49 protein-coding genes and 2 tRNA genes (2 of these 51 running past the window's edge) are annotated in these 57,189 nt (G+C 55.4%); 26 read left to right on the forward strand and 25 right to left on the reverse strand.

What is annotated here, in order from left to right; all coding sequences use genetic code 11:
• The 3 genes from VQ830_RS01655 to VQ830_RS01665 form a co-directional block, all read right to left on the reverse strand.
• Nucleotides 1-1,407, reverse strand: the 5' portion of a protein-coding gene (locus VQ830_RS01655) for an inorganic phosphate transporter (RefSeq protein ID WP_337266310.1). Its footprint begins 183 nt before the window's first position; 1,407 of the gene's 1,590 nt are visible here — the first part of the coding sequence; its start codon is at nucleotides 1,405-1,407; its stop codon lies beyond the left edge, outside the window.
• A 205-nt stretch (nucleotides 1,408-1,612) separates the two neighbouring features.
• The gene (locus tag VQ830_RS01660) at nucleotides 1,613-2,101 is read right to left on the reverse strand and encodes a peroxiredoxin (RefSeq protein ID WP_337266311.1); all 489 of its coding nucleotides are present in this window, start codon (nucleotides 2,099-2,101) and stop codon (nucleotides 1,613-1,615) included.
• Between the two features lie 72 nt (nucleotides 2,102-2,173).
• Entirely contained in the window at nucleotides 2,174-2,890 is a 717-nt protein-coding gene (locus VQ830_RS01665; protein ID WP_337266312.1) for a protein-disulfide reductase DsbD domain-containing protein, read from the reverse strand.
• 266 nt (nucleotides 2,891-3,156) lie between these two features.
• On the opposite strand from VQ830_RS01665, the gene VQ830_RS01670 reads away from it, so the two are divergent.
• From VQ830_RS01670 to VQ830_RS01680, 3 genes are all read left to right on the forward strand, one after another.
• Nucleotides 3,157-3,762, forward strand: coding sequence for a YqgE/AlgH family protein (locus tag VQ830_RS01670; RefSeq protein WP_337266313.1), 606 nt, complete (start codon nucleotides 3,157-3,159; stop codon nucleotides 3,760-3,762).
• 112 nt (nucleotides 3,763-3,874) lie between these two features.
• Nucleotides 3,875-4,066, forward strand: coding sequence for a CsbD family protein (locus tag VQ830_RS01675; RefSeq protein ID WP_337266314.1), 192 nt, complete (start codon nucleotides 3,875-3,877; stop codon nucleotides 4,064-4,066).
• A gap of 137 nt (nucleotides 4,067-4,203) precedes the next feature.
• The gene (locus VQ830_RS01680) at nucleotides 4,204-5,289 is read left to right on the forward strand and encodes a zinc-binding metallopeptidase family protein (protein ID WP_337266315.1); all 1,086 of its coding nucleotides are present in this window, start codon (nucleotides 4,204-4,206) and stop codon (nucleotides 5,287-5,289) included.
• Between the two features lie 5 nt (nucleotides 5,290-5,294).
• On the opposite strand, the gene VQ830_RS01685 is transcribed toward VQ830_RS01680, so the two are convergent.
• Genes VQ830_RS01685 through thrC form a run of 4 tightly spaced genes read right to left on the reverse strand, consistent with a single transcriptional unit; the run spans nucleotide 5,295 to nucleotide 11,584 of the window.
• Nucleotides 5,295-8,210 (reverse strand): EAL domain-containing protein, encoded by a 2,916-nt coding sequence (locus VQ830_RS01685; protein WP_337266316.1) that lies wholly within the window; start codon nucleotides 8,208-8,210, stop codon nucleotides 5,295-5,297.
• A complete protein-coding gene (locus tag VQ830_RS01690) occupies nucleotides 8,207-8,818 on the reverse strand; it encodes a GNAT family N-acetyltransferase (RefSeq protein WP_337266317.1) in 612 nt (203 codons plus the stop codon). The genes VQ830_RS01685 and VQ830_RS01690 overlap by 4 nt, the downstream gene beginning before the upstream one ends.
• Nucleotides 8,819-8,861: 43 nt before the next feature.
• Nucleotides 8,862-10,160 (reverse strand): M16 family metallopeptidase, encoded by a 1,299-nt coding sequence (locus VQ830_RS01695; protein WP_337266318.1) that lies wholly within the window; start codon nucleotides 10,158-10,160, stop codon nucleotides 8,862-8,864.
• A gap of 23 nt (nucleotides 10,161-10,183) precedes the next feature.
• A complete protein-coding gene (thrC, locus tag VQ830_RS01700; RefSeq protein ID WP_337266319.1) occupies nucleotides 10,184-11,584 on the reverse strand; it encodes a threonine synthase in 1,401 nt (466 codons plus the stop codon).
• Between the two features lie 176 nt (nucleotides 11,585-11,760).
• On the opposite strand from thrC, the gene VQ830_RS01705 reads away from it, so the two are divergent.
• Nucleotides 11,761-12,447: a hypothetical protein gene (locus VQ830_RS01705; protein ID WP_337266615.1), complete on the forward strand. Its 687-nt coding sequence runs from the start codon at nucleotides 11,761-11,763 to the stop codon at nucleotides 12,445-12,447.
• A 143-nt stretch (nucleotides 12,448-12,590) separates the two neighbouring features.
• Here the strand turns inward: VQ830_RS01705 and VQ830_RS01710 are convergent, their stop codons facing one another.
• Together VQ830_RS01710 and VQ830_RS01715 are read right to left on the reverse strand one after the other, a co-directional pair.
• Entirely contained in the window at nucleotides 12,591-12,989 is a 399-nt protein-coding gene (locus tag VQ830_RS01710; protein WP_337266320.1) for a CopD family protein, read from the reverse strand.
• Between the two features lie 175 nt (nucleotides 12,990-13,164).
• Nucleotides 13,165-13,854: an HAD family hydrolase gene (locus VQ830_RS01715; protein ID WP_337266321.1), complete on the reverse strand. Its 690-nt coding sequence runs from the start codon at nucleotides 13,852-13,854 to the stop codon at nucleotides 13,165-13,167.
• Between the two features lie 254 nt (nucleotides 13,855-14,108).
• Between VQ830_RS01715 and VQ830_RS01720 the strand changes: the two genes are divergently transcribed.
• Nucleotides 14,109-14,624: a ferritin-like domain-containing protein gene (locus VQ830_RS01720; protein WP_337266322.1), complete on the forward strand. Its 516-nt coding sequence runs from the start codon at nucleotides 14,109-14,111 to the stop codon at nucleotides 14,622-14,624.
• A 222-nt stretch (nucleotides 14,625-14,846) separates the two neighbouring features.
• Nucleotides 14,847-15,977: a site-specific DNA-methyltransferase gene (locus VQ830_RS01725; RefSeq protein ID WP_337266323.1), complete on the forward strand. Its 1,131-nt coding sequence runs from the start codon at nucleotides 14,847-14,849 to the stop codon at nucleotides 15,975-15,977.
• A gap of 197 nt (nucleotides 15,978-16,174) precedes the next feature.
• Here the strand turns inward: VQ830_RS01725 and VQ830_RS01730 are convergent, their stop codons facing one another.
• A complete protein-coding gene (locus tag VQ830_RS01730) occupies nucleotides 16,175-16,783 on the reverse strand; it encodes an HAD family hydrolase (RefSeq protein ID WP_337266324.1) in 609 nt (202 codons plus the stop codon).
• Entirely contained in the window at nucleotides 16,780-17,892 is a 1,113-nt protein-coding gene (gene mutY, locus VQ830_RS01735) for an A/G-specific adenine glycosylase (protein WP_337266325.1), read from the reverse strand. The genes VQ830_RS01730 and mutY overlap by 4 nt, the downstream gene beginning before the upstream one ends.
• A gap of 179 nt (nucleotides 17,893-18,071) precedes the next feature.
• Here mutY and VQ830_RS01740 point away from each other — a divergent pair, with 179 nt between their 5' ends.
• The 4 genes from VQ830_RS01740 to ppdK all read left to right on the forward strand — a co-directional run bounded on the left by VQ830_RS01740 (nucleotide 18,072) and on the right by ppdK (nucleotide 26,025).
• Nucleotides 18,072-18,563 carry a DUF721 domain-containing protein gene (locus tag VQ830_RS01740; RefSeq protein WP_337266326.1) on the forward strand — a complete coding sequence of 164 codons (492 nt, stop codon included), beginning with the start codon at nucleotides 18,072-18,074 and terminating at the stop codon, nucleotides 18,561-18,563.
• A gap of 132 nt (nucleotides 18,564-18,695) precedes the next feature.
• Nucleotides 18,696-19,379 (forward strand): DsbA family protein, encoded by a 684-nt coding sequence (locus tag VQ830_RS01745; RefSeq protein WP_337266327.1) that lies wholly within the window; start codon nucleotides 18,696-18,698, stop codon nucleotides 19,377-19,379.
• Between the two features lie 132 nt (nucleotides 19,380-19,511).
• Nucleotides 19,512-22,979: a chromosome segregation SMC family protein gene (locus VQ830_RS01750; RefSeq protein WP_337266328.1), complete on the forward strand. Its 3,468-nt coding sequence runs from the start codon at nucleotides 19,512-19,514 to the stop codon at nucleotides 22,977-22,979.
• 376 nt (nucleotides 22,980-23,355) lie between these two features.
• Nucleotides 23,356-26,025: a pyruvate, phosphate dikinase gene (gene ppdK / locus VQ830_RS01755; protein ID WP_337266329.1), complete on the forward strand. Its 2,670-nt coding sequence runs from the start codon at nucleotides 23,356-23,358 to the stop codon at nucleotides 26,023-26,025.
• A 104-nt stretch (nucleotides 26,026-26,129) separates the two neighbouring features.
• On the opposite strand, the gene VQ830_RS01760 is transcribed toward ppdK, so the two are convergent.
• Complete coding sequence (locus VQ830_RS01760) at nucleotides 26,130-26,330, reverse strand: hypothetical protein (RefSeq protein ID WP_337266330.1); 201 nt, start codon at nucleotides 26,328-26,330, stop codon at nucleotides 26,130-26,132.
• 350 nt (nucleotides 26,331-26,680) lie between these two features.
• On the opposite strand from VQ830_RS01760, the gene VQ830_RS01765 reads away from it, so the two are divergent.
• The gene (locus VQ830_RS01765; RefSeq protein ID WP_337266331.1) at nucleotides 26,681-26,926 is read left to right on the forward strand and encodes a CpXC domain-containing protein; all 246 of its coding nucleotides are present in this window, start codon (nucleotides 26,681-26,683) and stop codon (nucleotides 26,924-26,926) included.
• Nucleotides 26,927-26,958: 32 nt separating this feature from the next.
• Here VQ830_RS01765 and VQ830_RS01770 read toward each other — a convergent pair whose 3' ends face one another.
• On the reverse strand, nucleotides 26,959-27,348 hold the full coding sequence (locus tag VQ830_RS01770) for a hypothetical protein (protein ID WP_337266332.1): 390 nt from the start codon (nucleotides 27,346-27,348) through the stop codon (nucleotides 26,959-26,961).
• A gap of 208 nt (nucleotides 27,349-27,556) precedes the next feature.
• Here VQ830_RS01770 and VQ830_RS01775 point away from each other — a divergent pair, with 208 nt between their 5' ends.
• Entirely contained in the window at nucleotides 27,557-28,465 is a 909-nt protein-coding gene (locus tag VQ830_RS01775) for a DUF1499 domain-containing protein (protein ID WP_337266333.1), read from the forward strand.
• A 112-nt stretch (nucleotides 28,466-28,577) separates the two neighbouring features.
• Here the strand turns inward: VQ830_RS01775 and VQ830_RS01780 are convergent, their stop codons facing one another.
• Nucleotides 28,578-29,477 carry an MBL fold metallo-hydrolase gene (locus VQ830_RS01780; RefSeq protein ID WP_337266334.1) on the reverse strand — a complete coding sequence of 300 codons (900 nt, stop codon included), beginning with the start codon at nucleotides 29,475-29,477 and terminating at the stop codon, nucleotides 28,578-28,580.
• Nucleotides 29,478-29,696: 219 nt separating this feature from the next.
• Here VQ830_RS01780 and VQ830_RS01785 point away from each other — a divergent pair.
• The 3 genes from VQ830_RS01785 to VQ830_RS01795 all read left to right on the forward strand — a co-directional run bounded on the left by VQ830_RS01785 (nucleotide 29,697) and on the right by VQ830_RS01795 (nucleotide 33,101).
• Nucleotides 29,697-29,771: transfer RNA gene (locus VQ830_RS01785), tRNA-Gln, on the forward strand.
• Between the two features lie 554 nt (nucleotides 29,772-30,325).
• Nucleotides 30,326-30,889 carry a hypothetical protein gene (locus VQ830_RS01790; protein WP_337266335.1) on the forward strand — a complete coding sequence of 188 codons (564 nt, stop codon included), beginning with the start codon at nucleotides 30,326-30,328 and terminating at the stop codon, nucleotides 30,887-30,889.
• 283 nt (nucleotides 30,890-31,172) lie between these two features.
• Nucleotides 31,173-33,101 carry a glycosyltransferase family 2 protein gene (locus VQ830_RS01795; RefSeq protein WP_337266336.1) on the forward strand — a complete coding sequence of 643 codons (1,929 nt, stop codon included), beginning with the start codon at nucleotides 31,173-31,175 and terminating at the stop codon, nucleotides 33,099-33,101.
• A gap of 35 nt (nucleotides 33,102-33,136) precedes the next feature.
• Here VQ830_RS01795 and VQ830_RS01800 read toward each other — a convergent pair whose 3' ends face one another.
• On the reverse strand, nucleotides 33,137-34,261 hold the full coding sequence (locus VQ830_RS01800; protein ID WP_337266337.1) for a glycosyltransferase family protein: 1,125 nt from the start codon (nucleotides 34,259-34,261) through the stop codon (nucleotides 33,137-33,139).
• Nucleotides 34,236-34,312 (reverse strand) — tRNA-Pro (locus tag VQ830_RS01805). The genes VQ830_RS01800 and VQ830_RS01805 overlap by 26 nt, the downstream gene beginning before the upstream one ends.
• Before the next feature lie 252 nt (nucleotides 34,313-34,564).
• Here VQ830_RS01805 and VQ830_RS01810 point away from each other — a divergent pair.
• Nucleotides 34,565-34,981 (forward strand): hypothetical protein, encoded by a 417-nt coding sequence (locus VQ830_RS01810; RefSeq protein WP_337266338.1) that lies wholly within the window; start codon nucleotides 34,565-34,567, stop codon nucleotides 34,979-34,981.
• Nucleotides 34,982-35,878: 897 nt separating this feature from the next.
• On the opposite strand, the gene VQ830_RS01815 is transcribed toward VQ830_RS01810, so the two are convergent.
• The 4 genes from VQ830_RS01815 to VQ830_RS01830 all read right to left on the reverse strand — a co-directional run bounded on the left by VQ830_RS01815 (nucleotide 35,879) and on the right by VQ830_RS01830 (nucleotide 40,532).
• Complete coding sequence (locus tag VQ830_RS01815; RefSeq protein WP_337266339.1) at nucleotides 35,879-36,928, reverse strand: porin; 1,050 nt, start codon at nucleotides 36,926-36,928, stop codon at nucleotides 35,879-35,881.
• A gap of 363 nt (nucleotides 36,929-37,291) precedes the next feature.
• Nucleotides 37,292-38,785, reverse strand: a complete 1,494-nt coding sequence (gene cysN / locus VQ830_RS01820; RefSeq protein ID WP_337266340.1) for a sulfate adenylyltransferase subunit CysN — start codon at nucleotides 38,783-38,785, stop codon at nucleotides 37,292-37,294.
• 1 nt (nucleotide 38,786) lies between these two features.
• Nucleotides 38,787-39,740 carry a sulfate adenylyltransferase subunit CysD gene (gene cysD, locus VQ830_RS01825; RefSeq protein WP_337266341.1) on the reverse strand — a complete coding sequence of 318 codons (954 nt, stop codon included), beginning with the start codon at nucleotides 39,738-39,740 and terminating at the stop codon, nucleotides 38,787-38,789.
• A gap of 57 nt (nucleotides 39,741-39,797) precedes the next feature.
• Entirely contained in the window at nucleotides 39,798-40,532 is a 735-nt protein-coding gene (locus VQ830_RS01830; RefSeq protein WP_337266342.1) for a phosphoadenylyl-sulfate reductase, read from the reverse strand.
• A 397-nt stretch (nucleotides 40,533-40,929) separates the two neighbouring features.
• Here VQ830_RS01830 and VQ830_RS01835 point away from each other — a divergent pair, with 397 nt between their 5' ends.
• Entirely contained in the window at nucleotides 40,930-41,376 is a 447-nt protein-coding gene (locus tag VQ830_RS01835) for an RrF2 family transcriptional regulator (protein ID WP_337266616.1), read from the forward strand.
• Between the two features lie 83 nt (nucleotides 41,377-41,459).
• Here VQ830_RS01835 and VQ830_RS01840 read toward each other — a convergent pair whose 3' ends face one another.
• From VQ830_RS01840 to betI, 4 genes are all read right to left on the reverse strand, one after another.
• Complete coding sequence (locus VQ830_RS01840; RefSeq protein ID WP_337266343.1) at nucleotides 41,460-42,851, reverse strand: chloride channel protein; 1,392 nt, start codon at nucleotides 42,849-42,851, stop codon at nucleotides 41,460-41,462.
• 93 nt (nucleotides 42,852-42,944) lie between these two features.
• Nucleotides 42,945-44,597, reverse strand: a complete 1,653-nt coding sequence (gene betA, locus VQ830_RS01845) for a choline dehydrogenase (RefSeq protein ID WP_337266344.1) — start codon at nucleotides 44,595-44,597, stop codon at nucleotides 42,945-42,947.
• Nucleotides 44,598-44,672: 75 nt separating this feature from the next.
• On the reverse strand, nucleotides 44,673-46,136 hold the full coding sequence (gene betB / locus VQ830_RS01850) for a betaine-aldehyde dehydrogenase (protein WP_337266345.1): 1,464 nt from the start codon (nucleotides 46,134-46,136) through the stop codon (nucleotides 44,673-44,675).
• Nucleotides 46,133-46,756 carry a transcriptional regulator BetI gene (gene betI, locus VQ830_RS01855; protein WP_337266346.1) on the reverse strand — a complete coding sequence of 208 codons (624 nt, stop codon included), beginning with the start codon at nucleotides 46,754-46,756 and terminating at the stop codon, nucleotides 46,133-46,135. Before betI ends, betB begins: the two co-directional genes overlap by 4 nt.
• Nucleotides 46,757-46,995: 239 nt before the next feature.
• On the opposite strand from betI, the gene VQ830_RS01860 reads away from it, so the two are divergent.
• From VQ830_RS01860 to VQ830_RS01880, 5 genes are all read left to right on the forward strand, one after another.
• The gene (locus tag VQ830_RS01860; protein ID WP_337266347.1) at nucleotides 46,996-47,217 is read left to right on the forward strand and encodes a ribbon-helix-helix domain-containing protein; all 222 of its coding nucleotides are present in this window, start codon (nucleotides 46,996-46,998) and stop codon (nucleotides 47,215-47,217) included.
• Nucleotides 47,218-47,364: 147 nt separating this feature from the next.
• Nucleotides 47,365-49,158, forward strand: coding sequence for a GGDEF domain-containing protein (locus VQ830_RS01865; RefSeq protein WP_337266617.1), 1,794 nt, complete (start codon nucleotides 47,365-47,367; stop codon nucleotides 49,156-49,158).
• A 74-nt stretch (nucleotides 49,159-49,232) separates the two neighbouring features.
• Nucleotides 49,233-50,228: an NAD(P)H-quinone oxidoreductase gene (locus tag VQ830_RS01870; protein WP_337266348.1), complete on the forward strand. Its 996-nt coding sequence runs from the start codon at nucleotides 49,233-49,235 to the stop codon at nucleotides 50,226-50,228.
• A 108-nt stretch (nucleotides 50,229-50,336) separates the two neighbouring features.
• A complete protein-coding gene (locus VQ830_RS01875) occupies nucleotides 50,337-51,344 on the forward strand; it encodes an asparaginase (protein WP_337266349.1) in 1,008 nt (335 codons plus the stop codon).
• 51 nt (nucleotides 51,345-51,395) lie between these two features.
• Nucleotides 51,396-52,013 (forward strand): glutathione S-transferase family protein, encoded by a 618-nt coding sequence (locus VQ830_RS01880; RefSeq protein ID WP_337266350.1) that lies wholly within the window; start codon nucleotides 51,396-51,398, stop codon nucleotides 52,011-52,013.
• Nucleotides 52,014-52,094: 81 nt separating this feature from the next.
• Here the strand turns inward: VQ830_RS01880 and VQ830_RS01885 are convergent, their stop codons facing one another.
• Complete coding sequence (locus VQ830_RS01885) at nucleotides 52,095-52,751, reverse strand: glutathione S-transferase family protein (protein ID WP_337266351.1); 657 nt, start codon at nucleotides 52,749-52,751, stop codon at nucleotides 52,095-52,097.
• Between the two features lie 206 nt (nucleotides 52,752-52,957).
• On the opposite strand from VQ830_RS01885, the gene VQ830_RS01890 reads away from it, so the two are divergent.
• The 4 genes from VQ830_RS01890 to VQ830_RS01905 form a co-directional block, all read left to right on the forward strand.
• Entirely contained in the window at nucleotides 52,958-53,968 is a 1,011-nt protein-coding gene (locus tag VQ830_RS01890; protein ID WP_337266618.1) for a ligase-associated DNA damage response exonuclease, read from the forward strand.
• A 57-nt stretch (nucleotides 53,969-54,025) separates the two neighbouring features.
• Nucleotides 54,026-55,669 carry a cisplatin damage response ATP-dependent DNA ligase gene (locus tag VQ830_RS01895; RefSeq protein ID WP_337266352.1) on the forward strand — a complete coding sequence of 548 codons (1,644 nt, stop codon included), beginning with the start codon at nucleotides 54,026-54,028 and terminating at the stop codon, nucleotides 55,667-55,669.
• A gap of 90 nt (nucleotides 55,670-55,759) precedes the next feature.
• Nucleotides 55,760-56,674: an alpha/beta hydrolase family protein gene (locus tag VQ830_RS01900; RefSeq protein ID WP_337266353.1), complete on the forward strand. Its 915-nt coding sequence runs from the start codon at nucleotides 55,760-55,762 to the stop codon at nucleotides 56,672-56,674.
• A 90-nt stretch (nucleotides 56,675-56,764) separates the two neighbouring features.
• Nucleotides 56,765-57,189: the 5' portion of a L,D-transpeptidase gene (locus VQ830_RS01905; protein WP_337266354.1), read on the forward strand. It continues 382 nt past the right edge of the window; only the first 425 of its 807 coding nucleotides appear in the window; it begins with the start codon at nucleotides 56,765-56,767; its stop codon lies beyond the right edge, outside the window.

Here is a 57,189-nt window from a genome sequence, read left to right on the forward strand (position 1 = left end):
ATGATCAGCCGAGGCGATCGTCGCCATAGCGACCAATTCGGCTGCGGCGCCTTGTCCGTAGCTGAGATGCGTCTGGCCGATTTTTTCCCCAACGGTAATGACGATCCGTCGCCAACCGACCATGGTGCCTAGGCCGAGAGCCAGAGCGACGGCAACCTTCACCCATGTGGGAATGAACTTCGTCGCATTGTCGACCGCAGAGTGATAGTTCTTCACAGCCTGAAGGTCGGTGGGCTCCATTTTCAGAAGGTTTTGCTTATCGATCAGCTTTAAAGCCTCGCCTATGAGGTAGATGTCATTCCGGATGTTGGTGACAAGATGCGTCGGAACCGCTGTCAGGCTTGGAAATGCCGCCACTTCGCCGCTGGTTTGATGGATATATTGTTGCAAAGCCGATGCGGTCCGTTCGTTCCAAACACGGTTCCTTACAGCGGCGGCAACTTCGGCTTTTGCTTGTGCTGCTTCCACAACAGCGTTCGGGGCCACATACCGACCCAGTGCGGTTTCGACCTGCGCTGCAGCCTGCTTATAAGCTGCCAGGTAATTGACATCTGGTGTCCGGTTCAGGGCGAAAGCAGTCGGAACGAGACCAATCAGGATGAGCATGATGAGGCCCATACCTTTCTGGCCATCATTAGACCCATGAGCAAAACTGACGCCTGTACAGGTAAAAATCAGAATAGCCCTGATCCAGAGAGGCGGAGCGCCTTTCTTGGGCTCCTGGTATAGCTCTTTGTTTTTGACCAAGAGCTTCATCACGAGAAGCAAGATGGCAGATAGAATGAACCCGATGATCGGTGAGATCAGAAGGGACAGCCCGACATTGGTGGCCTGCGACCAGTCAACGCCGCTTGTCGCGGAGCCACTGGGCGCCATGAATTGATTGGCAAGGCCGACACCCATAATCGAGCCGACCAGCGTATGAGAGCTGGACGAGGGTAGGCCCAAATACCAGGTCCCCAAGTTCCAGATGATGGCTGCGATCAGCAACGCGAAAACCATGGCAAGACCAGATCCGGAGCCGACCTGAAGAATAAGCTCGACCGGTAGAAGCGACAGAACGCCGAAGGCAACCGCTCCGCTTGAGGTCAGCACACCGAGGAAATTGAAAAAACCCGACCAGATGACGGCAAATTCAGCGGGCAGAGAGCGGGTATAGATGACGGTGGCGACTGCGTTGGCGGTATCGTGGAACCCATTCACAAATTCAAAGCCGAGCGCGATCAGGAGCGCGATGCCAAGCAGGATCCACGGAACCGCTTCGGCGCTTGCCAGCTCGTTGCCGAGGGCATAGGCGATATAGCCAAGGCCGGCGAGAAGCACGATCAGGAAGATCGGAAGGAACAGTTTGGCAGATGCGTGGCGAGTTTCGAGAGGATGCGAGCGGTCGGCCGTAACGTCAGACATATGCAAAGCCTTTTCTGACCCAAAACGCTGCATGTCCGGTTGAACATACAGCGTTTTCTTATGAAATCGGACGCGTGCATAGCGTTCCCGTCAGGGTAGACCATGCACCAAGTGATCCGAAATTAGGTCGGCTCTGTGAATGCCCTATGACAGGACCTGACGCGCAAGCTTTCAGCTACGTCGTCTCACTCTACGGGCGTCCTTTTCACGACAGCTGTTCGATGATCGTGGCAGCTGCCGAAACGGTAGCCTGCCCGGGATTTTCTTCGACATTGAGTGTTTTCACGACGCCGTTGTCGACAAGCATCGAGTAGCGCTTGGATCGGACGCCAAGGCCGCCGGCAGACAAGTCCGCATCGAGGCCAAGCGCTTTGGTGAAAGCTCCATCCCAGTCCGCCAGGAAGTGAATCTTGCCCATCCCGCCGGATGATTGCGCCCAGGCGCCCATGACATGCCAGTCATTGACCGAAACGACTGCGATGTCGTCGACACCTTTTGCCAAGATAGCATCGCGATTTTCGAGATAACCGGGAAGATGATTAAGCGAACAAGTCGGCGTGAAAGCGCCGGGGACTGCGAAAAGAACGACTCTTTTACCGGAAAACAATGCGTCCGTGGAGATCTCAACCGGGCCGTCAGCGGTCTTTTCCTTGAAAGTAGCAGAAGGAATTTTATCACCAATTGCAATTGTCATGACGTGCTCCAATGAAATTAAAAATAGGTCAGCCGATCCTATGTCGGTCACTGCGCCAACTATAGGAGTCGATTAGGGGAAGGCAAGCGGCGCCTCGATGGCGCGATCCTCATCGATTGCGACCACAGTCCAACTCTTGCCTATCGGGGAATATCCCTTTGGCAATTTGTCGATCGCAAGGTCCGTCGAAAACGTGCTGCCGTTCCGCTCTGCCGCAAGCACACGCGTGTAAACATATCCGCTCGGACCTGCGATGATCACTTTCGCAGGTCCTCCATCCTCGTGAGGCAGGCGAAAGGTCAGCGATAAACGGCGAAAATCAGGCGAAAGGCGATGGCTGATGATCTCGAAATCGGAAGTCGGGGGGCGAGGTAGCGAAGCCTTTGCTCTCTGGATAATGGCCTTATCGATGGCTTCCGATCGGCTCGATATCAGGGCGACCTCGAAACTGCCTTGAAAAGGTATGCAGATATTGCGGCATAGGCCAATGAAGGCGTTGACGTTGATGGAGCTGGGGAAACTGCCCTTCGCCGTAGGGGAAAGCGAGAAGGGAAAGGTGACGGGTCCATCATAACCGATTTCGTCAATCTCAGCATTGACGAGGTGCTTTGGTGTCGGGTAGCCGATGCCGTCGATCGAAAGTCCGCTTCCTGAAGCAGTCGTGATTTGCGGCGGGATGCCGGCTTCGCCAGGCTCGCGCCAATAGGTCGTCCAGCCTTGTTTGGGTTCGATTTGCAAAGCCGCTTCGACAGAGCCGTCTTTCGCGGGCTCGGTCGCAACAAGCCGCATTCGCCCGCCATCTCCCTCGATCCAAGCGCTACTGGCCGCCAGCGCCACGGATGGTGCCTCGCACAAGGCAAAAAATGCCAGAGAAAAAAAATATATAAAGAAAAGAGAAGCGCTGTTTTTCATGGTGATACGGAGCTTTAGCGCACTTCTTTTACGTCAGCCAGAAGACAGCCGGCTTTAATTGTTCATTTTCGGTTGATTGATCTCTTACCTTGCCCCATGTTTCTTTTATGAACCCCGAAACAAGCTTGGCCCAGGAGGAGTTGATGTCCCTATCGACGCTCAAGAATAGACGGCAACGCGGTTTTCTCGACGGCCAGTTCCTCATTGCGATGCCCGGCATGAGCGATACGACGTTTTCGCGCGCAGTCATTTATGTGTGTGCGCATTCCGATGCAGGCGCGATGGGATTCATTATCAACCGTCCGCAGAACCTGACATTCACGGATGTCCTGATGCATCTTGAGATGATCAAGGACGAGGAAGCAATTTTGCTTCCGGATAATGCGCGGGATTTTCCTATCCAAACGGGTGGCCCCGTTGAGAATGGAAGGGGCTTCGTCCTTCATTCCGACGATTATCTGACTGAGTCGAGCATCCCTGTGAGCGACGAGATTTGTATGACGGCCACCCTGGATATTGTCCGTGCCATTTCGAAAGGCAGCGGCCCAAAGCGTGCGACCATGTTACTGGGCTATGCAGGCTGGGCTGCTGGCCAGTTGGAGCAGGAGGTTGCCAATAACGGGTGGCTGAATTGTGCCGCGATTGACGATCTGATTTTCGATCCGCATCTTGATGACAAATATGAGCGTGCCCTGGCGAGCATCGGGGTGAACGCAGCCATGCTGTCTACGGAAGCGGGTCACGCCTAAGGTTTCGCCACAAACATTGCTGATGGGAAAGATTTCGATTGGAACGGAATAGTCCCCTCTACGTTGTCTCGATGTAAAAGGCATCTCGCCGACAACAAGAGGAGACTTCAAGATGGGTAGCACGGGCGATAAGATTTCCGGCAAAGCCAATGAAGCTGCTGGTAAGGTCAAGCAAGCCGTAGGTAAAGCTACTGGTGACGATTCCATGCGCGCCAAGGGCGCTGTACAGGAAGCGAAAGGCAAGACCCAGAGCACTGTCGGCAAAGGCAAGGAAAAATTGAAGGACGCGGTCGATCGCGTCTAACGAGATAACAGGGCTCGTCTGCATCAGGCGAGCCCTTGTTTTTGAAAATTAGACAATCACAATCAGTGTAGTGATGGCAAGCTTCTGACCGCCTTGGGTCGTCAACGCTTGCTGCTTAGCGGGCGATCGGGAGCCTTATGCGGCTATTTTCCTGTGGTAGTTGCGATCACGTCGTGCATTTCGACAATCGCCAATGTGTTAGATGTGCGCATCGGCTTGGCTTTTTGCCCAATGACCTAAACATGTATGCTCTGGAAGCTGTCGACGAAGGCACGTGGCATACAGTTCGGCGAGACCGGAAGGCCGTTCGCTTCTGTGGCAACGCAGGTTTGGACATCTGCAACTGGCTCATAGAAGCTGATGAGACAGAAACGCTGTGCATCGCCTGCCGTCACAATCGCCTCGTTCCCAATACTGACACGTCTGAGGGAGTAGAGCGGTGGCGGCGCATCAGTCAGGCGCAGCGGCATCTTTTTTATTCGCTTCTTAGGTTGCAATTGCCGCATCCTACCCGGACTGAAGATCCAGAAGGTGGCCTCGTCTTTGACTTTCTGGAAGATAAGGTCGAGGCCGACGGGACGGTGGTTCCAGCCATGACGGGTCATGATGAGGGCGTTATTGCCATCAGAGCTGCCGAAGCCGACGATGCGACGCGTGAGCAGATCCGAACGCAGATGAACGAGCCGTATCGTACGCTCCTTGGACATTTCCGGCACGAAACTGGCCATTTCATCTGGAACAAGCTTGTTCGCGACCAAGGTGGTCTCGACACGTTCCGATCGGTCTTTGGCGATGAGCGTCAGGATTATGCTGCGGCTCTTCAGGCCAATTACGCAAACGGACCAAGGCCCGACTGGCAAAACAGCTTCATCAGTTCCTATGCCTCGGTTCACCCTTGGGAAGACTTTGCGGAGTGTTTTGCGCATTATCTGCACATCGTGGATACGCTAGAGACCGCGCGTTCCTTCGGCCTCGTGGTTGACCCACGTGGACATGAAGAGATTGCCGCGGAAGTGGACTTCGCGCCATATCGGGCGAAAAGCGCAACTCAGCTTGTGGAAGCATGGGTGCCGCTGAGCGTTGCCATCAATGCGATCCAGCGCAGCATGGGCCAGCCCGATTCTTATCCCTTTGTGCTGTCGCCGCCTGTCGTCGAAAAGCTCGATTATCTGCATCGGCTTTTGCACGGACAGGCCGACAAAGGTGCCCGCGCTGCGGCATGAAATAGTTACGCCCGCTTTGTCAGAGGGAAACGCTCTTTCAGAAGCCGCAATACGGCGTCGGATGCCATCGGCGGACCGAACAAGAAGCTTTGCCCGTAAGGGCATCCAACCTTTGCAAGCTCCACCGCGTCCTCGTCTGACTCGATTCCTTCCGCAATAACCTTCATGTCGAGTTCACGCGCCATGGAAACGACCCATTTCAACACCGTCGCCTTCTTATCACTGGTGTCGCGGACCACGCTCTTATCGAGCTTTAGCGTGTCGAATGGGAAGCGGGTTAGGTAGGCGAGGGCGGAATGCCCCGAGCCGAAGTCGTCCAGCGCCAAACCGAGCCCTGCGTCTTTGAGCTTCGTCAAAACAAGCCGGGCTTGCTCGGGATTTTCCATCACCATACTTTCGGTCAGCTCAAGTTTCAGCCGTTGCGGATTACAATGAGTCTTTGCCAGGATTGAGCGAATGTCTTCGTAAAGTTCGTTATTGAGAAGCTGGACACTCGGAAGATTGATCGACATGAAAATCGGCAGATCGCCAGTCTGATTTTGCCACATCATGAGGTCATGCGTCGCCTGTTCCAGAACGAACAGGCCAAGTTGGCCAATGCAATCAGAGGCTTCTGCAATCGGAACGAAGTCAGAGGGCGACATGGTTCCGCGTCTTGGATGCTCCCAACGGACCAAAGCTTCGAAACCGGCGATTTCGGCATCGTCGAGCCGCACGATCGGTTGATAGATCATCGTCAGCTCACGCCGCTCGACAGCCCGGCGCAAATCAGACTCCAGTTGAAGGCGATCAGCACCAAAATCGCGGAAAGCCGGACGAAACGGCTCGACCCGGCTCCCGCCGGCGCGCTTGGCGCGATACATCGCAAGTTCGGCGTCGCTCACCATGCTCGAGGCGTTTTCCTGCTGATCGACAAATGACGTCAATCCGATGGATGCCGTCAGCATGATTTCCCTGTTTGCGAAATGGATAGGGACCATGATCGCCTTGCTCACCGCATCGGCAAAATCAGCAACCTTCACAGGATCGCGCTCGGACACAAGGATCAAACCGAATTGATCGCCTGCCAAACGGGCGAGCGTATCCGGCGCTTTCAACAGACGACGCAGGCGCCGCGTCAGAGCAATAAGAATATTGTCTCCAGCCGCAATGCCGAGGGTATCATTAACGAGCTTGTAGCGATCAATGTCGATCACCATGACAGTCGGCTTTAGAGCATCATTGGTCGGCGCGACTGCCAAGACGGACTGCAGGCGGTCGATGAAGAGCTGCCGGTTGGGCAGACCCGTCAAATTGTCATGAAGCGCGTCATGCAGCAGTCTTTCAACCGAGTTCTTCTGCTCGGTGATGTCGACGACCGTTCCAACGCAGCGAATGATTTCGCCGTTCGAGCCGAGGACGGGGCGCGCACGGATGAGCAGCCAATGGAAATGCCCGTCTTCCGCCCTGATGCGAAATTCGTGATTGAGGCGACCGCGTCGATGCTCCAGAAGGACATCCAAGGTCGCCTTGAACCGGTCGCGATCGTCAGGATGAAGTCGCGGCAGCCAGTTACGTGCCGCCCCGTGCATGGTTCCTGCACCAAGACCGAGCTTCACGGAAAGATCCGGAATGGTAACGATCCTGTCTCGCGCGACATCCCAATCCCATACCATGTCGCCGGAACCCGTGAGTGCAAGCGATTGGCGCTCTAGATCAGAAAAGAGGCCTTGCTGGAATGCGCCGCCGGCAAAGGCGTGCTGCATGACGGTAAAGCCAAGCAGAAGCACGATGAGAACGAGGCCGCCGCCCAGGGCTGGCTGAATGATGTCATTGTCCAGACGGCCGGTGATCGTCAGCCACCCGCCAAAGATCCAGACAAGGATCAACGCCCATGTCGGGATGAGAAGGATGGCGCGGTCGTAGCGGTTAAGACCAAGATAGACAATCAGGATCAGGCCTATCGTTGCCGTTAAGGCGAAGGAGAGACGCGCAACGCCGGCGGCGATCGAGGGATCGTAGATTGCGACCCCGAAAAGAAGCGCAAGGCCCAGCACCCATGCCAAGGTCGCGTAGCCGAGATGCGCGTGCCAGCGATTGAGGTTGAGATAGGCAAATAGGAAGATCACGAAACTCGAGGCAAGCGCAACTTCGACGCAGGCGCGCCATATTCGTTGATCGGCGGAGGCAACATTGATCAACTTGCCGATAAAGCCGAAGTCCACGCAGATATAGGCCAGCACCGCCCAAGCCAGTGCAGCAGTTGCCGGCAGCATGGACGTTCCTTTGACCACGAAAAGAATGGTCAAGAACACGGCGAGCAGGCCAGCGATACCAAGGACGATCCCGCGATAAAGCGTGAATGAGTTGATCGTGTCCTTATAAGCGTCCGGTTCCCAGAGGTAGATCTGGGGAAGATCAGGCGTTGCAAGCTCGGCAACAAAGGTAATTACAGCACCTGGATTCAAGGTGATGCGAAAGACATCGGCATCATCGCTTGGTTGTCGGTCGAGGGCAAAGCCTTCGCTCGGCGTGATTGCAATGATCCGTTGAGAGCCAAGGTCTGGCCAGAATAGTTTGGAATTGACCAAACGGAAATGCGGCGCAACGATCACGCGCTCAATCTGTTCTTCAGATGTGTTTGCAAGAGCAAAAACGGCCCAATCGCCCTGATGATTTTCCGAGCTGGCCCGCACCTCGATCCGCCGCCGAATTCCGTCGGCACCCGCTGCGGTCGAAACCTGAAACGCCTCGCCCTGGTTCACGTAAATTTCCGTCGTAGGGGTGAGATCGAGCGCCGTATCGTCTCGTGAGATCTTGACGGGCTCTGCAGCATTTGCGCTCGCAGCCGCGAAGGTGAACACCACCGAAAACAGCAGGCACGCCATGACAGCAGTCAATAAATCGACCGGCGAGTGGCGAAGCTTGCGGGGAGTGTTCATAGGCTAAAGCTTTTCCTGTGATGCGTGTCAGAAGCAAGCAACGAGAACATGATATGGTCCTGCCACTGACCGTTTATTTTCAAGTAGCCGCGCAAATATCCCTCTCGCTGAAAGCCCGCTTTCTCGAGCAGACGCACGCTTCTTGCATTGTCTGGAATACAAGCTGCTTCAATACGGTGCAACTCGAGCTCGTTGAAGATGTATGGAATTGCCAATTGAAGTGCGGCGAACATATGGCCTTGGCCCGCATGGCTTTCCCCCATCCAGTAGCCGATCATACAGCTTTGGGCCGCTCCGCGCCGGATATAGCCTATGGTGAGACCGCCAAGTAGCGACATCTTTTCGCGGTGGAAAAGCAACAAAGGCACGGCCTGGCCAGAGGCAAATTCCTGTTTACCGCGGATCACGCGCGCGCGAAATGCGCTTTCAGACAATTCATCGGAGCGCCAGATCGGCTCCCATGGCTCCAGGAAGCGACGGCTGGCAGCTCGAAGCTTGTACCATTGGTTAAAATCCTGATAGCGCGGAAGACGCAAAAGGTAGCGGTCGTCGGCAATTTCAACCATGTCATTATGCCGAGACAGGAACCGAAACATCGATTTAGGCATCGATCACTCCGGATCGCGAAACGTCTGGGAAGCTACAAGAAACCTACAAGCTGGCTTGCCGGCCCTGTTGCTGCGGTGAGGAAAGCGAGGCCGCGATATCTTCCATAGGAGCAAGATGCTGAAGCGGTCCAATGGCCGAAAGCGTGGGTGCGGTATCGAAGAACAGTCGTCCCGCCAGATCGGTCAGTCGTTCCACCGTGATGCCTTCCAGCCGCTCCATCATCTCGACATTCGAAATCGGACGGCCGTAGAGCATCATTTGTCTTGCGACCTGACCTGCGCGAGCCGCCGGGCTTTCCTGTCCCATCAAAAGCTGGGAGCGGATCTGCGCCCTTGCACGAACCACCTCTTTGTTATCGATGTGCTCAGCGCTCTTGTGCAGTTCGTCAATGATGACTGGCACGAGCTCAGGAAGGTTTTCCCCACCTGTCGCGGCATGAATGCCAAAGATGCCGGTATCGGAAAAGCCCCAGTGAAAGGCGTAGATCGAATAGCACAACCCGCGGATTTCGCGCACTTCCTGAAACAGCCTTGAGGACATGCCGCCGCCAAGGACATTGGCTAGAATTTGCGAACAGTAGAAGTCACGCGCGTGATAGGCTTTTCCTTCAAAGCCCAGAAGGATCTGCGCGTCCATCAAATCGCGGGGCTCGCGCACATTGCCGCCAATATAGCGCGCGGCCTCCAGAACCGGTGCCGCTGTCGGCTGTGTCGGAAGAGATGCAAAACGCTCTTCGACCATCCGCACGAAACTTTCGTGCTCGACTGCGCCGGTCGCCACCACAAACATGCGATCGGTCGTGTAATTGCGCCCAAGATAGGCACGGATTTGTGGGGGCGAGAAGGACAGAACCGTTTCGGGCGTGCCGAGGATTGGCCGTCCGAGCGTCTGATTGCTAAACGCCGTTTCCGAAAATCGATCGAAAACGACATCGTCAGGCATATCGCTGGCGGCATTGATTTCTTGAAGGATAACCTGCTTTTCGCGCTCAAGCTCGTCCTCATCAAACGCCGATTCCGTCAAGATATCCGCGAGAATATCAACAGCGAGAGGGACGTCGTCCTTTAGAACGCGTGCATAATATGAGGTCGTTTCTGTCGAGGTTGCCGCGTTGACTTCACCGCCAACATCTTCGATTTGTTCGGCGATATCGCGTGCGGATCGGCGCGCCGTGCCCTTGAACGCCATATGTTCGAGCAGATGGGCAATTCCGTGTTCATTTTCCGTCTCGTTTCGCGAGCCGGACTTGATCCAAACACCGAGTGCAGCGCTTTCAAGATGCGGCATGGTCTCGGTGACTACTGTCAGCCCGGATTTTAGCCGGGTGCACTCAACTGTCATAGGCCTTCTTTCCTCGCTTGAGGTTATATCCGGGCGTGCTTGTCGACAAATCCCTCGACCGCGCTCAGCTCAGGATCGATAACCTCGAAGCGTTCCTCCTTAAGCATCAGATCAGCAAGCCACGTCGGAAGCGCCGGGTCAATACCGGACGCAGATTTTACCGCGGCGGGAAATTTGGCGGGGTGGGCCGTCGCAAGGGTGATCATCGGAGCTGTCGGCTTTTCGTATTGCGCGGCAACGAAATGGCCGATCGCTGAATGGGGATCGAGAAGATAGCCCGTCCGCGAAAAAACAGTCTCTATCGTTGCTCGTACGTCCGCTTCACTCGCCTTGCCGGCCTCAAACTCGCGGCGCATTGCCTCCAATGCCGCTCCGCCGATTTCAAAGCCGCCGGACTGTTTCAGGCTTTCCATCGCAGCCTTGACCTTGGAGGCATCGCGATGATTGGCCTCGAACAAAAGACGCTCGAAGTTCGAGGAGATCTGGATATCCATCGAGGGGGAGGTTGTGGCGTGAACGCCCATCATCTCATACCGCCCCGTCTTGAAAGCGCGGGGCAATATGTCGTTTTCATTGCTGGCAATCACCAGCTTCTCGATCGGCAGCCCCATGCGCTTTGCGCCATAGCCGGCAAAAATGTCGCCGAAATTGCCCGTCGGCACGGTGAAAGAAACAGCGCGATCCGGCGCTCCGAGCGCCAAGGCGCTGGTAAAATAATAAACGATCTGAGCCATGATCCTGGCCCAGTTGATCGAATTGACACCTGAGAGGTTAACCCGATCGCGGAACTCGCCGTGATTGAACATGGCTTTGACGAGGTTTTGGCAGTCGTCGAAGTTCCCGTTGACGGCAAGGGCATGAACATTGGCGGCCGTCGACGTTGTCATCTGTCGCTGCTGAACAGGCGACACTTTGCCATGGGGGAAAAGAATAAAGATATCTGTGCGCTCACGCCCGGCAAACGCGTCGATTGCCGCGCCGCCCGTATCCCCGGATGTCGCACCGACGATGGTTGCACGGCTGCCTCTCTGCTCTAAAGCATAATCCATCAGCCGCGCCAGAAGCTGCATCGCCACATCCTTGAAGGCGAGCGTCGTGCCATGGAAGAGTTCACACAGAAAGCTGTTTGCGCCTGTTTGAACAAGCGGAGCGACGGCCGGATGGCGGAACGTCGCATAGGCTTCCTCGATCATGCCACGGAATGTCTCAGGTGCAATCTCCCCGTTGGTGAACGGCAGAAGAACTGCATAAGCAACGTCCTGATAGGATTTTCCTCGCAAGGCACGGATTTCTTCTTTCGAGAATTGCGGCCATGCACGCGGCACGTAAAGACCGCCGTCACGCGCCAAGCCAGCCAGCAACACGTCACAAAAACCGAGGGAAGGGGCCTCTCCGCGGGTCGAGATGTAATCCAATGTCATCATCCTTGCTCACCGGCGCCGAAGCCGGCAGGGAATGGCAGCCTTAAATCTCTTTGAAAACAGGCGCCACCCAATCGATTTTTGTCAGCGTCGCTGATATAGACCATCCACAATTGTCACGAAAGGGCCTAGATCGACTGACACAGGGCCTTGATAACATTGTTTATAAGAGGGGTGGAATCGTGCTCGGCAATGTCTCGCGTTTCGTCGTATGCGCTTCGGCTGCAATCCTGCTTGCAAGCTGCAGTTCGACCGGTACGGGCAATTCGGGTTATTTCTCCTCCGGCATTGGTGGCTTGGGCAATGGGCAAAATGGGGCCGGCAAGTCGGACCCTTCGTCGCATATCACGCCCATGATATCGTCATCGGGCGATGCTGGTCAGCCGGCAGGCACTGCGAAGACTGCGTCCGGCACGACCCAGCGCGTTGTGCAAGGGGCCTGCCCGCAGATCTTTATGAAGGATGCCGAAGCCATCTATCGCGTCTACGCCAAGGGCGGAAAAAAGGACGATCCGCAACAGGTCAGCTTGCAAGCCTCGATCGGCAATTACACACGCCAATGCACGACAGACGACCAAAACTTGACGATGACGGTCGTCGCTCAGCTGCGCCTCGTGGCCGGACCGATGGGCTACAGCGGTTCTGTCAATCTGCCGATCCGTATCACAGTCGAAGACGAAACGAGCACCTATTACTCGGAAGTAACAAACTTCGCGGCAGAACTGCCACCCGGCCAGGGCAGTGCACAGGTGCTGTTCCGCAAGGATGGAATCAAGCTGCCGTTGGGTTCGGGCGCGCTCGTGCGCGTCAATGTCGGCTTTGACCAAGGCGCGCCAGCCAAGACCAAAACGAAAAAGAAGAAGTAGCGGATGAGAGGTTAGGGCGCTCTCTGTTCAACAAACGCGTCCAATCGGGTCAGAGACATCGTGCTCGATGCACGCGGCTGTGCTCAGATTGAGCCAGCTGAGCACGACCTCTACCCTTAGAACTCTTTCAGCGTCATGGCGAATCAGAATGGCTTTGCGCCTGCAAGCAGCACGATGACGATCGTGAAGGCCGTAATGATCAGCAGCAGGATCGGCGATAGCTTTCGGACTTTTACATCGGCGCCTTCTGAGGCTTTCCTTAATTTTCCAGACAGGAAGCCGTGCAAACCCGAGAGAAGGATCACGAAAACAAGCTTCAAAGACAACCAGCCGCTGGCAAACCAATGATACCAAACAGCCATCGTGATGCCGGCAGCCCAGACGATGATCATCGCCGGGTTTAGGACGAAAAGGTTGACGCGCCGGAAGTTGGCCAATTGCTGCTTCGAGCCGTGGCTCAGCATGAGGACAGTTGCGATAAGGCCGCAAATCCAGACGATGACCGCAACGATATGGACGGCTTTCACAATATCGTACATCATCTCTTCCCTGCTGCCATTGCCGCTCAAGCGGCGCGCACCTAGCTAAAAACCAATAGATGTTGCGCTGAGATGGATGTCAACTGAGCGGAACGAAATGCATGAGGTTCAAGCTGACAGCGCCCGTCACGCCGCCAGCTGATAATCAAGTTGTGACGTCGTCACGCCTTCGCTAAATTTAAAGCACGCCTTCCCATTCCGCCATTGCGGCGACAACGCCGGGCAGATCGAACATGCGTGCGATAACCGTTTCGGCGCCTGCATCCGTCAGCCGATCAGCGTGGGTGGCGTAGGTGTGGGATGCGCCTGTAAAGCCGATGACGCGCATTCCGGCCGCGCGCGCTGCGTGGACGCCATGCACTGAATCTTCCACCACAATCACCTGGTCGGGGGAAACCCCCATTTGCTTGGCACCGTGCAGAAAGATATCTGGCTTTGGCTTTACACGATCTGCCCCCAGATCTTTTGCCGAAAAGATATGCGGTGCGAAAAGCTTCTTGAGCCCCGTTTTGCCGAGCATCATATCGAGGCGCTTGCCGCTGGAATTCGAGCAGATGCAACGCTTCATGTCGAGGCGAGCAACAGCACTTTCAACGCCTGCAATAGCCTTGACGTCCTGTTCCAGCTTGATGTCCAGAAGCTTTTCGGATTTGTCGAGCAGAGAGGCAGAAAGGGGAATGCTTGCTTCTTTTTCCACCTGAAACAGAATGTTCTGCCACGTCATGCCCGCAAAGCGCGCGCCCATCTCTTCAACGCTGATCGTATAGCCCGCTTCCGTCAGAAGAGCGGCTTCAACTTCTGCCGCTATGATTTCAGAATCGACCAGGACGCCGTCGCAGTCGAAGATGATGAGTTGAAAGCCAGCCATGAAATCCATCGTCCGTAGGTGCGCATGCCCTTCAGGTAAGGCGCTTTGGCGCAATGACATGCAAGGGGAGTTAAAGCTGCGTACGTCAAGCAGCAGGTGGCGTGAGCCATACACGACCTGCATGGGAAGCTCAACCGTTCCCGCCGTATATCGCCTTCATTCTAGCCTCCGACAGGCAAGGAGCCCTTTTGGATGAGTGCTTTGGAACCTTGGCCATCTCGCGAGGTTAGCGATGCCTACGAGGAGAAATTAATATGGCAGAAACATCTGAAGTGCGGTCCATCTTCGTTACTGGTATCAAAAATGCGCATGCGATGGAAAATCAGGCCCTTTCCATCATCAAGCCACAGCTTTCCCGGATCGAAAACTATCCGGAGGTGGCCGCCAAGCTGGAGCAGCATTATCGGGAGACCGAAGGCCAGGTCCGGCGTTTGGAGGAAGTTCTTGATGGTCTGGCCGAAGATCGCTCGGCTCTCAAAGATATGGCTCTGTCGCTCACCGGTTCCATGGCAGCTCTCGGCCACACAGTTGCAGGTGATGAGATCCTGAAGAATTCCTTCGCGAATTTTGCCTTCGAAAATTTTGAAATCGCGGCTTATAAATCGCTGATATCAGTGGGCGAACATGGCGGATTTTCGAGCTTTACATCGGCTTTAAGCGCAAATCTTGAGGAAGAGCTTGCTATGGCACGCTGGCTTGACGACAATCTCAAGAGCGTCACAATGAAATTTGTCTCTCTCAGAGAAGCGGGACAGACCGCTAAAGTCTGAAACTGGCGTTTCGCTGTAAAGTCGCGACGTCGAACCCGCTCTATGGCGGGTTTTACGCGTTTAAGGGCTTCATCAGTTAGGAGCCGAGGCCGCCAAACAGAAGCGAACGTGACCGCTCACGCTATTTCTGGACAAAAAGTCTGCCGCCTTCAGTCTTTGGTAACCAAGATGGGTAACCATAACAGGACGTAAAAGCGTAATGCGTAACAGCGAGTATCTTGTATGGCGTCAGTTTTCCCGCTTGCCGACCTGAAGACCTGCGCGAGGTCGGATATCTGGCTCGACACAATCATCAAAGGCGATTGTGTCGCTGCTCTCGAAGCCCTTCCGACCAATTCTGTCGACGTTATTTTTGCCGATCCGCCTTATAATCTGCAATTGGGTGGCGCCTTGCATCGTCCTGACCAGTCACTTGTTGATGCGGTTGATGACGAATGGGATCAATTTGCCTCTTTCCAGGCCTATGACGCATTTACCCGCGCATGGCTCCTTGCCTGCAGACGCGTTTTGAAGCCGACCGGCACCATCTGGGTTATCGGTTCTTATCACAACATATTTCGCGTTGGCGCGACTTTGCAGGATTTGAATTTCTGGATCCTCAACGATATCGTCTGGCGTAAAACCAATCCGATGCCGAACTTTAAAGGCAGGCGGTTCCAGAACGCTCATGAAACCATGATTTGGGCGAGCCCGGATGCGAAAGCAAAAGGTTATACCTTCAACTACGATGCAATGAAGGCTGCCAATGACGATGTTCAGATGCGCTCCGATTGGCTTTTCCCGATTTGCGCGGGTGCAGAGCGGCTGAAGGGAGATGATGGCAAGAAGCTTCATCCGACTCAGAAGCCGGAAGCGCTCCTGGCACGCATCATCATGTCCTCGTCAAAGCCGGGAGACGTGATCCTTGATCCGTTCTTCGGATCCGGCACAACCGGCGCTGTTGCGAAAAAGCTGGGCCGTCATTTCGTCGGTATCGAGCGGGAGCAAGATTATATCGACGCTGCCGCCCAACGTATTGCCGAGGTGCAGCCGCTCGGACGGGCAGAGCTGACCGTGCTTACCGGCAAAAAAGCGGAGGTCCGAGTAGCTTTCCTTACTTTGGTGGAAAGCGGGCTGGTCAAACCAGGCCAGGTTCTGACGGATGCCAAGCGCCGTTACAGCGCAATCGTTCGCGCCGACGGCACACTCGCGGCTGGTGGCGAAGCCGGCTCTATTCACCGCGTTGGCGCCCGCCTTCAAGGTCTCGATGCATGCAATGGCTGGACGTTCTGGCACTTCGACGATGGAGAGACCCTGCGTCCGATCGACGATCTGCGGATGATTGTCCGAAGCGATCTCGCACAGGCACAGTAACTGCCATCGCCGGATCGAATGCCTTCCTCCGGTTTCATGTACCTCCAGTTGCGGGGGAGGGTAGCGCGTCCGAAGTCTAAAAGCTTCGGACGCTCTTTTTTATTATATGGCGAATGACTTAAACTGGTTCGCGAGACGAAAAGCTCGCGAGTAAACATCAGTCTGCACCTCGATGCTGAATCACTTTAAAAAGTTCTTCAACCAACTTCTATGCCGTGCGCGGCAAGGTCGTTGCGCAACTTCTGAGGGTCTGTGAAAACAACACCCTTCCAGCCCGCTTTCCTTGCACCTTCGATATTCATGGGCGCGTCATCGATGAAGATCGTCCGCTCCGGATTCAATCCGAAGGCTTTGGCGTGATGATGATAGATTTCGACATCAGGCTTGATAAGCCGGATGTCACCAGAGACCGTCACACCTCGCGGCTTTTGCAGAAATGGGAAGCGCTTCTGTGCCTCGCGAAAGGTGTCTGACGCAAAGTTGGTCAGCATGGTCACGTCGCGACCGTCTTCGATCAGCTTTTCAAGAATGACAACGCTGCTGTCGTATGCGTGGGGAACCATCTCGTGCCAGTAGCGCCGAAACGAGCGGATGTGATCTTCCCGTGTTGGATGAAGCTCAACAAGAAGGCGTTCGGCTTCCTCCCAACTACGCCCACGATCTTGTTCAAGGTTCCATTCGTGGGTGCAGATGTTTTCGAAAAACCACTTGCGCTCATTCTCGTCTGGAATGATGCGAGCGAATGGGAGGTGTGGATCGTAGTGAATAAGCACTTTCCCAATATCGAAGACGATATGATCAATCATGAAGAGACTTTCCTTGCCGTACGAAAGGCCTCTGGAATAGCGGCTGAAATTGCTTTTTTCATCACAGTCGGGAGAGCTGCTCTTTCAAGATTTGTAACCGGCTCCCACCATGCGTCATGAAGGGGCAGCGGCGCAGGCGCATTGAGGCGCCACACCGATAGCCGCAATTCGAAATGCGTAAAGACGTGGATGACGGTTCCTGAGGGCTGCCAAGCGCCTTCGAAAGGAGCTTCTGAAAGATCCACTGTTCCGTCGAGACGGGCGGTCCAGCTTGTGGTGGGCACCTCCGTCATGCCGCCGAGAAGGCCACTGTCGATACGTCGCCGCAGAAGGATGTGCCCGTTATCCGTCACCGCGATGAAGGCCGCGCCCACCCGCACAGGCTTATCTTTTTTTGCTGCCTTGACGGGAAAGCGCTCCGGATCGTCTGTCTTCAAGCCGCGACAGATCTCACGCAGAGGGCATAAGACGCAGCTTGGTCGCTTTGGCGTACAGATCGTTGCGCCGAGATCCATCATCGCCTGAGCGCAATCGCCGGGTCGATCGGACGGCGTCAGCGCCGCAACTTTCTTCTTGATCAGCGGTTTGGCCGCCGGCAAGGGTGTCTCGATCGTATAAAGACGCGTTACAACACGCTCGATATTGCCATCCATCACAGCGGCCGGGCGATTAAAAGCGATGGCCGCGACTGCTGCTGCCGTATAGTCGCCGATACCCGGCAGCTGGCGCAAACCTTCTTCTGTGTCGGGAAACCGTCCGCCGTGATCACGCGCTACAGCTTCAGCACATTTCTTGAGGTTTCTGGCTCGTGCATAATAGCCGAGTCCCGCCCAGGCGGCCATGACATCCTCGACAGGTGCGGCGGCAAGGTCCTCTACCGTCGGCCAACGCGCGAGGAAGTTCGTAAAATATGGTTTTACGGCGCCTACCGTGGTTTGTTGCAGCATTACCTCGGAAAGCCAGACATGATAGGGCTCGGGAAGCACACCATCTTGAGCCATTTGAGGCGTTATACGCCAAGGCAAAATGCGGTGATGCCGGTCGTACCAGGCCAACAACAAAGGAGATATCAGGCCAGGAGCCGGTCCGTCGGGGGGATGTGAAGTCATCGTGCTCTTGCTTATCGGTTCATTCAATAGATGGACGGCAGCCGATAGCGGATCAAGTCGTTTGGGCGCTCCTTTTGTGGAAACTCACTAGGGAAGCCACGTGCTTCATCATCTTGATCAACAACCTCACCCTTATCTTTAAGATGAAGAAAGCGGTTAAACGTGATATTCGCGCTGACATGAACGATCGACGCAAAGGCGAAAAACAGATTGCAGAGCTGGCTAACGGGCTGATTGATCCTGTTTTGGCCCGCCGAGCCGGCATCAATACTGCACTTTTGGGCTCCTGGGACGAAATCGTCGGAGCGGACTTTGCCAATTGCACGCGGCCGGAAAAAATCGCCTGGGCGCGAAGTGCCGAGGATGGAAATTTTAAGCCCGGCGTTTTGACCATTGCCTGCGAAGGAGCCCGAGCGCTTTTCCTGTCGCATGCGCAGGGCGAATTGATCCAGCGGATCAATAGCTTCTTTGGTTTTGCTGCGGTCCATCAGGTGCGTATCGTGCAAAAGCCGGTATCTCTGGCCGTCAAGCATGCGCGCCCGCCCCAGCCCTTGAAGGGAGAGGCGGCGCTTAAGCTGGAGGATATGATGAAGGGCTTGGAAGACGATCGCTTGAGAAGCGCCGTCAAACGACTCGGAACAGCCGTTTTGGGGAAATCAAAAGGCCGTTGAGGAAAAGAAGGCTCCATCGCCTGACAAGGGTCACAATTCTTTGAAGAATCTTTGCTTTGCCTGCCTTGTCGGCACTCGAATGCCGATATATCGCACTGTACCAGTTATTCTCATTCAAGGGGCGCCAAGAACATGTCCGCAATCCAACTGACGAAACGCCAGCTTCTGGGCGGTATCGCCACGACAACAATCGCATTTGCTGCTGTCAGCAAAGCAGCCGCCGCGGACATTCCAGAATCCGAGGGAACCGTCGACATGAATGCGGCGCTGAAGCCCGGCGTTCTCCCCGACATGGCCTTGGGTCCAGAGAATGCACCGGTCAAGATCATCGAATACATGTCGATGACGTGCCCGCATTGCGCCCATTTCCACAACACGACGTTCGAAGACTTCAAAAAGAAGTACATCGACACCGGCAAGGTGCGCTTCATTATTCGCGAATTCCCATTCGATCCGGCAGCGGCGGCGGCCTTCATGTTGGCGCGCTGCAACCCGCAGAACCCGACAGACCTCAGCACGCCTCAACAATATTTCCCGATGGTTTCCATGTTGTTCAAGCAGCAGGAAACCTGGGCGGCTGCCCAAGACAAGCGTGCCGCGCTGCTTCAAATGTCAAAGCTCGCTGGATTTAGTGAGGAAAGCTTCACGAAGTGCTTGACGAACCAGAAGCTGCTGGATGAAGTGAATGCCACGCGGGAACGGGGCAATAGTGAATTTGGCGTCAACGCGACCCCGACTTTCCTGATCAACGGAAAGCGCTACGCTGGAGATATGTCGCTTGATAGCTTGTCGGCACTTGTCGATAGTCTCATGTAACGGCTTACCCTTCTTAGGAACGGGCGCCAGCAACCTTGCGGTGCCCGTTCCCTTGCATCCGCCGATAGCGCTCGTCGCTTGCGATGCGCCTCCTTGCGTTCATCTCACTGTGATGAGCATGGAGCGGTCGGTATGAAGTTTAATAAGCTTCGCCTTGTTGGCTTCAAATCCTTCGTAGAACCATCCGAATTTATCATCGAAGGGGGTCTGACGGGCGTCGTCGGGCCGAACGGCTGCGGAAAGTCCAATCTCGTTGAGGCTCTTCGCTGGGTCATGGGCGAAAATTCCTATAAGAACATGCGTGCGTCCGGTATGGACGACGTCATCTTTTCGGGTTCGGGAAACCGGCCGGCGCGGAACTCTGCGGAAGTTTCGCTCTATCTCGACAATTCCGACAGAACGGCGCCCGCTGCATTTAACGATAGCGACGAAATCCAGGTAAGCCGTCGTATCGAACGGGAGCATGGCTCGGTCTATCGTATCAATGGCAAAGAAAGCCGGGCTAAGGATGTACAGCTTCTCTTTGCCGATGCTTCGACCGGGGCTCGTTCGCCTTCGATGGTTGGCCAAGGTCGTATTGGTGAGCTGATATCGGCCAAGCCGCAGGCTCGTCGGCAATTGCTTGAGGAAGCGGCGGGCATATCCGGACTGCATTCCCGGCGTCACGAGGCGGAACTGCGGCTGCGTGCTGCCGAAACCAATCTTGAGCGCCTCGATGATGTCACCGCACAGATCGAAAGTCAGATCGAAAGTTTGAAGCGTCAGGCGCGCCAAGCCAACCGCTTCAAGGCTTTATCCGCCGATATTCGTGCGCGCGAAGCGATGCTGCTGCATATTCTTTGGTCCGAAGCCAAGGAAGCGGAATCGGAGGCAGATCGTGCCTTGAACGAAGCAACGGTCCTTGTCGCCGAGAAGGCGCAGGCGCAGATGGAGGCGGCAAAACAGCAGGCGATCGCCAGCCTAAAACTGCCGGAACTACGCGAAGCCGAGGCGCACGCGGCTGCAGGCCTGCAGCGGCTGCAGATCGCCCGTGCCCAATTGGAGGAAGATGCGGGCCGCATTTCCCGCCGTCGCGATGAGCTGACGCGGCGACTGTCTCAATTGAGCGAAGATATACGTCGCGAAGAGCGCCTCGTTGCCGATAATGCCGGTTTCTTGCAGCGTCTCGATGACGAAGAAGCCGAACTGGCGGACGCTATTGCCGATTCGTCGCGTTTGACCGAGGAAACTCGCGACGCGTTGGAGGAAGCCGAAGCACGGCTCGCCCAAAGCGAAGCTCTTCTATCGACCCTGACGGCCGAGCGCGCCGAAGCGGTAGCCAACCGTAGCCAGACCGAGCGCATGCTGCGTGATCTCGCAGAGCGGAAGGTAAAGCTCGATCGCCAGCTGGACGAGGCGAGGCGCGAACGAGCCGCTCTTGATACGAAGATTGCGGAGCTGCCCGATCCTGGCGAGAAGCGTGAAATTCTAGACGCAGCCGAAGCGGCGAGCGAGGATGCGGCTGAACGTCTTGAAAACGCCGAGACGCTGCTCACGGAAGCGCGGGACGCAGAAGTTCAGGCAAGAGCGCCGGTCGAGGATGCGCGCTCGCAATTGAATGCTGCCGAAACCGAGGCACGCACAATTGCGAAAATGCTGGCTGCCGGCGCGGTCGCCGGTGGTTATTCTCCGGTTGCCGATGCGATGACCGTCGAGCGTGGCTATGAAACAGCCCTAGGCGCTGTCTTAGGTGAAGATTTGGATAGTCCGCTTGATCCGGCAGCACCGGCTCATTGGACCGACAATGGTGATGGAGAGAAAGATCCGAGCCTGCCGGAGAGCGTTCCGCCGCTTTTAAGCTATGTTCGTGCCCCAGGTCCGCTCACTAGACGGTTGCGGCAAATCGGTATCATTGCGGATGAAAGCGATGCGATTGGTCTGATGGCCCAGCTGAAAGCCGGTCAGCGGCTTGTGACGCGAGGCGGCGCCGTTTATCGTTGGGATGGTCATGTGACGGGAGCGGACGCGCCGAGCGCCGCCGCCCTTCGCCTGTCACAAAAGAACAGGCTGGCCGAACTTGAAGAAGAGATTGAGGCTGCGCGCCTCGTTCTGGAGGAAGCCGAAGCCGCCTTCACCGCCGCTGCTGGCGCTGTGCGTATTGCAGAAGCATCTCAAAACGAAAGTCGCGAGGCCGTCAGACTTGCCTCGCGCACGCTGATTGAGGCAAGAGATGCGCTGGCCTTGGCCGAACGCGCGTCGGGAGAGCTCCTGCGCCGTCGCGATGTCCTGGATGAAGCGCTCACGGGGCTTTTAAGTCAAATCGACGACCTTCTTTCGCAGGAAGAGGAGGCGCGCGCCAATCTCAACGATCTTGTAGACATTGCCGCGATCGAGGCGCGCTTGCATGAACAGCAAGCTTCGGTCTTCATGGAGCGCGCCGCAGTGGCCGAAGCGCGCGCCAGACATGAAAGTCTTGATCGTGAAAATGCCGCACGTCGGCGGCGCATTGCTGCCATTGATGCGGAGCGACAGAACTGGCGGCAAAGAGCAGAAAATGCTGAGCAACATATCGCCACGCTGCGCGAGCGCGAGGACGAAGCCCGCGAGGAAGTGGCGGAGCTTGATGTCGCTCCTGATGAATTTGAGGAAAAGCGTCGTGCGTTGATGAATGAGCTCCAGAAAATGGAAGCAACGCGCCGCGAGGCTGCCGATCGGCTGGTGAACGCTGAGACCATGCAGCGCGAGGCAGATCACAAGGCTGCCGTCTCTTTATCCGAACTGGCCGACAGTCGCGAGCGGCGCGGACGCGCGGAGGAACGCCTTATGTCGGCTCGAGAGCGGCGGGAGGAAAGCGAAACTCGCATCCGTACCTCGCTCAATGTTCAGGCACACGAGGTTTGGCGGCTCGCGGGAGCGACGCCAGGAGCTACTTTGCCGAACCCGCGCGACATTGAGCGGGAACTAGACCGTTTGAAAATGGAACGCGAAAGACTGGGCGCAGTCAACCTGAGGGCCGACGAGGAGCAGCAGGAGCTGACAGGTCGTCTTCAGATCATGATCCGCGAACGTGACGATGTGATTGACGCAATCCGCAAGTTGCGTGGCGCCATTCAAAGCCTCAATCGCGAGGGCCGCGAAAGGCTGATTGCGGCGTTCGATATCGTCAACGCTCAGTTCAAGCGTCTCTTTACGCATCTTTTCGGTGGAGGGACCGCCGAACTCCAATTGATCGAGTCGGACGATCCGCTGGAAGCGGGGTTGGAGATCCTGGCAAGGCCACCTGGTAAAAAGCCACAGACGATGACGCTTCTATCTGGCGGCGAGCAGGCCCTGACCGCAATGGCCCTGATTTTCGCGGTCTTCCTGACGAATCCAGCGCCGATTTGCGTTCTCGATGAGGTGGATGCACCGCTCGACGACCATAATGTGGAGCGATATTGCAACCTCATGGATGAAATGGCGGCGTCCACGCAGACCCGCTTTATCATCATCACCCACAACCCCATCACAATGGCGCGCATGAATCGCTTGTTCGGCGTGACGATGGCCGAACAAGGTGTCTCCCAACTCGTGTCTGTCGATTTACAAACGGCTGAGCAGCTGCGGGAAAACGTCGCATAAATGCATATGTTCTAAATAAGAATATATGCAAAAAACCCAAAAATGGTGGGTCTCGAAATAAGTCGAGAGCCAACTTCGCCGATGCTTTTCGGCTCTCTTAATGTATAGTGATAACAATCAGATCGGTTGATGAAGGTGGACGTCCCGATCTTTCGCGGGAGGCTTTTGGCGAGCTACCTTGCGAGCTGAACCCCCCGCCCAGTCTCCTGTCTGGACGGAAAAGGCTTTGCGGGAGGCATGTTCGCCCGCAAAGCCTTTTTTATATGGCCATTTGGCAATTGGTCATTGTGCACTGCACCATTTCGCCGCATTCCTCGGTTTTCATTGTCTCCGCTTGGGGTTAAACTGTCCTGGGAGACGGGAAAACGGGGGGAACATGGCGAAGTTGATTTACAGCTTTGGCTTTGGTCGGGCTGAAGGCGGCGCCAAAGATGTCGAGGTTCTTGGCGGGAAAGGCGCGCATCTAGCAGAGATGGCGGGCCTTGGGTTGCCTGTGCCACCCGGCCTGACCGTGACGGCCGATGCCTGTTCCCACTATTACGCAAATGAACGCCGACTCGACGAGGAACTGAAAAAGCAGATCATCAGCGGTATCGCTCTCATCGAGGGCGAAACGGGTCGTCGTTTCGGAGCATCTGAAAAGCCGTTGCTTCTTTCGGTGCGATCGGGTGCGCGCGTGTCGATGCCGGGCATGATGGACACTGTGTTGAACCTTGGCCTCAATGACGAGACTGTGGAGGCGCTCGCAGAAGATTCTAAAGACGCGCGCTTTGCCTGGGACAGTTACCGGCGTTTCATCCAGATGTACGGCGATGTGGTTATGGGTCTCGATCACGAAGCCTTCGAAGAAATTCTGGAGGATGAAAAAGCCCGTCGCGGTTATGAACTCGACACCGAAATGGCTGCAGAGGATTGGCAGGAAGTCGTCGAGGCTTACAAACATTTGCTTGATGAGGAACTCGGTGCAGCTTTTCCGCAGGACCCGCACGCGCAATTATGGGGCGCTGTCGGCGCGGTCTTTTCCAGTTGGATGAACGCACGCGCTATCACGTACAGGCAGCTTCATAATATTCCCGAACATTGGGGAACGGCTGTCAACATTCAGGCTATGGTCTTTGGCAATCTTGGCAATTCATCTGCGACCGGTGTTGCGTTCACCCGCAACCCCTCGACGGGAGAGGCCGCGCTCTACGGCGAATTTCTGGTCAATGCTCAAGGCGAGGATGTCGTCGCTGGCATCCGCACACCCCAATCCATCACCGAACAGGCGCGAATCGATTCGGGCGCGGATCGACCCTCGATGGAAAAACTCATGCCTGATGTATTTGCCGAACTGCGTGCGATCTGCGCGCGGCTCGAAAGCCATTACCGGGACATGCAGGATATCGAATTTACAGTCGAGCGAGGTCGCCTATGGATGCTGCAGACGCGCGCCGCAAAGCGATCGACACGGGCTGCCATGAAAGTTGCGGTGGATATGGTGGAAGAGGGGCTGATAAAGCATGAGGAGGCTGTCTCCAGGATCGATCCGTCAAGCCTTGACCAGCTTTTGCATCCCACGATCGACCCTAGAGTGAATCGTCAGGTCATTGGCCACGGATTGCCGGCCTCGCCGGGCGCGGCGACCGGCGCGATTGTCTTTACTGCGGAGGAAGCAGTTGCTGCGGCTGAGGAGGGGCGAAAAGTCATTCTTTTGCGGGTTGAAACCAGCCCTGAAGATATTCACGGCATGCATGCCGCCGAAGCGATCCTGACCACACGCGGTGGAATGACCAGCCACGCGGCTGTTGTTGCCCGCGGAATGGGAATTCCCTGTGTCGTTGGCGCCGGTACGATGCGCATTGACATTAGAAATGAGCAGTTGATTGGAACTGGCGCAACGCTCAAAAAAGGCGATGTGATTACAATTGATGGTTCTTCCGGACAGGTGCTGAAGGGGGTTGTGCCCATGGTTCAGCCAGAGCTTTCCGGAGATTTTGCCCGGATTATGAAATGGGCGGATGAGATGCGAAGAATGACTGTGCGCACCAATGCGGACACGCCAGCTGATGCCCGTGCCGCGCGCGCCTTTGGAGCTGAAGGCATTGGTCTTTGCCGCACAGAGCATATGTTTTTCGAAGGTGAGCGCATTCATGTAATGCGTGAAATGATTTTGGCCGAGAGCGAGGAAGGACGTCGTCGCTGTCTGGACAAACTCTTGCCGATGCAACGCGACGATTTCGCCGGACTTTTCTGTGTCATGCATGGTCTACCGGTGACCATCCGATTGCTTGATCCGCCGCTCCACGAGTTCCTGCCAAAGACCGACGGGGAAATTGCCGAAGTCGCCTCTGCCATGGGTATGGAAGAAAAGGCCATGCGCGAAAGGCTTGATGCGCTGCATGAGTTCAATCCCATGCTCGGCCACCGAGGCTGTCGTCTGGCGATCTCCTACCCGGAGATTGCAGAAATGCAGGCACGGGCAATCTTTGAAGCAGCCGTCGAAGCAGCGCGCGAGACTGGCGCGCCTGTTGTTCCTGAAATCATGGTGCCCTTGGTCGGGCTACGCTCCGAACTCGATTATATCAAGGCACGTATCGATGCCGTGGCCGAGGCGGTGATGCAAGAGGCAAGCATGGCCATCGACTACCTGATCGGGACCATGATCGAGTTGCCACGCGCCGCTCTTCGCGCTCATGTCATTGCGGAGGCTGCTCAGTTCTTTTCCTTTGGAACCAATGACCTGACGCAGACGACCTTCGGTATCTCGCGCGATGACGCTTCGGCGTTTTTGCCAACTTACCAGAGGAAGGGTATCATCGAACATGATCCCTTCATCTCATTGGATTTCGATGGTGTCGGCGAACTTATCCGAATTGCTGCCGAACGCGGTAGACGAACACGCAATGATATGAAGTTGGGAATTTGCGGCGAACATGGTGGCGATCCAGCTTCGATTCACTTCTGCGAGGAAATTGGCTTGGATTATGTTTCCTGCTCGCCCTTCAGAGTGCCGATTGCAAGACTTGCCGCGGCGCAGGCGGCAATCGTCATGCGAGCGAATTGATCGCTGACCTTCAACCAGACAGCCCGGCTGATAGCCGGTGGTTTCAAACGAAAACAGCCGCCCGAAAGGCGGCTGCGCGGTGCTTCACGAAAGGTACTCAATCTCTAGGCTGCACCGGCTGGATCGCCGATCGGAAGAAGAGCCGGATCAAGGATCGGATCTTCGGGATTCTTCGTATCTCCCTTGTCCTGGACTGGGGTCCGTGGCGGCTTGTCCTGAACGCGATCGGGAATGCCCGGTGTCGAAATAGGCCCAAGTGGTGTTTCGACACCGCCGGGTATTGGAAGCGGATCTCTGTTAGGCATAGCGTGATCTCCCTTTTTGCGAGAACGTTTCCTCGTCATGCCGCGTTTTGCAAGGCGCCGATTTTGACACGGGCGCATCAGTCGCGCGACAATCGTTGAACGAACATCTGCCTTTGCAGACGACAGCTCCGCCGATATGAACCTCGTCACTCCCCGACGGTCGTATATCGTAAACGACGCAGATCGGGCGAGGTTCCGGCTTTTCTTATCAAGACTTGCGCGCTACAGGATCATTCCGAAAAAGCCAAAGCTTCATCAGTGAGAATGACGCTTTGAATTGACGTCTTCGTGACCCGTTTGTCTCTGGTAAAGTTGGCTGCGGTTAGCAGATGAGTCGTTGAAGGAAGGGTATGGCGCTGCGCGATCGATTCTCAAAAAAACTGACTTGCCCCCAATGTGGCAACACCGGCTTTGCGGAAGCTTCGGAAAGTGACGACGCAGGCCGTACTCATCCAGATTTTAAAGTCGACGCACTTCCGCAGGGCTTTTTCGTCCAAAGAACGGCTCGAACCCAGGAAGCATTCATGTTGAAATGCGAATGCGGTCGTAAATTTCCGTTTCGCAGCCGCTTGGAAAGCTCGTCTTTGACGACTTGATAAAGATCAGGATCGCCGAGTTCGCAGTAGCTTCAGATTTTCTCGAACACATCCACAAAGGCATTGGCGAGACGGACGAGCTGCTGACTCTTCGCATCAGGCATTTGGATACGTATGTGGTATCCGCTTTCATCGAGCATTGCCAAGACGACACGCTTGTCATTCTTGGGAGCCGGTATGCGCAGTACCGCTACACGCTGGCAATCTTCTAGCAAACCGCGTGCCGGCAAGTCGAACAACATTTCCCCGCCGGTCTTCTGAGCAGCCTGCCGAACGACTTCCGCAAAGTTTTGTGTCTCGCCGGCGTAGCTATCGAGCGAGAGCTCGAGTTCCAGAAGCTCGAGAGGCAAAAAAGTATCGTCTGCCTTTTGGGGCGAAAGTTGCTTGATGCTCGGCGTGGAGAAAAACTCGGATGCGATCATGATACTTTCTCCCGTATCTTCCTAAGCATAATTACTGCTCTTACCATGGCGTTTTTACGGCTTATTCAGCGACTGGATCTAACCTTGGTGAAGATTCCTTGTTTTCGTTTCTGTTGAAGACAGTTTCATTTTGACGCGACCCGTGCTCTAAGAGGGCGGTTGAGGAGAGATGACTTCTCCCGGCCGGCCCGCGACATACTGACATTCTATGAAAATCCGTTTCGACCGTCCCGTTTCCACTGCTGCACGTCTTTCTCGCAGATGCGGAATCTTTTCCGGTTTGTTGACAGTCGCAGCGCTGCTTGGGCATCGCTTGGCTGGTCTGTCTGCACCGAACATGGCGATCTTGCTCGTAACTGCCGTTGTTGCGGCTGGCCTCACCCTTGTCTTGGCAACTGCCGGACTTCGCAGCCTTTGGGTGACCGGTGCTCGTGGCGGTATCGATTGTCTGGTTGCTTTGGTCTTTGCAGTGCCGGCGCTTGTTTGCGGGAGCTTTGTTGCCGAGCGCTATATCCTCTTCCCAAAGCTTTATGATGTGAGCACGGATATTTCTTCCGCACCTGAGTGGCTCGTCACGCCAGCGGCAGACCAAGGATGGCTGCCGGCGCGAAAGCCGGTAACGGCTCAAGATCGCGAGTTGCAGACGGAAGCCTATCCGGAACTGACTGGCCGTCGATACGACGGTGCTATTGATCGCGTTTTGGATGCGGTCAAAAAGGTTGCTCGATTGCAGGGCATCCACATTGTGAAGTCACAGGGGGACGCGGCACCGGCTGATGATACGCCCCGAGCGCCCATGCGCCCAAAACAAAACGGGGAGGCTGTTCCCGATGCTCCTGAACTGGTCGCCGTCCCAACACCGCGTCCGTTCGACGACGATGTAGCGCAGCTGATCCGCCGAGCAGATGGTGTCGTTCTACAAGGAGAGGCGCGATCGCTTGTTCTTGGTCTCCGCTTTGACGTTGTCATTCGCCTGCACGAGGAGGCAGAAACAACGCTTGTCGACATCCGTGTTGCCTCCCGTTATGGGCCGCACGATCTTGGTTTCAGCAAAACAATCGCGGAAGACTACCTCAAAGCGCTGGATGCCGAACTGTTGGGAATCGCGGGCTCTTAGTTGCTGTAGGCCCGAACCATAATCGCCACACGGTCTTGTCATCAAAGCTCCAAGGCGCGTTTTATAAAACACCAAGCGCCTTCTTGGGACGGAGCAATCGTATCACCTGCACCTAAACCGGCTGGAACTTTGCTTGCAGTGATAAAGGCCCTTCGCAATAGACCAGCCGATCTTGTACGAGCGATTCGAGATGCGCGAGAACTGAAAAAGCCGCTGCCGGATGTAGGTGAGGATCGACATCTGCATACAGCGCGGCAACGATGTCGGCAATAAAGCGGTCGCCAGCCTGCAGCCTTTGAAAAATAGCCTTCTCTCTCATCTGCCGGTGTGCTTTTAGGGCCCGCATGAAGGTACGAGGTTGTTCAATTACGCCTCCATGCCCTGGCAACAGCAGATGATCGTTGCGTAAGATCAATCGGTTGAGGGAGGCCATATAGTCTTTCATCGAGCCGTCAGGCGGGGCCACGACGGTCGTCGACCAAGCCATAACATGGTCGCCGCAAAACAAGATCCCTTGGTCCTCAATCGCAAAGGCAGCATGGTTTGCTGCGTGGCCGGGCGTAAGAACGGTGCGCAGCGCCCATCCATCACCGGTGATGACATCATCGTGGCGAAGCACAACATCCGGTCTGAAATCGAGATCCGAACTTTCGGAAAATTCGTTGATCTCGCCGTTGGAAAGCGGCCGCGAAAGCCTATGCGGGCCCTCCGCCAGAACAAGGGCGCCCGTTTCCTCTTGAAGCCGTCTTGCAAGCGGCGAGTGATCTTTATGTGTGTGCGTGACAAAGATATGGGTGAGTTTACGGCCATCAAGCGCATTCACTATCGCTTTGAGATGATCTTTGTCATCCGGACCGGGGTCGATGAGAGCCACCTGGCGCTCGCCAACGATATAGGTGTTAGTGCCAAGAAATGTAAAGGGGCTGGGGTTTTTCGCGGTTAAGCGCTGAATTCCCGGCCCGATCGGAACGGCAATCCCGTGATTCGGCTCAAACGCGCGATTAAATTTCATGACGTTGCATGCTTCGTTTCAATCTGATCATTTGTCGATAACACTCCGGAAGCTTAAACTCAGCCCACAACGTGCCTGAAAGCAAAGCCTACTCTCAAGTATGATCAGCAGTTCTCTTTGCCACAAAATATTTTCGCCATTCAGAACTTATTCGTTGAGAGACGCGTGAAGCTTTGCTAAGCAGGCACCGCTTTGCTTCGGTCCTCGACCGAACGGCATTGGGGCGTAGCCAAGCGGTAAGGCAGCGGTTTTTGGTACCGCCATCCCCTGGTTCGAATCCAGGCGCCCCAGCCATATTTTCTTGTCGGTCGTTCGCATTTGCATCCGCCGTTCAGTTGAAACAGCATTGCCGCCAACGAAGGCTTCCTTAAAGGCACAGAGCCAGTTGTGCTTTTCAAGGTGAGATATGGAACGCTGAGTGTCAACCGGGGATTCGCGATGCGCCGTCTTCCTTACCTGCTCGTTCTACCATTGCTAGGCCCTGCGACCGTGCAGGGCGCGTCGATCAAAGTCACTAATGATACCAGGTGCGCAATCGAGCTGACGGGACAAATCGATGATGGCGACCATGCGAAAGTTGAGCAAATCATTAAAGGCTCAGAGGACAGGGCTAGGATATGCCTAAACAGCGATGGCGGCTCCTTCTCCGAAGGTGTGGAATTCGCCAACAGCTTTATGGAAAATGGTGTCGGGACTATCGTTAGGTCCGGTGACAAGTGTGTAGGGCTTGCGCGATAGCTTTTCTTGGCGGAAGCGGGTGGGGAGACTTTCGCCATGTCTCGCGTCTGGTTGAACTTGGCGCAAGCATTGCATATCGCGCCCCGCCTCCAGCCGGGGCAGCAGACTTCATGCGCAAAATGCTCACGTTGAAGAAAGACCTAAAGGTCTCAGACTGGTTTTTCTTGAATTTCATTATGTCCGCGTCGCAGAAGCCACAAGAAGTAAAAACTATACGAGATCTTGCGCATAGCGGAGCGCGGCTGAGCTACGATATCACGCCTGGGAAGCTTTCTCGCGATCAAATGATGAACGTGTGTCAACTGGCTTTCGATGTCTTTCAAGATATGTTTCAGGATCCGAGCTCGGCTTGGCAGCCAGAGTTTTCAAAGGACGCGAGTGAGGAAAATGTCATCGATTTCTCCCAGCACGTGAAGATGGGAGAAAGCTATATGGATGTGATTTCCAACCGGCACAGTAGCGAATTTCCTGCCGAAACAGCCTCATGCGGATTTGCAAACGGGATAGATGACGGACAGATTTCCATGGAAATTTGGAGCAATGACGTCGGCACAGATGGCAATTGGGAGTCGGCTACAACCATAGCCAAGCTTCGGATTCCTGCTTGGTATGCAGTGGACATAAACACGCCGATCATAAAACTTGCTAAGCAATCCCGCCTGAAAGCTCCTTAGAAGTAGGAGGCGATGTCGCAGAAGGGCGCGGCCAACATTCTGCTCTAGCCGCATCCGCCAATCTTTATGTTGTTTTGACGGAACGCCGCTCCTCATAGCGGCTTCAAGTGCTTCCAACTATGCGCTATGCAGCAAGCAATAGGGTCGGGCGAATTGGAATTTTGCAGATGAATGGCGCGGAGATTGATGGCTTTCTCGATCAAGCTCAAAGCACGTACGAGATCGGTGCTGGAATGTTGCAACAAGCTGTTTCTGTCTCTCAAACTCTGGTAGGGGCGTAGCTTTGTTTGTTGCCGGCAGCACTTTTGGCATCGATGTGCTGCGCTTTGCAGGAAAGGCGATAAAACTTCGGGTCAAGGCTGGTGGGGAGGATGTGATTCCTGCTGGAACACAGGTAGGTTTTCTTCGTCCCGGGCGTCGTCCCGAAATTGTGTCGAGGTCGCCATACCGCCGCTCTCAAAACGAGGTCGTTCTCTATTGCTGGGTGCCGAGAGGCGCAACGCATGTTGGCCTCGTTGATCGAAACGGAGCCCCCGTTATCTCGCCGAACGTAAGCTTTCGCTGTCGTTCACTTTCAATCGTGGAAATCGCGCTCACCGCAGCGGTCAAGCGGCCTTGCAAGTTGCTTTCCATCATGACGACCATCCGTCATGGGAATAGCCGTGGAACTGACTATAGGTTTGGGCGGCTTACGGATGAGCTCAACGCTTTATCTTATCCTAAGTGGACTAAGTCTGTTGCAGAAAGCTTTCATCCTCCACCAGATCATCCCCCGTTATCTGTTATTGTGACGATCAATCAAGGTAAAGCCTCGGATCTGCGCGTTACAAAAGCATCCCTCGCAAAGCAAAGCTTCACGCGATTTCGAGAAGTCGATGAAGAAACCTTTGGACGTTCAATCGAATCTCCCACGAGCAAAAACCTTCTCTGGATCAGGCTCGCTGCCGGAGATCGTCTTGCGCCAGATGCCTTGGCCTCGATGGTTTCGCCCTTTGCGAACCCCGACGTCGCCGCTGTTTATAGCGATGAAGACCGGCGTGGTGTAGGTGGCTTGAATCGGTGTAAGCCTGATTTCAAGCCTGCCTGGGATCCTCTGCTGGCGCAATCGGGCTGGCTTAGTCTTGAGGCAGCAATGTTCCGCGTCTCCATGCTGCCTGATAAGGAAGGTGTTAGGAGAAGAACAGCGGCTGAACTGCTTCTTGACATCCATGCGCGTGGAACTGGGAGTATCCTCCACATTCCGCGTATCCTCTTGCATCGCATCAAGCGCAGAGCGGATCCAATCGCTGCTAAAAAGCCGGCAATCAGACTGAAAGACGCAAGCGCAAGCATCATCATTCCGACGCGCGATCGCGTCGACCTCCTCAAGCCCTGCCTTGATGGTTTGTTCTCGCGCACCATGGGAGTGACGCTCGATATCATCATCGTCGACAATGGCAGTGTTGAGCCAGCCACGATCGAGTATCTCAAAGGTCTTAAAATATCTGGCGTTGCGCGCGTCATTGAGGCGGGCGGCCCCTTCAATTTTTCGCGTTTGTGCAACAAGGGTGTCGCCTCAGCACGCTTTGAGCAAATCCTGCTTCTCAACAACGACGTTGAGCCGATCAACGAGGATTGGCTTTTGCAGATGCTTCAGGAACTGGAAGATCCCCTCGTTGGGGCCGTCGGGGCCTATCTGCTTTTCCCGGATGGTCTAGTTCAACATGCAGGCGTCCTGCTGGGCGCCGGTTCCGTCGCCCGCCACCGCTTTCATTTCATTCATCCTCGGTCCCGACAGCACAGAGATCTGCTTCAGCACAGGCGGCTAACATCCGCGGTGACCGCCGCATGTCTTCTGACGCGCAAGTCGTTATGGGATCGCATTGGCGGGATGGATGAAGAAAGCCTGACCGTTGCGTTTAACGATGTCGATTACTGTCTTAAGCTCGGGGCGATCAAGAAGACGATCGTCTGGACCCCGTTTGCAAAGCTATGGCACAAGGAATCCGTATCGCGGGGTAAGGACGATACGGACGCCAAGCTGCAACGGTTCGCGGAAGAAGAGCGGATTATGTATGAGCGCTGGGGTGCTATTCTTGCGCGTGATCCTTTCTTCAATCCCAATCAGTCGCTGCTTGCCGAAGAAGATGTCTTGCGAACGCCGCCTTATTCGACAGATGCGCGAAACGCAGATTGGTCGTCCGACCTCATCTTCGGACTGAAAGACGAGTAAAAAAATGCCAAACCCTTATTGAGGGCGCGGCTGCGCTAAAAGCGAGGAAAAAGAGGCACCGGATTTGCCGCCATACGCTGAACAAGACGTCTCGTGGCCAACGCGGCTTCAAGACGTTTGCTCCTGTTATCAACCAAATCGAGAATGGTCCCTATCCATCTGCTTTCCTCGTTCGGAAGTAGCAGTTCTCCAGGTTCAGCAATGGTGGCATAGGCTGGTGAAGCGGAAAAAATTCCGGCAGCGCCGAAGCGGGCAGTCTCGATCTTCTTCGTGGGGGAGCGGCAGTCGTTCACAAGGGATGCAAGAAGGGGAACGAGCATAATATCGAGCTGCCGTCTCCCGCTCTCTGCCAGATAGTCCGGCCAAGACAACGGCTTCTTGATCGTTACGCGCTCTAAATCCTTCCAATAGTCCGCGGCGCGACGCGCGGCAAAGACTTCGAAATCAACATTGTCGCGCGCTTGCAAAACGGCCTTCACAATCGGCTGAAGAAAGCGATGCTCTGCAAGATGGATCGCTGTTGCGTGATAGGCAATGGTAATGCGCCGATCGGTCGAGCCACTAAAAACGGCATTGCCGATCATGTCTGCCGGCGGAAGAGGGGGGAGGACGCGGCAATGGTTCATACCAATTCGAGCTGCCAAAATTGGCGTGGAAGCCCAGATGAGATCAAGATGGCGATTGAGCTTGTAAAGCGGGAGGAGAGCCCTCTTAATGAGTGCTAAGCGATAGCGCAAACTTGCATCTTCGCTGACCACAGTCGCTGCAATATCGTCATCCAAGAAGAGACCTACACCGCTGAGCTTACGGTCGTTTTGCGTCAGCCAATGTGTCACCTTCCGATTGGCGTAGCGGCAGATAACGACAAAGGCACCGCGGGCATCGAGCTTTTCCGGGTCGAAAGACTTGATATCGACGATCTCGTAAGGTGGCGCGTCGGGCGCACTCAAGCGTGCAGCAAAATAATAATCAAATGTTGGATTTGGAAGTCGTGCGAAACAGATAATGCGCTCAACTGCCTTTGGATCGCGGATCTCAGATTGAGGCTTTAAATGCGGGTGCGGCAGAAATCTCGCCAGTCGCTCCATCACCTTCATACTATAATTCCAGAGGCGCGACAAAATGCAGTTCGGCTGGTCGGAGTGGAGTGATTCGAACACTCGACCCCCACGTCCCGAACGTGGTGCGCTACCAGACTGCGCTACACTCCGTGACCAGCGGGCGTTTCTATAGACCGGGTCCTTTTCGGGTGCAAGCTCTAAAACTCAGGAATCATTCGAAATTGACTGCCGGTCAGGCGCTCATTTGAAGCAAAATGCCACACTTCATCCAAATTTTGGCGGCGGCCTCTCAGAGTGATTTTCTTTTGGATGCTTTGCGAGTAAAGCCGAAGGCTAGAAACAGAATAACGAACATATTCAGCAATTCTGTTGGAAAACGAAGACAGCTCCAGGGACCCACCAATGAAACTTCGCATCGCCGCTGCTGCAGGGCTTGCCGTATCACTCGCAAGCTGCACCTCTCTCCCGTCCTCGCCGTCCACAAATCCGATCTCGGCGCGTTGGGTCGGTCAGTCCGCTGGTAAGTTCTTTGCTGCCTACGGTCCGCCAATTGCCGATGCAGAACGCGGCGACATGACAGTCTACACGTGGCGCGGCGGCTACAAGACGGTTCGCGTTCCCGTGGCGAAAGAGGATGGCGGAAAGGCCAAGGGAAAGACAGCGGCGACGAGAAAGCTGTCGCTGAAGTGCCAGGCGGAAATCACAACCGGCGCGGATTACGTTATTCGTAATATCAAGGTAATGGGCGATGTCCCTGGAGTTAATGGTCCCTCTTATTGTGCTGAGTTCCTCGCACCATCGACGGCATCTGACCAGTAATCTGGAAAGCGGCTCTCACTCGGAGAGCCGCTTCTCCCATTAGGCCGAAGGCGACCTACAGCGCAACGCGCATTTCGTTCGGCCAAAAACTGCTATCTGCGCGGTTTTCGATAATGATGAGTCTCCAGAGCTTGTCTTCATCGCCCCTTTTGCGAATTTATCGTCTGATCGGGCTTGCGACACTGTTGCTTCGTTGTCCGATCCACGAAGGAAGTCGCTTCCGGCAACTCTTAGCCATAGCTCTCGTGAGGCCGTTCAAGCGCGACGGCCACTATATAAGTGTAAATGTAAGACGCTGGATTAGATCGGCTGTTCCACTGCCCGGTGCCGTTGCCCTTGTCGCAAAAAAGGCCTGCCGGGGCAAGGCAGGCCTTCATATTCAAGATTTGAGACCGAAACTTGCCTCGCCTTTACTTAAGCAGCTTTCGTGCATTCATGCAATCGTGAATTAGTAGGCCACTAATGAATAGTGTGTTTGTATAAAGAGAGCAATTCGCGAACAAAACTGCTGCAGAAAAACAGCTTCGACATCCGGAGATTTATTCGGAAATCAGGACGAAGCCTAAATCAACAAGCATGGCAACCGAACGACAGCTGAGTTTCGACCAGAAGCATAGACTTGATCCAAGGCAATAGCTGTGCACGCTGTCACTGAATGGTCGGGTGTCACATCACCCGACTCTGCAATGCTTCGGGCAGACGCTTCTTAGGCAAACGCGAACATCACGTGCAATTTAGTCCTGCCCACACGTAAAAAAGGGTCCGGGAAATCCCGAACCCTTTCTGTCACCGATCGGAGGTCAATTCGGATCGTGACAATGATGTATGAGCCAATTCGCTACAAATCAAAGATGGAGACGCAGCCGTGGGAATCGTGCGCGCGTCTACAAAATTTGATTAGAACGAGCGCTGCAGGCGGAAGTAGCCGGTCGTCTGACCTTCGCTGTTTTCAACCTTCTTGTAGTTGACGGTTGCCTTGGCATAGAAGTTGTCGACGATCTGGTAGTCAAGAGTTACGCCGGCCTTCCAAGCGTTGTCATCCGAGAAGTCGCCCTTGGAAACCAGGCCGTAGTGACCATAGTACTGAGCGGCAGGCGTGATCTTCCACTTGTCCGTTACCTTGATGGCATATTCTGCGGCGACAGCCCATTCGGAGTTGTCGTAATATGCGTTGGCACCGCTTGCCCAAACGCCAGCGAGGCCGAGCGTGCCGGGGCCGAGATCAGCAGTGATCATGCCGCGAACTGCGCCTTCTTCGGTGTCGGTGTCGTAGCCGCCAGTGACCTGATAGGTGAAGCCACCAACCTTACCGCCAACTGCACCGGCAACGCCGAGGTTGTTGGTGCGTGGGCCGAATGTCGGGCTGCCAGCAAGACCGTTGAGCGTATAGACAGTGCCTTCCAGCTCATCAACCGAGATACCAGCATAGAAGTCGCCAGACTCATACTGATAACGGATCGAGTTGTGGTTCGTGGAGTGGCTTGCCAGATCGTCCGTTTCGCCGCTGAGGCCGTCGTCCCACCAGCTGTAGAAGTAACCAGCGCGGAGGCCTGCGATGTCGAGGTAAGCAACGTCGATGAACGTGTTGCGGCTTGCAGCAGAGTCAGCATCCGTACGCAGAGCAATAAGGCCGGTCAAAACGCCATATTCCGTGTCGCTCTTTGCAGTGAACTGCAGCTGAGCGCGCGTGAAGACGTCGTAGTCCGAACCGTTACCGAAGCCGCCAGCAACACCGCGAGCGAAGTCGGCTTCGAAACGGATGTAGCCGTCGATCTTCAGGCAGGTTTCGGTGCCTGGGATGTAGAAGTAGCCGGTGCCGTACGCGTCGCAAACGCGAACATATTCAACAGCTTCCGGTTCAGCAGCGACGATAGCGTCGGCAGCGTGAGCGCCGGATACGACTGCGAGGGCAGCCGCGGAGCCGAGCAGAAGGCTCTTAATGCGCATGGTTTCTCCAATGCAAGTTTCGGTTCAAATCTCGATTCACTCTTTGGAGAATATTTCGATAGGAGAAGACGTTGCCCCTCTGCTCCTATCACCCCCCAAGCGCACCTCACAAACGCGTGATGTGCGTGGTAACGTTAAACGCCATTCCGGCCCGTGCTGTCAAACGCTCGATGAGGCATCAAGCAGCTTAGATTTTAGGCGTTGCCACTTCGCCACAGTTTTGTGACGAGCGGCGTCATTGTGCCCACAACTCGTTAGCACCCTAGTGATTTCAAGAGGATAAACGTCCTGTCGTAAGCCAACAAAATAAGAAGGCTGCCCGGCGTCTGCCGGGCAGCCCCAAAGCATCAGTTGATTCGATGCCTAAATATCGCTCGCTGCATTTTCCCAGAGCTCCGCTGCCTGTGCCGCGGTCATCCGACGGATCTGTGCCTCGTCACGTCGCCGCGCAAAGAGCTCGCTTGCCATAATCTGTTCAGCCAAGTCAGCGGGAAGGGAAAGAACCACCCTCGCATCGTCTTTGTTAAGGCCGCCCAATTCAGATCGCTTTCCGGTGATCATGCCGCCAGAGACCGTGTTGTTGGTCTCAGGATCAATCAGAATGAATGAGCCGGTCAAACGGTTCTGTTCATAAGGATCGAACATTGCCATTTCATCGAAAGTAAGCCGCACCTTGCCGATGGCGTTCATATAAAAGCGGTCTGCCGGGACCCACGCGCCAGTTTTCATTTCGAGTTGCGCAACAGGGTCGACAAGCACGCGTTGCTTCCGACTGCCGCTTTTCAGCCAATAGCGCTTTCCAGCTTCAATACCCTCAGGTTGCAGGGCAACGATCTGGGCATCGAAGGAAAGGCCGGTCTGTGGTTGTCTTTCGATCGACACAATCATGTCGCCACGCGCAACATCCACCTGACGGTCAAGCACAAGCGTGATTGCATCGCCAGCAACGGCAGCATTCCGGACAAGATCAAATGTGACGATCTTGGAAACATTTGCCACCATTCCTGATGGCAGGATCATGACGCTGTCACCTGGCTTGATTGCTCCGCCTGCGACGGTCCCCTGGTAGCCGCGAAAGCTCTCACCAGGACGGGCAACGCGCTGGACTGACATGCGAAAGCCGGTGGATTGGCCGGAGCGCACCGTTGCGCTTTCGAGGGCCTCAACCAGAGTGGGTCCCTGGTACCATGGCATGACCGGGACACCAGAATGGACGACATTTTCCCCTTTCAACGCTGACATTGGGATAGGCGTCACCTGCTTGATGCCAAGGGTCAGCGCGAATTCTCGGAAATCATGCGCAATTTTCTCGAAGCCGGCCCGGTCGTATCCTGTCAGGTCTATCTTGTTTACCGCAAGAACGAACTGCTTGATTCCAAGTAGCGCGGCGATTGTCGCGTGACGCCTGGTCTGTTCCAGGATCCCGGCGCGGGCATCGATCAGCAAGACGGCTAGATCGGCCGTCGAGGCGCCTGTCGCCATATTGCGTGTATATTGTTCGTGGCCGGGCGTATCCGCGACGATGAACGAGCGACGGTCCGTCGAAAAGTAGCGATAGGCGACGTCGATAGTGATGCCTTGCTCACGCTCAGCCTGAAGGCCGTCCAGGAGCAACGCGAAGTCGGGCAATCCGAGATCATTTTGCTTGCCAGTTGAATCACGGCGAAGCGTGGCGGCCTGGTCTTCTTTTACGGCCTTCGTGTCCCAGAGCAGTCGTCCGATGAGTGTCGACTTACCATCATCAACACTGCCGCAGGTGATAAGGCGTAGCGGGCGTGTATCGCGGACAAGCGTTTGTTGTTCTGCGACCGGTGAACCCAACGTCGCTGGTTCGGCGGAGCTTTTTGCTGCGGTCATCTCAGAAATACCCTTCACGCTTCTTTTTTTCCATGGAGCCCGATTGATCCCGATCGATCGCGCGGCCCTGCCGCTCGGAAACGGTCGCGATCTCAAGCTCCGCAATCATGTCTTCCATTGTCGTTGCGTGCGAGCGGATGGCACCCGTCAAAGGGAAGCACCCCAATGTGCGGAACCGAATGAAGTCTTCTTTCTTTGTTTCACCTGGCAGCAGTTCAAGTCTTGGGTCGCTTGCCATGATCATCATGCCGTCGCGTTCGACATATGGCCGCTTGGCCGCGAAATACAGCGGAACGATCGGGATGTCCTCAGCCTGGATATATCGCCAGATGTCAACTTCGGTCCAGTTTGAAAGCGGGAACGCGCGAACGCTTTCACCCTTCCGGATTTGGCCATTATAGATGTTCCACAGCTCCGGTCGTTGGTTACGCGGATCCCACCGATGATCCGGCGTGCGGAAAGAATAGATCCGTTCCTTCGCGCGTGACGCCTCCTCATCGCGCCTTGCGCCGCCAAAGGCCGCGTCGAATTGTCCGGCATCAAGTGCGTTTCGCAGCGCTTCCGTCTTCATGATATCGGTATAACGCGCTGAGCCATAGGTGAACGGCGTTATGTTCTCTGCCGCCCCGCGCGGATTGATATGCTCGATGAGATCAAGGTCGTATCGTTTCACGATCTCATCGCGAAACGTGATCATCTCTTTGAACTTCCATCCCGTGTTGATGTGCAGGAGCGGGAAGGGCACGCGGCCGGGAAAGAACGCCTTTCGGGCCAGATGCAGCAAGACCGAGGAATCCTTGCCCACCGAATACAGCATGACCGGCCGTTCAAATTCCCCAACGACCTCCCTGAAGATATGAATGGACTCGTTTTCCAAGGCTTTGAGATGGGGATCGAGTGGCGGCTTGGATTTCGGCATTTCGCTGGCATCCACCACGCTGTGGCTGTCTGACATCAAACTGGTCTCCAGAATTATTGACGCCGGTCGAAGACAACCGGCCTTTCGAGTCTTTTAGGCTGTGGCGACGGTCTCTTCGGCAACATGAAGTCCGCATTCCCGCGTCTCATCTTGTTCCCACCACCAGCGGCCAGCTCTTTCAGGCTCGCCAGGCTTGATGGCCCTCGTGCAGGGCTCGCATCCGATACTCGGATACCCGCGCGCATGAAGCGGATTGATCGGGACATTATTTTTCTCGACATAGCCGCGGATCTCGTCGATCCCCCAATCTGCCAATGGATTGATCTTTATGAGATGACGATCGGCATCATATTCCGCGAACGGCGTATCGGCACGGTTCGCTGATTGTCCCCGACGTAAGCCCGTGATCCAGAAACTCGCTCCCGACAATGCCCGTGCCAGAGGTTTCAGCTTTCGGATGCCGCAGCAGGCATGACGCGCCTCGACGCTATCATAAAAGCCGTTGATGCCATATTTGGCAGCAAATTCGTCAATGTCGCTCTGCTCTGGGAAAAATCGCTGAATTTGTAGATCGTATTGAGCCTCTGTTTCGTCAACGAGGGTCACTGTCTGGGCAAACAGCCTGCCTGTTTCCAAAGTCGCGATATCGACGGGGAGACGATGCCTACCGATTTCAGCGGTAATGACCTGATCCTCTATGCCAAGCGACGTTGTAAATATCGCTCGGCCCTGCAACGAGGCTACCAAGGAAAGACGTTCTGCTAGACCACGGCTAGCGAGGTCTTGGTTCAGGCGCTCCGCATAGGAAATCGATAATTCGACGGACATATTCCCAGTTCCTTGATTGGAGCCGGAATATTGCAGCTTTGTCGCTACGGGGACAGCAAAAGCGATTTCCAAACAAGATGAAGAATAGCAAATATCTCTCGCATGCTGCTGCAATGCGAAAAAGATGATGCCGCGGTGTAACTCGCCAATCTCTATTGAATTTGTCGAGTTAAGGTGCGGGTGTCAATATGGAATTTTCATCGCCTCACTCGGTGATGAGAAAACTGCTCGCCGGACTGGAGGGCGAATTGAAGAAAAACAACCAGAAAAAGTAGTAAGCCGCCAGCATCTCTGGTCTTTTACCTTGGTTGTTCAAATTCCATTCATCGGACAAAGCTTAAGAACATACGTATATAAAAGCAGCCGCTTATCTCATTGTGATGCTGACAGGTTGATGATGATCACGCAGAAGGCAAAATACGCGCTCCGCGCTCTGACAGTCCTTGCGGAGGCGGAAGATGGCGAACCGATCATGATTTCTGACATCGCTTCTCAGCAAAAGATTCCGAAGAAGTTTCTTGAGCAAATCCTTCTTGATCTCAAGCATCACGGAATGGTTGAAAGTCGGCGCGGTAAACAAGGCGGCTATCTTCTCCTCAAGCCTGCACACGCTATTACTTTTGGCGAAGTGCTGCGTGTCATCGATGGTCCTATTGCGCCGCTCCCCTGTCTTTCTCTCACGGCATATCGGCGTTGCGAGGATTGCGACGGCGAGCAAAGCTGCGAAATCAGACATGTTTTCGCACGTGTTGCCGAGGCGACCAGAAAAGTTCTTTTTTCAACCACCATCGCAGATGCAATTGCGAACAGACGAGGTGCTGAGGTCACAAGGTTGCTGGCCTGAAGCATCTGCCACATATAGAACATAGGGAAGTGAGCGCAGATTGCTCCATGCTCACGCTAGGTTGCTGGTGGCATGGTCGCAGCTTATTTGCCTTCGGTAGGTTGATCCTGCAACGCTACGCTTTTCGGTACATCCCCGTGGTCGCGCTCTTGTGAGCGCTGAGCGCGAATGGCAGCCGCGAGGTAAACCCTGGAAAGACCGTGATAAAGCGGTTCGCGAGATAAGATCCGCGATGTTCCGTAACCCAGCATGGAAACAGCCATGATTGGAATGACGGCCTGATGATCGCCCGTCATCTCGAGGATGATCACGAAAGCCGTCATGGGCGCCTGAACCACGCCCGCGAAATAGCCAGCCATACCCAGGATGGCGGCAAGAGCGATACTCGTTCCGATCAGCGTTCCCGCCGCACTGCCGAGCCCAGCACCAACAGACAGCGATGGTGCGAAAATGCCGCCAGGGATGCCGGAAATCATCGACAAAAAGCCTGCGGCAAACTTTTCGATGAAGTATAGGACGGGGAGGGGACTGCCTTCGATCGCACCGCGCGCTTGCTCGTAGCCGGTGCCGAAGGTCATGCCACCCGACAGGATGCCAAGCAGCGCAACGCCAAGGCCGCAGACACCTGCGACGATAAGCATGCGTTTCATGGGGTCTGGCTGAACATAACGACGAATGCGTTTTCCGCAGTAAAGCGCACCGCCACTGAAGGCCGCACCAAGAGCACCCCCACCGATCCCGCAGACGAGGATCAGGCTCCAGTCTTGTGCAATTAAGGGTGCAACGTCGGACGAGCCGAAATAATTGTAGTTCCCGGCAAGTCCAAGGGCCGCAAGGCCAGAAAGAATAACTGCGGTCAGAACAAGGCCATTGGTACGAGCTTCGTAAGCGCGTCCCATTTCCTCAATCGCAAACACAATACCGGCGAGAGGCGTGTTGAATGCTGCCGCAATCCCTGCTGCCGATCCCGCCAGAATAAGCCCGCGAGCCTGCGCCATGCCACCGAACCGCGCGACGGCCAGCATAATAGAAGCGCCAACCTGGACGGTCGGTCCTTCTCGGCCCACAGAAGCACCGCAGAACAAGCCAAGCACTGTTAAAACAATCTTGCCGGCAGCAATTTTCAGGGAAAGCAAGGGGACCCTGTCTTTCGTCTCGTGAAGATGACGCGCCGCAATTGCCTGCGGAATGCCGCTTCCCTGCGAATTCGGGAAAAAGCGCGCAGCGAGCCAAGCCGATAGGAGAAATCCTGCCGGCGTGACAAGGAGCGGTAGGAGAAACGACCACTGGTTGCTGCCCAGCATTCTCCCGAAGAGGTGTTGAGCGATATCGGCAGCTTCGGCAAAGCCCACGCTGATGACGCCGATGGCAAAAGCACCGATCCAAAAGACCAGCCGGGCGCGCCAAAATGTGCGCGAGCCGCGAAAAACACGCGACCGACGCAAGAATTTCGATTTTCTGTATGATGCAGCCATGGGTCAAGCGCGCCTGCGGAGTGGTGTTTCTATCGGTGGAAACGATGATCGCCTACTACGCGTGAAAAGACCCAGTGTCGAGTGGAACCGCCTTTATCGATCAGAAACGGCAGCCCGCGGGTTGTTCCAAGGTTCTTGATTGGAGCGCGGTAACGGATGTCTGCCCAAAATATGATCTGCAGCCTTTTCACCGGTCATGATTGATGGACCATTGAGGTTTCCATAGGTCACGTGCGGGAAGATGGAGCTATCTGCAACCCGCAGTCCGTCAATGCCGATGACCCTCGTTTGTGGATCGACGACAGCCATCGGATCATCGCGATCACCCATGCGGCACGTCCCGCATGGGTGATAGGCGCTTTCAAGATGTTCTTTGAGAAAATCATCGATTTCCTCGTCAGACTGAACATGGCTACCCGGTTGGATTTCCGGTCCGCGGAACTCATCGAAGGCCTTTTGGCTGAAAATTTCTCGCGTCAGACGCACGCAATGGCGAAATTTGATCCAGTCTTCCGGATGGCTCATATAATTGAAGCGCAATACCGGATCATCCTTTGGATCAGGAGATCGCAACGTCACGCTGCCACGCGATTTCGACAAATTGTAACCGACGTGAACCTGAAAACCATGCGACTTCGCTGCCGCGCGCCCGTCATAGGAGATGGCGACTGGCAGGAAGTGATATTGAATATCAGGCTGTTTTAATCCCGCTGAGGAACGCAGGAATGCGCAGGCTTCGAATTGGTTGGAGGCGCCGAGGCCGCCTTTTGAAAGGAGCCACTGGGCACCAGCCACACCTTGCCAGAACCATGGCAGCCACGAATAAAGAGAGACGGGCTTGGTAGAAACCTGCTGGAAATAAAATTCCATATGATCCTGCAGGTTGGCGCCGACCCCCGGTCGATCAAGTTTCACCTCGATACCCATCCTGCGAAGATGATCGGCTGGGCCGACACCTGATAGCATCAAAAGCTTCGGTGAGTTGAACGCCGAGGCGGCCACAATGACCTCGCGATTGGCGCGAACGATCTCGGTTTTTCCTCGCCGCTGAATTTCAACGCCGGTTGCGCGGCCGCTTTCGATGATAACCTTTAAGGCAAAGCCTTGAACGAGGGAAACATTCGGACGCTTTAAGGCGGGTCTCAGATAGGCATTGGCTGCCGACCACCGCCGTCCCTGGTAGATCGTTTGCTCCATCAGCCCGAAGCCTTCCTGTTTCGAGCCGTTATAGTCATCCGTCAGTTCGAAGCCGGCCTGCGATCCCGCTTGGATAAAGGCGTGAAACAAGGGATTTGTGAGCGGGCCGCGCTGGACATGAAGCGGCCCGTCCGTGCCGCGCCATCCTTCTTCGCCGCCATGGCTGTCTTCCATGCGCTTGAAGTAGGGAAGCACATCCGCATAGGCCCAACCAGCCGCCCCAAGCTCTTCCCACCTGTTGAAATCCTCCGAATGGCCGCGCACGTAGACGAGACCGTTGATCGAAGAGGACCCTCCGACCACTTTTCCGCGAGGTGCCGTAATCCGTCGATGATTCAAATTGGCTTCCGGTTCCGACAGATAGCCCCAGTTGTAGCGCTTCATGCTCATTGGCCAGGCTAAAGCTCCAGGCATCTGAATGAACGGACCGATGTCCGAGCCTCCAGCTTCAATGACGATGACGCTGTGCTTTCCGTCTTCTGAAAGGCGATAGGCCATAGCCGATCCTGCTGAGCCGGAACCGATGATCACGAAATCTGCCTGCTGCATCGCTAATGAACCTGTGCCTGAGAGTGTGTTGGTCACTTGGGAGGGCCTGGGCTGCGCCCTGCCGCTCCAAACGGTCTAATAGGGAGCTTCCACCTTGCCCGTTGCGACATAGACGGTTTTGAGCTCGGTATAATGATCGAGCGCCGCGAGGGAGTTTTCGCGTCCAAACCCCGATTGCTTTGAGCCGCCGAACGGGATTTCGACAGGGCAGAGATTATAAGTGTTGATCCAGAGCGTGCCGGCCTCCAACCGATCCGCCACCCGGTGTCCACGTGACAGGTCCGCCGTGAAGACGCCGCCAGCAAGCCCGAACTCGCTCGCATTGGCCCTTTCGATCACCTCATCTTCATGATCGAAATCCAACACGCACATCACTGGTCCGAAAATTTCTTCGCGAGCAATCGTCATGTCATCGGTGACGTCGGCAAACACTGTCGGCTGAACGTAGTAGCCTTCCCCGGATACGCTGTTCGGAATTCCCCCTCCGGTGACGACACGAGCACCTTCGGCCTTACCTTTTTCGATATAAGATAAAACCTTCTCGCGCTGGGCGTGTGAAACAAGCGGCCCCATCTGTGTCGCGGGATCAAGGGGATCGCCAAGCTGAATAGCGTCGGTTCTGGCCTTTAAACGATCCAGAAACGCGTCCTTGACTTGCCGCTGGACAAAAACGCGTGTGCCGTTGGAGCAAACTTGGCCAGAGGAATAGAAATTACCGAGCATCGCGCCGCCCACAGCAGAGTCGAGATCGGCGTCAGAGAAAACGATCAAAGGCGACTTGCCGCCGAGTTCCATGGTCACATGCTTGAGATGCCCGGCAGCCGCGGCAGCAACTTTGCGGCCCGTTGCGACGGAGCCTGTCAAAGATACTTTAGCGACATGCGGATGATCAACGAGAAGGGGGCCTGTGTGACGATCGCCCTGAACGACGTTGAAAAGGCCTTTGGGCAGGCCGGCTTCACTGAGGATCTCGGCGATCTTGAGCGCGCCAAGCGGTGTCGTCTCCGAAGGCTTGAAGATCATGGCGTTGCCCGCAGCAAGCGCCGGCGCGCTTTTCCAGCAGGCAATCTGCTGTGGGTAGTTCCATGCGCCGATACCGACGCAAACCCCAAGCGGCACTCTCTTTGTGTAGGCAAAGTCTGAACCAAGAGGAATATGGCTGCCATTTTGCCCAGCGGCGATAATCCCGCCGAAATATTCAAATGCATCGGCCCCGGAAGTGGGGTCTGCGACGATCGTCTCCTGGATAGGCTTGCCGGTATCGAGTGTTTCAAGCTCCGAAAGCTCTTGATTGCGTTCGCGCATGAGATCGGCGGCTTTCCGCAAGATGCGGCCGCGGGCTGTCGGACTGAGGTGAGCCCAGGCTTTCTGAGCCTCCCGTGCGCTCGCAACCGCACGCTCGACCACATCCGGCGTTGCCGCGTGTAGACGCGCGATGACCTCTTCGGTGGCTGGATAGATGCTTTCGATCAGCGTGCCGTTGGTATCTTCCACATAGGCGCCGTCGATGAAGTGGGAGGCAGGCGGTTGGGCTCTCATAACACGGTTCCTTTCAACGCTGGGGCCAGATCATCGGTTGATAAGCTTGCAAGTTGCGATGTGATGTAGTTCTCCGTCAGCTCAATTGAGCCTTGCGTGCCGATTGCTATCGAACGCAACCCCTGACGAAGATAAAGCCCATCGATCATTGCGGCGACGCCTTCAGCGATGCGCTCAGCATCTCGGGTCCCGCACAACTGCTTGAGATCCGCAAGCAAATTGGACCTCAGCCGGCGGGCATAGATGATGAGGAGCCGTCGAACATCTTCAGAGCGTTGCGCTTCTGCATAAAAGGCAAGCCACGCTGCAATCGTATCTGGTGCAAACTGATCGGCGCGAAAACAAACGCTTACAAGGGCGGACAGACGTTCGCGGTAAGACGTCGCGGATTTGACGGCGGTAACTGCATCTGTGCGCAGCTGCCGCAGAAGCGTTCGCATCGTTTCGATCAAAAGCTGATCTTTGCTGCCGAAATAGTGATGCGCAAGTGCAGGAGATACGCCGGCATGACGCGCGATCTCGGACATTGTCACCGTCAGCGAACCATGGTCGCCGATCGCGCGCAATGCGGCATCGACAAGCGCTTTCCGGCGCACCGGTTCCATTCCAAGCTTCGGCATTCAGGCTCTCCTTACCTCCACATTATTTTTAATTGACTGATCAATCAATAAAAAAGATCAGCTTTTGAGACACTCCGATTTCTGCGAGAGGCAAAGCCGTCTTTGACAAACCGCTTAGGAAGGCCTAAGTTTCTCGGCAGTGAAAGCGTACCGGATGGCTCTGGCCTGAAAAGACCGGTCAGCAGTCAATCCCAAACAGTGTCGCGTCGAAACAATGACACAGCCAAGGGAGCGATTTCATGCCGATGGTTACTGTCTCATTATCTCCGCAACAGGCTGAAGGTATTCGGCAGGCTGTCGATGAAGGCGGCTACGCATCCAGTAGCCAAGTCGTACGCGAGGCTCTTCAGATGTGGAGCGCAAACCGCAAGGGGCGGGTAGATAAGAAATTAGGGAAAGAAGGGCGACGCAGAGGGCACGCAATGGCCTCTGACTTCGTGACCGAAAACGCATCGCGGTGAAGCCTGGAGCTAGATGGCGGCCCGGCAAGCGCGGTTGATGATGCCGTCATGCAATATTCATACAACTTAAAGATTTCGTTCAGAGATTGCATGCGAAGTCCACAGTGACGGTAGATATGGAGACCGCACGTGGACTCGTCATTGGCTATGGCCGAATCCGACATCTTGCGCCGCTTTAGAAGCGATCAAATAAGCTCGCTGGCGAAGCTTGTCGTCGAAAATGCATTTCAGTTGATTGTCGAAGCCGCAAGCGGCGCAATTTTTGGGTACGAGGCGCTCATGCGCGGCCAGGAGCGGCTGGGCTTCGCGCGCCCCACCGATCTGCTCGATGCCGCGCATGACGCGGGGCAACTTGTGCATGTCGAGCAGATGCTGGGCAGTCGCGCCATCGCCCGCTTTGCCAGTGTTCACGAGATCGCTGGCGCTACCTTATTTTTGAATGTTGACCATCGCGCCATTTCTTCCGGCGAAGCTCTGCTCGATCTTTTGATAGAGCAGCTTCGTATTGCCGGGATCGCGCCATCTTGTGTCTGCTTCGAACTCTCGGAACGCTTCGACAATACAAGCATTCCCGAATTTCCCGCCTTCATTAACAAACTGCGACGTTCAGGCTTCAAGCTCGCTATCGATGACTTTGGCGTGGGCTGCGGAGAAATGAAGCTGCTCTGCGAATATCCGGTCGATTATCTCAAGGTTGACCGGCATTTTGTCTCGGGCCTCGACAAGACGCCCCGCAAGCGTCATCTCCTCAAAAACATTGTTCAGATTGCTCATGTCCTTGGCACACGAGTGGTCGCAGAAGGCGTCGAGACAGAGGAGGAGTTTCTCGCCTGTCGCGAACATGGTGTGGATCTCGTCCAGGGATGGTTCATCTCCCGCCCGACAGTCCATCTTCATGAACTGACTGGTGGTTTGCCGCATCTTCTCCAACTCGATGCAAAGCCACGGTCAACGACACAATCTCTCGATGAGATCCTCATCCGCCGGCAGATCGAAATTCTTCCGGCCGTTTATGAAAGCGATCCGATCGAGAGCATCTTCGAGCTCTTCCGGCGTAACCCGGGTCAGGCATTTTTTCCTGTTCTCAACGCCAATGGCGAGCCTCGCGGTATCATCCATGAGCGACATCTCAAAGAATACATCTATCAACCCTACGGTCGCGACCTTCTCAAAAACCGCACCTACCAGCGCGCTATTTCCTATTTCGTCGAAGCCGCACCTGTTGTCGGGCTCGATAGCAATGCCGAGGAGCTCATGTCGATCTTCGCAGACATGGAGGGAGCCAATTGCCTCTTGCTGACGGAGAATATGCGCTATGCGGGTGTAGTCTCGGCAAGCGCGCTCATTAAGGTCGTCAACGAAAAGAAGTTGAAGACTGCAGAAGATCAAAATCCTCTTACGGGCCTGCCGGGCAATCGCCGTATCCGCGAAGTGATGCATCAACTGGGCGTGGACGGGGAGGCGACCCGTCATTTCTGCTACTGCGACTTCGATAACTTCAAGCCCTTTAACGACGCCTATGGCTTCCATGTTGGCGATCATGCGATCTCCCTGTTCGCTGCTTTGATGCGCAGATATTTTTTTGCAGATGCGCAGTTTCTCGGACATGTCGGAGGAGACGACTTCTTTATTGCTGTCGTTGGATGGCAGGAGGAGGAGTTAAGAGAAGTTCTCCATCGCCTCATCAGCGACTTTTGCGACGACGTCCATCAATTGTACCGCGACGAGCATCGAACAGCTGGCTACATTCTTGGATATAACCGTTCCGGGAACGAAGCCCGTTTTCCTCTGATGCGCTGCTCGATCGGCGTCCTTGAGCTTTGCTCGGGGCTGGTTGTGGACGACGCCTCGCGGGTGGGTGGCGCTATTGCCGAAATCAAAGCGACGGCAAAGGCGAGCGACGATGGTCTTGCGTTCCGCCGCCTGCACGAGGCGAATTGACGCGATTGCGCATTACGCCTTCTCAAGATGCCGCTTCTTGCCTATCTCCTTGTCGAAGATGAGGAGGAACTTGCATGAACCTGCCAGCAGAAATGTCATTCGTAGATCTATCGGGTTTCGGCGGCCCAGAGGTCATGACGTTCGCCAGGGGCCTACTGCCGGTTCCCCGTCGCGGCGAAGTTCTTGTGCGAGCCCGAGCAGTGGGTATCAATCGGCCTGACGTGGCACAAAGGCAGGGAAAGTATCCGCCGCCCAAGGATGCCAGCAGCGTGTTGGGCCTTGAGCTTGCAGGTGAGATCGTAGGGCTTGGCGATGGCGTCACCGATTTCTCCATCGGCGACAGCGTTTGCGGGCTGGCGAATGGCGGAGCCTATGCCGAGTACTGTCTCCTGCCTGAAGGTCAGGTGCTGCCTATGCCAAGGGATTACGACTTCGTCAGATCCGCCGCGTTGCCCGAAACATTTTTTACCGTCTGGGCGAACCTATTCATGATGGCGGGTCTGACGGAAGGTGAAAAGGTCCTCATCCATGGAGGCACGAGCGGCATCGGCACAACGGCCATCCAACTCGCACGCGCTTTCGGAGCAGAGGTTTTTGCAACGGCCGGTTCAGCCGAAAAATGCGCTGCTTGCGTTAACCTCGGTGCAAAGCGCGCCATCAATTACAAGCAGGAAGACTTCGTCGATGTGATCAGAGCCGAAACCGACTCCGGCGTCGACGTTGTTCTTGACATGATTGGTGCCGGCTATTTCCAGAAAAATTTGGCTTGCCTGGCCAAAGATGGTTGTCTTTCCATCATTGCTTTTCTTCAAGGTTCAATCGCTGAGAAGGTCGACCTGTCGCCGATCATGGTCAAGCGATTGACCGTAACAGGCTCTACCATGCGGCCCCGTACCGCGGAGGAAAAAAGAGCGATTCGCGACGATCTTATCTCCCATGTCTGGCCGCTTATCGAAGCCGGTAAGGTCGCCCCGGTCATTCACAAGGTTCTACCGTTCGCCGACGTTGCAGAAGCGCATCGACTAATGGAAGAAGGAAGCCATATCGGCAAGATCATATTGACGATCTGACCCTGGCCAAAGAACCATCCCTTTTCGTTCGGCGTTCGAGAGGTTAAACCTTGGCGAATCCAGCAGTCGTCAGTCGTTCGAATCGAAAATCACCGGGCGGAGCCAATTGTGAGTAATCCTATTCTTGTTGAGGTGACGCGTGGTGGCCTCGTTGAAAGCCGGCATCGCGGTGCGATCGTCGCGATCGATGGCGACGGTAACACCGTCTTTGAGATGGGAGATGTCGAGGCCGCCGTCTTTCCGCGTTCCGCCTGCAAAGCGATGCAGGCACTTCCGCTCATAGAGAGCGGTGCCGCGGATTCCTATGGTTTTGGCAATAAAGAATTGGCTTTGGCTTGCTCTTCGCACAATGGCGAAGAGGCGCATGTCGCATTGGCCGAGCATATGTTGGCGCGCGCCGGCAAAACAGTCGAGGCGCTTGAATGCGGCGCGCACTGGTCTTCGCAGCAGCCCGTCCTCATCTCGCAGTCCCGGAGTTTTGAGCGGCCGACGGCTCTGCATAACAATTGCTCTGGCAAACACGCAGGTTTCGTTTGCGCATGCTGTCACCAAGACATCGATCCGGCAGGATACGTAAATTACGATCACCCTCTGCAGCAGACGATACGCGACGTCATGGAGGACCTGACAGGTGCGTCACTCGGGCAAGATAATTGCGGCACGGACGGATGTTCTATTCCCAGCTACGCCATTCCCCTCAAAAGTCTTGCGCTCGGTTTTGCGCGTATGGGAACGGGCACAGGCCTGGCGCCCATCCGCGCTGTCGCCTCCAAAAGACTGTTCGACGCCTGCATGGCGGAGCCATTTTACGTTGCTGGAACGGGCCGCGCCTGCACGAGGCTGATGCAGATCGATCCTGGCAAAATCTTCTGCAAGACCGGTGCGGAAGGCGTGTTCGTCGCCTTTTTGCCGCATATGGGTATCGCAATGGCGGTGAAATCCGACGACGGTGCAGGGCGTGCTGCCGAAGCAATCATAGCAGCTAGCTTAGCCCGCTTCTTTGAAAAACACGACCGTATCTATGACGCGCTGATGGCGGAAGCCGATCGGCCGCTGCGCAATTGGAACGGCATTCATGTCGGTGATGTCAAAGTGACGGATGCTCTTCGGCAATGAGCCGCCCGCAACATGGAATTTTGACCGCTTCATAGAGGAAAGAACGAACCGATGTTGACGTTGTTTTTTGCCCCAGGATCGTGCGCGCTTGCCAGTCTTATTGCCCTTGAGGAAGCGGGGGTCGCATTTGAAGCGCGAAAGATGAACATGGCGGCGGGCGAGCAACGTTCACCAGAATACCTTGCCATCAATCCGAAAGGCCGCGTCCCGGCTCTATCCACAGACCGCGGTATCCTGACAGAAACGCTCGCAATTCTGGCCTACATCGCTCAGATTGCACCAGCGGCACAACTTGCTCCGACCGATCCCTACGACTTTGCCTGTATGCAAGCCTTCAACTCCTATATCGCGACGACCGTTCATGTGAACCATGCCCATGGACGCCGTGCGTCTCGCTGGGCCGATGACGCCGCCGCGCACGAAAGCATGAAAGCCAAAGTCCCACAGACAATGAGCGAATGCTTCGAGCTGATGGAGGAAACCATGCTGAAAGGTCCATGGGTCTTGGGCGAACAATATACCGTTGCCGACCCTTACCTCTTTACCATGACGGGTTGGCTAAGAGGCGATGGTGTCGATCCCATGCGGTTCCAGAAGGCAACGGCACATTACGCCCGGATGATGGATCGCCCTGCCGTTCAACGGGCGCTTGAGCGGGAGCAGGCCTGACTATCTCTTGCGGCCAGCGCGTCTTATTTCGTCACCGTTAGAGCTTTCCCGGCGAGCGCGTTTCACCGGAGGCGCTGCAGATCAAGCTGGCTCTAAGCCGCGCTTTGCCTGCATGGCCTTGTAGGCTGGTCTTGATTGGCATCGCTTGATCCAGGCTTCAACGTTTGGGTTTGCGTCAAAAAGCCTGCGTTCGGTCTGCGCGTAACGCAAGACCTCCGCAAGATTGAGGTCGGCTGCTGTAAATTGCCCACCGACCAGCCATTCTCGCGTTGCAAGGTGGCGGTCAAGGACAGTGAGAGGCGCGCGCAATTTTTCAACCGAAGAGGAGATGACATTGCGACCCTCCTCTTGTGCATCCAATCCATTGTCGTAGGTCAGCACGATCCTGACGCTGTGTGGCTCTATCTCCGTGGCGGCCCAAAGGCTCCACATGGTCACTTGCCCATCCTCCTCCGCACTGCGGGATGCTCCGGCACCATACTTGCGCTCCAAGTAAAGTGTGATGGCGAGTGATTCATGCATGATGAGATCGCCATCCTTGATGCACGGGATGAGCCCCATCGGGTTAATGTCGAGAAATTCGGGAGATCGGGTATTGAATGGCGCATCAGCGGCGAGCGGGTTTTCGATCCGGCGAGCCTGGATGACAGGCACCGATTGAATCGGAATTCCCAGCTCTTCCACCATCCAATAAACGCGAGAGGCGCGTGAGCGGTAAACCCCGTAAACGGTCAGCATCCAAAGAACTCCTCATGTTGATTTCTCATCCTAGGTCGCCTCGCTTTCTTAAAGAAGAAGGCATGGGTCATGTATCCATCAAAGCATTTGATCGATGACCAACCAAAGATCGGGCACGGCTTCGCCAATTGCCGATCAAACACCTTGTCGAGGCAAGCAAGCAGCACTGGTCGCGTTGGGCTACAGCGCTATCTTTCCAACAGATGATGAAACCAGATCTTTTGTTGAGGCCCGCGCCAGGCGGGCTTTATTGTCCGATCGGTGATTTTTATATCGATCCCGTGCGTCCGGTGGAGCGCGCACTTGTCACGCATGGACATTCCGACCATGCCCGTTCAGGCCATCGCAGCGTTTTGGCAACGCGCCAGACGCTGGATATCATGGCAATTCGCTATGGCGAGGACTTCTGCGGAAGCGCACAGGCAGTCGCTTTCGGTGAAAAGACCGTTGTTGGCGGCGTCACCGTATCCTTTCATCCCGCGGGTCATGTTCTCGGTTCGGCACAGATTGCGGTAGAGAAAGATGGACTGCGCATCGTCGTCTCGGGTGATTATAAACGCCGTCCTGACCCGACTTGCGCCGCCTACGAGCCCGTGCCTTGCGATGTGTTCGTGACTGAAGCAACGTTTGGTTTGCCGGTCTTCCACCATCCCGACCCCGTCGATGAAATGAAAAAGCTCTACGGATCTCTTCGGCAGTTTCCGGAACGGACCCATATGATTGGCGCTTATGCCCTTGGCAAGGCGCAGCGCGTGATCCGTCTTTTGCGCGATACCGGATTTGACGAGCCTGTTTATATTCATGGCGCGATGGAAAAACTGTGCTCCTACTATGTCCAGCAGGGCATCGATCTTGGAGATCTGCAGCCCGCCACCATCGTGGGGCGTGATAAGTCGCAGTTCCGCGGCGCTGTTGTCGTCGGACCCTCATCGGCCTTCGCCGAACGTTGGGCCAGACGTTTCGTCGAACCCTTACCAGCCTTCGCCTCCGGTTGGATGATGGTGCGTCAGCGTGCACGCCAGGCTGGTGTCGAACTGCCGTTGGTGATCTCCGATCATTGCGACTGGCCGGAACTGATAGCGACCATTACCGAGCTGCAGCCTCAGGAGGTTTGGGTGACGCACGGTCGTGAGGAAGCCTTGGTACGTTGGTGCGAACTTGCGGGGATCCGCGCCAAACCGCTTCATCTGGTCGGTTATGAAGATGAAGGCGATTGAAATGGATCACCTTAGCGTCTCCGTTGTCCAAGCCTGTCATACTTGCCGAGGTGCGCCATGAAGGCCTTCGCCGATCTTTTGGACCGCCTCGTTCTGACGCCTTCGCGAAACGGCAAATTGAAACTGCTGAGCGACTATTTCCGAGACACGCCCGATCCCAATCGAGGATACGGTCTGGCGGCAATTGCGAGAACATTGGACGTTCCAAACGTTAAGCCGGCAATGCTGCGCGATCTTGTGCTGGAGCGCATGGACGACGTCCTGTTCCGCTATTCCTACGACTATGTCGGCGATCTCGCTGAAACCATCTCTCTGGTGTGGGATAACGAACAGGACATCGAGCGCGACGAGACTGCACAGCCGGGTCTTTCGGAAGTCATAGACCGCATGAACACGCTGGGGAGAACAGAGGTGCGCGGCTTCGTTCGCGACCTCTTGAACCGCTTAAATCCCTCCGAGCGCTTTGCCTTCATTAAGCTGGCGACGGGTTCTCTACGCATCGGCGTCTCAGCCCGGCTGGCCAAGCAGGCGCTGGCGGATTTCGGCAACAAGGATGTTGTCGAGATCGAAACGCTCTGGCATGGGCTTGAGCCACCCTATCAAGCTTTGTTTGCCTGGCTTGAAGATCGCGCGGAAAAGCCAGTTCTGGCGAGCCCCGCTATCTTTCACTCCGTGATGTTGGCGCATCCCGCAGATATTGCCGAGCTTTCACCCTTAAATCCCGGCGATTACGCCGCTGAATGGAAATGGGACGGGATTCGTGTTCAGCTTTCGAGCGCAGGCGCGACCCGCCGTCTATATTCGAGATCTGGCGACGATATTTCCGGTGCGTTTCCGGATATTATCGATACGATGGACTTCGAAGGGGTTCTGGACGGCGAGCTTCTGATCGGCGGCACGATGCGGTCGAACAATCCAACGAGAACCTTCTCCGACCTCCAGCAGCGCCTCAATCGAAAATCGGTCACGAACAAAATGCTGGACGACTACCCGGCCTTCGTTCGAGCTTATGACATCCTCTTCGATGGGGAGGATGATATCCGCGGCAGGACTTATCTCGAACGACGCGCGCGCCTCGGTGAAATTATCGAAAAGGCACCGCATGACAGGTTCGATCTGTCGCCGCGCGTCGATTTCAGCTCTTGGGAGGAACTGGACGAACTTCGCAAGACGCCGCCCGATCCCGTTATCGAGGGCGTTATGATCAAGAGGCTTGACAGTGTGTATCAGGCCGGGCGGGTCAAAGGTCCCTGGTTCAAGTGGAAGCGCGATCCGTTTTCGATCGACGCAGTTCTGATGTATGCGCAGCGCGGACACGGCAAACGATCCAGCTATTATTCCGACTTCACGTTCGGTGTATGGGCGCAGAGCCCGGATGGCGAACAACTTGTGCCTGTCGGCAAAGCCTATTTCGGCTTTACCGACGAAGAGCTTGATCTGCTGGACCGGTTTGTGCGTAACAACACAGTCGAACGGTTTGGTCCGGTGAGGGCGGTTCGCGCCAACAAGGATTTCGGCTTTGTTCTCGAGATTGCGTTCGAAGGAATCAATCGCTCGACGCGCCATAAATCCGGCGTCGCCATGCGCTTTCCGCGGATAGCGAGACTGAGGCCGGACAAGCCTGCTGGCGAGGCAGACCGGTTGGAGACCCTGATCGCGATGGTGGATGCTGCAAATGAAACAAGCAAAGTCGACAGCTGATTGTTCAATGTATCTGATCGAGCAAATTTGTGTTGGATGAGATCGGCAAGACGTGCACATTGCAACCCGCAGAGCATGTGGACAAACAGAATGAAAAAATACCGAGGCGAAGGCTTTCCCCTAAATCGTCGTTCATTTTTAATCGGCTCCGCAGCGGCTGCTTTGGCGCCGGCTGCCGCACGAGCATTTGAAGTGCCGGAAACGCCGCGTCTCCTTCATCGGGACTATGCCAGGGTCCGAAAGGGCTTTCGCACAAGACTGCTTCAAAAGGGGCCCGCACCTGACAAATATGAATCGCTTGATCCGCCCGAAGGCGCGCAGAGGCTGTTTTATCGCTCGGGCTATGGCGGCGAGCTGGAGTTGACCGCTTGGGTCTCGAAATACAAGCGCGGTCCAAAACGCATGCCGGCGGTCTTGTTCCTGCACGGCGGAAACGCCCTTGGCCATGGACATTGGCGCGATATGAAAACCTATGTCGAGGCTGGCTTCATCGTCATGATGCCCTCCATGCGCGGGGAAAATGGGCAAAAAGGAAATTTCTCAGGCTTCTATGACGAGGTCGATGACGTTCTGTCCGCAGCCGAGCGTTTAAGGCACCTACCTGGCGTCGATCGTGATCGCTTATTTCTTGCTGGCCACAGTGTCGGAGGAACACTCGCCATGCTCGGCGCAATGTGCTCGCAAAACTTTAAAGCCTGCGCGCCGATGTCTGGAAATCCAGACGCTTTTCGCTTTTTCCAGCGCTATCCGGAAGACATCCGTTTCGATGATGACAATCCTCATGAATTCGAGGTGCGCAGCGCGCTGTGCTATGCTCAGAGCTTCAAATGCCCTGTCCGTATAACGCACGGCAGTGAGGAAGTTCATTTCCAGGATCGATCCGACCTGTTGGTAACGCGTGCAAAGGCAGGGGGTGTTAAAATTGAATCTGCCATCGTTAAAGGCGGTCATACGTCGGCCCTACCGGAGGAAATTGCCCAAAGCATCCGCTTTTTCAAAGCGTAGCGTCCTAAACGTCTGCGGCTCCAGCCTCGCGAAAGCCGCAGATGGCATGCCTCGGCAATATGGGTAACCATTGTCGAACAGGACGGTGCGATGGGATATTATAGAAGGATGTCGGCCTTGGTCGGCTTGGCCGCAATCGCTTGTGGCGCGAGCAGCTGTAACGTCCTCATACCGGACACCGGGGCAACTGATCCGGCTCGTTTTGTGCAAGAGACGTCACCCGTGTTCTATCAGCCGCCAGGCGTCGACCCTGCGCGGGTGCGTGCAATCCCCGATCAGCCCGTTCCGCAAACGCGAGAACTCTATAAGACCCAGTTCCATCAAACCTACGGCTTGCCTGTCTCAAATCCCGTGCATGCTGCTCTGTATGGAGAACTGCGCGATCGAGATTTCACTTTGCCAGCCATTCCCGTCAGCCGGGTCGATCCGCAATATCTGCGAGGCGAAGTCGAGTATCAGACGGCGGAGAAACCAGGCACCATCGTCGTCGATACGCGGACCAAGCATCTCTACCT

This window comes from Oryzifoliimicrobium ureilyticum, from assembly GCF_037199735.1.
GTDB lineage: Bacteria > Pseudomonadota > Alphaproteobacteria > Rhizobiales > Rhizobiaceae > Rhizobium > Rhizobium ureilyticus.

What these genes read in the sequence shown, in the direction of transcription:
- VQ830_RS01660 (WP_337266311.1), bottom strand. Translation starts at nt 2,101, where the DNA reads ATGACAATTGCAATTGGTGATAAAATTCCTTCTGCTACTTTCAAGGAA.
- VQ830_RS01665 (WP_337266312.1), bottom strand. Translation starts at nt 2,890, where the DNA reads ATGCGGCTTGTTGCGACCGAGCCCGCGAAAGACGGCTCTGTCGAAGCG.
- VQ830_RS01670 (WP_337266313.1), top strand. Translation starts at nt 3,157, where the DNA reads ATGTCCCTATCGACGCTCAAGAATAGACGGCAACGCGGTTTTCTCGAC.
- VQ830_RS01675 (WP_337266314.1), top strand. Translation starts at nt 3,875, where the DNA reads ATGGGTAGCACGGGCGATAAGATTTCCGGCAAAGCCAATGAAGCTGCT.
- VQ830_RS01680 (WP_337266315.1), top strand. Translation starts at nt 4,204, where the DNA reads ATGCGGCTATTTTCCTGTGGTAGTTGCGATCACGTCGTGCATTTCGAC.
- VQ830_RS01685 (WP_337266316.1), bottom strand. Translation starts at nt 8,210, where the DNA reads ATGAACACTCCCCGCAAGCTTCGCCACTCGCCGGTCGATTTATTGACT.
- VQ830_RS01690 (WP_337266317.1), bottom strand. Translation starts at nt 8,818, where the DNA reads ATGCCTAAATCGATGTTTCGGTTCCTGTCTCGGCATAATGACATGGTT.
- VQ830_RS01695 (WP_337266318.1), bottom strand. Translation starts at nt 10,160, where the DNA reads ATGACAGTTGAGTGCACCCGGCTAAAATCCGGGCTGACAGTAGTCACC.
- thrC (WP_337266319.1), bottom strand. Translation starts at nt 11,584, where the DNA reads ATGATGACATTGGATTACATCTCGACCCGCGGAGAGGCCCCTTCCCTC.
- VQ830_RS01710 (WP_337266320.1), bottom strand. Translation starts at nt 12,989, where the DNA reads ATGATGTACGATATTGTGAAAGCCGTCCATATCGTTGCGGTCATCGTC.
- VQ830_RS01715 (WP_337266321.1), bottom strand. Translation starts at nt 13,854, where the DNA reads ATGGCTGGCTTTCAACTCATCATCTTCGACTGCGACGGCGTCCTGGTC.
- VQ830_RS01720 (WP_337266322.1), top strand. Translation starts at nt 14,109, where the DNA reads ATGGCAGAAACATCTGAAGTGCGGTCCATCTTCGTTACTGGTATCAAA.
- VQ830_RS01725 (WP_337266323.1), top strand. Translation starts at nt 14,847, where the DNA reads ATGGCGTCAGTTTTCCCGCTTGCCGACCTGAAGACCTGCGCGAGGTCG.
- VQ830_RS01730 (WP_337266324.1), bottom strand. Translation starts at nt 16,783, where the DNA reads ATGATTGATCATATCGTCTTCGATATTGGGAAAGTGCTTATTCACTAC.
- mutY (WP_337266325.1), bottom strand. Translation starts at nt 17,892, where the DNA reads ATGACTTCACATCCCCCCGACGGACCGGCTCCTGGCCTGATATCTCCT.
- VQ830_RS01740 (WP_337266326.1), top strand. Translation starts at nt 18,072, where the DNA reads ATGAACGATCGACGCAAAGGCGAAAAACAGATTGCAGAGCTGGCTAAC.
- VQ830_RS01745 (WP_337266327.1), top strand. Translation starts at nt 18,696, where the DNA reads ATGTCCGCAATCCAACTGACGAAACGCCAGCTTCTGGGCGGTATCGCC.
- VQ830_RS01750 (WP_337266328.1), top strand. Translation starts at nt 19,512, where the DNA reads ATGAAGTTTAATAAGCTTCGCCTTGTTGGCTTCAAATCCTTCGTAGAA.
- ppdK (WP_337266329.1), top strand. Translation starts at nt 23,356, where the DNA reads ATGGCGAAGTTGATTTACAGCTTTGGCTTTGGTCGGGCTGAAGGCGGC.
- VQ830_RS01760 (WP_337266330.1), bottom strand. Translation starts at nt 26,330, where the DNA reads ATGCCTAACAGAGATCCGCTTCCAATACCCGGCGGTGTCGAAACACCA.
- VQ830_RS01765 (WP_337266331.1), top strand. Translation starts at nt 26,681, where the DNA reads ATGGCGCTGCGCGATCGATTCTCAAAAAAACTGACTTGCCCCCAATGT.
- VQ830_RS01770 (WP_337266332.1), bottom strand. Translation starts at nt 27,348, where the DNA reads ATGATCGCATCCGAGTTTTTCTCCACGCCGAGCATCAAGCAACTTTCG.
- VQ830_RS01775 (WP_337266333.1), top strand. Translation starts at nt 27,557, where the DNA reads ATGAAAATCCGTTTCGACCGTCCCGTTTCCACTGCTGCACGTCTTTCT.
- VQ830_RS01780 (WP_337266334.1), bottom strand. Translation starts at nt 29,477, where the DNA reads ATGAAATTTAATCGCGCGTTTGAGCCGAATCACGGGATTGCCGTTCCG.
- VQ830_RS01790 (WP_337266335.1), top strand. Translation starts at nt 30,326, where the DNA reads ATGCGCAAAATGCTCACGTTGAAGAAAGACCTAAAGGTCTCAGACTGG.
- VQ830_RS01810 (WP_337266338.1), top strand. Translation starts at nt 34,565, where the DNA reads ATGAAACTTCGCATCGCCGCTGCTGCAGGGCTTGCCGTATCACTCGCA.
- VQ830_RS01815 (WP_337266339.1), bottom strand. Translation starts at nt 36,928, where the DNA reads ATGCGCATTAAGAGCCTTCTGCTCGGCTCCGCGGCTGCCCTCGCAGTC.
- cysN (WP_337266340.1), bottom strand. Translation starts at nt 38,785, where the DNA reads ATGACCGCAGCAAAAAGCTCCGCCGAACCAGCGACGTTGGGTTCACCG.
- cysD (WP_337266341.1), bottom strand. Translation starts at nt 39,740, where the DNA reads ATGTCAGACAGCCACAGCGTGGTGGATGCCAGCGAAATGCCGAAATCC.
- VQ830_RS01830 (WP_337266342.1), bottom strand. Translation starts at nt 40,532, where the DNA reads ATGTCCGTCGAATTATCGATTTCCTATGCGGAGCGCCTGAACCAAGAC.
- VQ830_RS01835 (WP_337266616.1), top strand. Translation starts at nt 40,930, where the DNA reads ATGATCACGCAGAAGGCAAAATACGCGCTCCGCGCTCTGACAGTCCTT.
- VQ830_RS01840 (WP_337266343.1), bottom strand. Translation starts at nt 42,851, where the DNA reads ATGGCTGCATCATACAGAAAATCGAAATTCTTGCGTCGGTCGCGTGTT.
- betA (WP_337266344.1), bottom strand. Translation starts at nt 44,597, where the DNA reads ATGCAGCAGGCAGATTTCGTGATCATCGGTTCCGGCTCAGCAGGATCG.
- betB (WP_337266345.1), bottom strand. Translation starts at nt 46,136, where the DNA reads ATGAGAGCCCAACCGCCTGCCTCCCACTTCATCGACGGCGCCTATGTG.
- betI (WP_337266346.1), bottom strand. Translation starts at nt 46,756, where the DNA reads ATGCCGAAGCTTGGAATGGAACCGGTGCGCCGGAAAGCGCTTGTCGAT.
- VQ830_RS01860 (WP_337266347.1), top strand. Translation starts at nt 46,996, where the DNA reads ATGCCGATGGTTACTGTCTCATTATCTCCGCAACAGGCTGAAGGTATT.
- VQ830_RS01865 (WP_337266617.1), top strand. Translation starts at nt 47,365, where the DNA reads ATGGCCGAATCCGACATCTTGCGCCGCTTTAGAAGCGATCAAATAAGC.
- VQ830_RS01870 (WP_337266348.1), top strand. Translation starts at nt 49,233, where the DNA reads ATGAACCTGCCAGCAGAAATGTCATTCGTAGATCTATCGGGTTTCGGC.
- VQ830_RS01880 (WP_337266350.1), top strand. Translation starts at nt 51,396, where the DNA reads ATGTTGACGTTGTTTTTTGCCCCAGGATCGTGCGCGCTTGCCAGTCTT.
- VQ830_RS01885 (WP_337266351.1), bottom strand. Translation starts at nt 52,751, where the DNA reads ATGCTGACCGTTTACGGGGTTTACCGCTCACGCGCCTCTCGCGTTTAT.
- VQ830_RS01890 (WP_337266618.1), top strand. Translation starts at nt 52,958, where the DNA reads ATGAAACCAGATCTTTTGTTGAGGCCCGCGCCAGGCGGGCTTTATTGT.
- VQ830_RS01895 (WP_337266352.1), top strand. Translation starts at nt 54,026, where the DNA reads ATGAAGGCCTTCGCCGATCTTTTGGACCGCCTCGTTCTGACGCCTTCG.
- VQ830_RS01900 (WP_337266353.1), top strand. Translation starts at nt 55,760, where the DNA reads ATGAAAAAATACCGAGGCGAAGGCTTTCCCCTAAATCGTCGTTCATTT.